The organism is Prosthecodimorpha hirschii (assembly GCF_001305515.1).
GTDB classification, from domain to species: domain Bacteria; phylum Pseudomonadota; class Alphaproteobacteria; order Rhizobiales; family Ancalomicrobiaceae; genus Prosthecodimorpha; species Prosthecodimorpha hirschii.
This window is the reverse complement of record NZ_LJYW01000001.1, coordinates 330089-386682: the sequence shown is the minus strand read 5'-3', so window position 1 is coordinate 386682 and position 56594 is coordinate 330089. Positions and strand designations below refer to the sequence as shown.

At 68.9% G+C, this 56594-nt stretch carries 49 protein-coding genes (1 of these 49 cut by a window edge); 24 read left to right on the top strand and 25 right to left on the bottom strand.

Annotated features, from left to right (window positions below; genetic code table 11):
• Positions 1 to 2: 2 nt before the first annotated feature.
• On the bottom strand, positions 3 to 461 hold the full coding sequence (locus tag ABB55_RS01565; RefSeq protein ID WP_054357231.1) for a RidA family protein: 459 nt from the start codon (positions 459 to 461) through the stop codon (positions 3 to 5).
• Between the two features lie 378 nt (positions 462 to 839).
• Here ABB55_RS01565 and ABB55_RS01560 point away from each other — a divergent pair, with 378 nt between their 5' ends.
• Positions 840 to 1679, top strand: coding sequence for a cell envelope integrity EipB family protein (locus tag ABB55_RS01560; protein ID WP_083463267.1), 840 nt, complete (start codon positions 840 to 842; stop codon positions 1677 to 1679).
• 69 nt (positions 1680 to 1748) lie between these two features.
• Here the strand turns inward: ABB55_RS01560 and ABB55_RS01555 are convergent, their stop codons facing one another.
• Together ABB55_RS01555 and rnd are read right to left on the bottom strand one after the other, a co-directional pair.
• Complete coding sequence (locus ABB55_RS01555; protein ID WP_152981888.1) at positions 1749 to 2048, bottom strand: hypothetical protein; 300 nt, start codon at positions 2046 to 2048, stop codon at positions 1749 to 1751.
• Positions 2049 to 2077: 29 nt separating this feature from the next.
• Complete coding sequence (gene rnd / locus ABB55_RS01550; RefSeq protein ID WP_054361778.1) at positions 2078 to 3259, bottom strand: ribonuclease D; 1182 nt, start codon at positions 3257 to 3259, stop codon at positions 2078 to 2080.
• A gap of 172 nt (positions 3260 to 3431) precedes the next feature.
• Between rnd and ABB55_RS01545 the strand changes: the two genes are divergently transcribed.
• A complete protein-coding gene (locus ABB55_RS01545; RefSeq protein WP_054357229.1) occupies positions 3432 to 4574 on the top strand; it encodes a sterol desaturase family protein in 1143 nt (380 codons plus the stop codon).
• Positions 4575 to 4656: 82 nt separating this feature from the next.
• Positions 4657 to 5061, top strand: a complete 405-nt coding sequence (locus ABB55_RS01540) for an SMI1/KNR4 family protein (RefSeq protein ID WP_083463265.1) — start codon at positions 4657 to 4659, stop codon at positions 5059 to 5061.
• A gap of 295 nt (positions 5062 to 5356) precedes the next feature.
• Here the strand turns inward: ABB55_RS01540 and ABB55_RS01535 are convergent, their stop codons facing one another.
• A complete protein-coding gene (locus ABB55_RS01535) occupies positions 5357 to 5602 on the bottom strand; it encodes a type II toxin-antitoxin system ParD family antitoxin (protein WP_054357227.1) in 246 nt (81 codons plus the stop codon).
• 363 nt (positions 5603 to 5965) lie between these two features.
• On the opposite strand from ABB55_RS01535, the gene aspS reads away from it, so the two are divergent.
• The 4 genes from aspS (at position 5966) to ABB55_RS01515 (ending at position 11468) form a co-directional block, all read left to right on the top strand.
• Positions 5966 to 7750, top strand: a complete 1785-nt coding sequence (gene aspS / locus ABB55_RS01530) for an aspartate--tRNA ligase (protein WP_054357226.1) — start codon at positions 5966 to 5968, stop codon at positions 7748 to 7750.
• A 168-nt stretch (positions 7751 to 7918) separates the two neighbouring features.
• Positions 7919 to 9346: a UbiA family prenyltransferase gene (locus ABB55_RS01525; protein WP_054357225.1), complete on the top strand. Its 1428-nt coding sequence runs from the start codon at positions 7919 to 7921 to the stop codon at positions 9344 to 9346.
• Positions 9347 to 9393: 47 nt separating this feature from the next.
• Positions 9394 to 10728 carry an FAD-binding oxidoreductase gene (locus ABB55_RS01520; protein ID WP_244471947.1) on the top strand — a complete coding sequence of 445 codons (1335 nt, stop codon included), beginning with the start codon at positions 9394 to 9396 and terminating at the stop codon, positions 10726 to 10728.
• A 5-nt stretch (positions 10729 to 10733) separates the two neighbouring features.
• Entirely contained in the window at positions 10734 to 11468 is a 735-nt protein-coding gene (locus ABB55_RS01515) for an SDR family oxidoreductase (RefSeq protein WP_083464032.1), read from the top strand.
• A gap of 21 nt (positions 11469 to 11489) precedes the next feature.
• Here ABB55_RS01515 and ABB55_RS01510 read toward each other — a convergent pair whose 3' ends face one another.
• The 3 genes from ABB55_RS01510 to ABB55_RS01500 all read right to left on the bottom strand — a co-directional run bounded on the left by ABB55_RS01510 (position 11490) and on the right by ABB55_RS01500 (position 16344).
• Entirely contained in the window at positions 11490 to 12722 is a 1233-nt protein-coding gene (locus tag ABB55_RS01510) for a D-Ala-D-Ala carboxypeptidase family metallohydrolase (RefSeq protein WP_054357222.1), read from the bottom strand.
• Positions 12723 to 13054: 332 nt separating this feature from the next.
• Positions 13055 to 14206 (bottom strand): YdgA family protein, encoded by a 1152-nt coding sequence (locus tag ABB55_RS01505; RefSeq protein WP_054357221.1) that lies wholly within the window; start codon positions 14204 to 14206, stop codon positions 13055 to 13057.
• A 134-nt stretch (positions 14207 to 14340) separates the two neighbouring features.
• Positions 14341 to 16344: a hypothetical protein gene (locus ABB55_RS01500; RefSeq protein WP_054357220.1), complete on the bottom strand. Its 2004-nt coding sequence runs from the start codon at positions 16342 to 16344 to the stop codon at positions 14341 to 14343.
• 371 nt (positions 16345 to 16715) lie between these two features.
• Between ABB55_RS01500 and ABB55_RS01495 the strand changes: the two genes are divergently transcribed.
• Positions 16716 to 18455, top strand: coding sequence for an N-acetylmuramoyl-L-alanine amidase (locus ABB55_RS01495; RefSeq protein ID WP_200911991.1), 1740 nt, complete (start codon positions 16716 to 16718; stop codon positions 18453 to 18455).
• Positions 18456 to 19052: 597 nt separating this feature from the next.
• On the top strand, positions 19053 to 21530 hold the full coding sequence (locus ABB55_RS01490) for a penicillin-binding protein 1A (protein WP_054357219.1): 2478 nt from the start codon (positions 19053 to 19055) through the stop codon (positions 21528 to 21530).
• A 66-nt stretch (positions 21531 to 21596) separates the two neighbouring features.
• On the opposite strand, the gene ABB55_RS01485 is transcribed toward ABB55_RS01490, so the two are convergent.
• Together ABB55_RS01485 and ABB55_RS01480 are read right to left on the bottom strand one after the other, a co-directional pair.
• Positions 21597 to 23189, bottom strand: coding sequence for a hypothetical protein (locus ABB55_RS01485; RefSeq protein ID WP_152981887.1), 1593 nt, complete (start codon positions 23187 to 23189; stop codon positions 21597 to 21599).
• 77 nt (positions 23190 to 23266) lie between these two features.
• Positions 23267 to 24160 carry a dienelactone hydrolase family protein gene (locus ABB55_RS01480; RefSeq protein ID WP_054357217.1) on the bottom strand — a complete coding sequence of 298 codons (894 nt, stop codon included), beginning with the start codon at positions 24158 to 24160 and terminating at the stop codon, positions 23267 to 23269.
• 229 nt (positions 24161 to 24389) lie between these two features.
• On the opposite strand from ABB55_RS01480, the gene prfB reads away from it, so the two are divergent.
• From prfB to ABB55_RS01445, 7 genes are all read left to right on the top strand, one after another.
• Positions 24390 to 25521, top strand: a protein-coding gene (gene prfB / locus ABB55_RS01475; protein ID WP_140940419.1) for a peptide chain release factor 2 whose coding sequence is annotated in 2 segments (ribosomal slippage) — positions 24390 to 24458 and positions 24460 to 25521 — 1131 coding nt in all. Because the reading frame shifts where the segments join, the coding sequence is not laid out codon by codon here.
• A gap of 185 nt (positions 25522 to 25706) precedes the next feature.
• Positions 25707 to 26363 (top strand): CDP-alcohol phosphatidyltransferase family protein, encoded by a 657-nt coding sequence (locus ABB55_RS01470; RefSeq protein ID WP_420848221.1) that lies wholly within the window; start codon positions 25707 to 25709, stop codon positions 26361 to 26363.
• Positions 26364 to 26423: 60 nt separating this feature from the next.
• Positions 26424 to 27497 (top strand): AI-2E family transporter, encoded by a 1074-nt coding sequence (locus ABB55_RS30775; RefSeq protein WP_054357215.1) that lies wholly within the window; start codon positions 26424 to 26426, stop codon positions 27495 to 27497.
• A 4-nt stretch (positions 27498 to 27501) separates the two neighbouring features.
• On the top strand, positions 27502 to 28251 hold the full coding sequence (locus tag ABB55_RS30770) for a P-loop NTPase family protein (protein ID WP_244471945.1): 750 nt from the start codon (positions 27502 to 27504) through the stop codon (positions 28249 to 28251).
• A 66-nt stretch (positions 28252 to 28317) separates the two neighbouring features.
• Entirely contained in the window at positions 28318 to 30555 is a 2238-nt protein-coding gene (locus tag ABB55_RS01455) for an RNA degradosome polyphosphate kinase (RefSeq protein ID WP_054357214.1), read from the top strand.
• A gap of 4 nt (positions 30556 to 30559) precedes the next feature.
• Complete coding sequence (locus ABB55_RS01450; protein ID WP_054357213.1) at positions 30560 to 32080, top strand: Ppx/GppA family phosphatase; 1521 nt, start codon at positions 30560 to 30562, stop codon at positions 32078 to 32080.
• Positions 32081 to 32102: 22 nt separating this feature from the next.
• Positions 32103 to 33176 carry a lysine-2,3-aminomutase-like protein gene (locus tag ABB55_RS01445; RefSeq protein WP_054357212.1) on the top strand — a complete coding sequence of 358 codons (1074 nt, stop codon included), beginning with the start codon at positions 32103 to 32105 and terminating at the stop codon, positions 33174 to 33176.
• Positions 33177 to 33184: 8 nt separating this feature from the next.
• Here the strand turns inward: ABB55_RS01445 and ABB55_RS01440 are convergent, their stop codons facing one another.
• Positions 33185 to 34486: a DNA polymerase IV gene (locus ABB55_RS01440; RefSeq protein ID WP_054357211.1), complete on the bottom strand. Its 1302-nt coding sequence runs from the start codon at positions 34484 to 34486 to the stop codon at positions 33185 to 33187.
• A 120-nt stretch (positions 34487 to 34606) separates the two neighbouring features.
• On the opposite strand from ABB55_RS01440, the gene ABB55_RS01435 reads away from it, so the two are divergent.
• On the top strand, positions 34607 to 35509 hold the full coding sequence (locus tag ABB55_RS01435; RefSeq protein ID WP_083463260.1) for a hypothetical protein: 903 nt from the start codon (positions 34607 to 34609) through the stop codon (positions 35507 to 35509).
• On the opposite strand, the gene ABB55_RS01430 is transcribed toward ABB55_RS01435, so the two are convergent.
• Positions 35500 to 36174: an HAD family hydrolase gene (locus ABB55_RS01430; protein WP_054357209.1), complete on the bottom strand. Its 675-nt coding sequence runs from the start codon at positions 36172 to 36174 to the stop codon at positions 35500 to 35502. The genes ABB55_RS01435 and ABB55_RS01430 overlap by 10 nt on opposite strands.
• Positions 36171 to 36440: a DUF3572 domain-containing protein gene (locus ABB55_RS01425; protein ID WP_054357208.1), complete on the bottom strand. Its 270-nt coding sequence runs from the start codon at positions 36438 to 36440 to the stop codon at positions 36171 to 36173. Before ABB55_RS01425 ends, ABB55_RS01430 begins: the two co-directional genes overlap by 4 nt.
• Positions 36441 to 36561: 121 nt before the next feature.
• Between ABB55_RS01425 and ABB55_RS01420 the strand changes: the two genes are divergently transcribed.
• Both ABB55_RS01420 and ABB55_RS01415 read left to right on the top strand, forming a co-directional pair.
• A complete protein-coding gene (locus ABB55_RS01420; protein ID WP_054357207.1) occupies positions 36562 to 36933 on the top strand; it encodes a response regulator in 372 nt (123 codons plus the stop codon).
• Between the two features lie 57 nt (positions 36934 to 36990).
• Positions 36991 to 38364, top strand: coding sequence for a PleD family two-component system response regulator (locus ABB55_RS01415; protein ID WP_054357206.1), 1374 nt, complete (start codon positions 36991 to 36993; stop codon positions 38362 to 38364).
• Positions 38365 to 38683: 319 nt separating this feature from the next.
• Here ABB55_RS01415 and ABB55_RS01410 read toward each other — a convergent pair whose 3' ends face one another.
• From ABB55_RS01410 to ABB55_RS01380, 7 genes are all read right to left on the bottom strand, one after another.
• Complete coding sequence (locus ABB55_RS01410; protein WP_054357205.1) at positions 38684 to 39163, bottom strand: hypothetical protein; 480 nt, start codon at positions 39161 to 39163, stop codon at positions 38684 to 38686.
• 182 nt (positions 39164 to 39345) lie between these two features.
• Complete coding sequence (locus ABB55_RS01405; protein ID WP_054357204.1) at positions 39346 to 39549, bottom strand: hypothetical protein; 204 nt, start codon at positions 39547 to 39549, stop codon at positions 39346 to 39348.
• Positions 39550 to 39747: 198 nt separating this feature from the next.
• Positions 39748 to 40185 carry a TFIIB-type zinc ribbon-containing protein gene (locus ABB55_RS31255; protein ID WP_083463259.1) on the bottom strand — a complete coding sequence of 146 codons (438 nt, stop codon included), beginning with the start codon at positions 40183 to 40185 and terminating at the stop codon, positions 39748 to 39750.
• A gap of 110 nt (positions 40186 to 40295) precedes the next feature.
• Positions 40296 to 41717, bottom strand: coding sequence for a GumC family protein (locus tag ABB55_RS01395; protein WP_054357203.1), 1422 nt, complete (start codon positions 41715 to 41717; stop codon positions 40296 to 40298).
• A 100-nt stretch (positions 41718 to 41817) separates the two neighbouring features.
• On the bottom strand, positions 41818 to 42936 hold the full coding sequence (locus ABB55_RS01390) for a GNAT family N-acetyltransferase (protein WP_054357202.1): 1119 nt from the start codon (positions 42934 to 42936) through the stop codon (positions 41818 to 41820).
• Positions 42933 to 44150, bottom strand: coding sequence for a glycosyltransferase (locus tag ABB55_RS01385; RefSeq protein ID WP_054357201.1), 1218 nt, complete (start codon positions 44148 to 44150; stop codon positions 42933 to 42935). The genes ABB55_RS01390 and ABB55_RS01385 overlap by 4 nt, the downstream gene beginning before the upstream one ends.
• The gene (locus tag ABB55_RS01380) at positions 44147 to 44878 is read right to left on the bottom strand and encodes a WecB/TagA/CpsF family glycosyltransferase (protein WP_200911990.1); all 732 of its coding nucleotides are present in this window, start codon (positions 44876 to 44878) and stop codon (positions 44147 to 44149) included. Before ABB55_RS01380 ends, ABB55_RS01385 begins: the two co-directional genes overlap by 4 nt.
• A gap of 221 nt (positions 44879 to 45099) precedes the next feature.
• Between ABB55_RS01380 and ABB55_RS30150 the strand changes: the two genes are divergently transcribed.
• Genes ABB55_RS30150 through ABB55_RS01365 form a run of 3 tightly spaced genes read left to right on the top strand, consistent with a single transcriptional unit; the run spans position 45100 to position 48559 of the window.
• Complete coding sequence (locus ABB55_RS30150) at positions 45100 to 46365, top strand: MATE family efflux transporter (protein WP_054357199.1); 1266 nt, start codon at positions 45100 to 45102, stop codon at positions 46363 to 46365.
• Positions 46362 to 47663 (top strand): O-antigen ligase family protein, encoded by a 1302-nt coding sequence (locus ABB55_RS29480; RefSeq protein ID WP_054357198.1) that lies wholly within the window; start codon positions 46362 to 46364, stop codon positions 47661 to 47663. The genes ABB55_RS30150 and ABB55_RS29480 overlap by 4 nt, the downstream gene beginning before the upstream one ends.
• Positions 47660 to 48559: a glycosyltransferase family 2 protein gene (locus ABB55_RS01365; RefSeq protein ID WP_054357197.1), complete on the top strand. Its 900-nt coding sequence runs from the start codon at positions 47660 to 47662 to the stop codon at positions 48557 to 48559. The genes ABB55_RS29480 and ABB55_RS01365 overlap by 4 nt, the downstream gene beginning before the upstream one ends.
• On the opposite strand, the gene ABB55_RS01360 is transcribed toward ABB55_RS01365, so the two are convergent.
• The 3 genes from ABB55_RS01360 to ABB55_RS01350 all read right to left on the bottom strand — a co-directional run bounded on the left by ABB55_RS01360 (position 48528) and on the right by ABB55_RS01350 (position 51818).
• Complete coding sequence (locus ABB55_RS01360) at positions 48528 to 49301, bottom strand: polysaccharide deacetylase family protein (protein ID WP_083463256.1); 774 nt, start codon at positions 49299 to 49301, stop codon at positions 48528 to 48530. The two genes, ABB55_RS01365 and ABB55_RS01360, sit on opposite strands and share 32 nt — an antisense overlap.
• On the bottom strand, positions 49291 to 50697 hold the full coding sequence (locus tag ABB55_RS01355; protein ID WP_054357195.1) for an exopolysaccharide biosynthesis polyprenyl glycosylphosphotransferase: 1407 nt from the start codon (positions 50695 to 50697) through the stop codon (positions 49291 to 49293). The genes ABB55_RS01360 and ABB55_RS01355 overlap by 11 nt, the downstream gene beginning before the upstream one ends.
• A 104-nt stretch (positions 50698 to 50801) precedes the next feature.
• Positions 50802 to 51818, bottom strand: a complete 1017-nt coding sequence (locus tag ABB55_RS01350) for an alginate lyase family protein (RefSeq protein ID WP_054357194.1) — start codon at positions 51816 to 51818, stop codon at positions 50802 to 50804.
• A gap of 210 nt (positions 51819 to 52028) precedes the next feature.
• On the opposite strand from ABB55_RS01350, the gene ABB55_RS01345 reads away from it, so the two are divergent.
• A complete protein-coding gene (locus tag ABB55_RS01345; protein WP_054357193.1) occupies positions 52029 to 53006 on the top strand; it encodes an aldo/keto reductase in 978 nt (325 codons plus the stop codon).
• On the top strand, positions 53003 to 54667 hold the full coding sequence (locus ABB55_RS01340) for an FAD-dependent oxidoreductase (protein ID WP_054357192.1): 1665 nt from the start codon (positions 53003 to 53005) through the stop codon (positions 54665 to 54667). Before ABB55_RS01345 ends, ABB55_RS01340 begins: the two co-directional genes overlap by 4 nt.
• 152 nt (positions 54668 to 54819) lie before the next feature.
• Here ABB55_RS01340 and rpmG read toward each other — a convergent pair whose 3' ends face one another.
• From rpmG to ABB55_RS01325, 3 genes are all read right to left on the bottom strand, one after another.
• Positions 54820 to 54987 (bottom strand): 50S ribosomal protein L33, encoded by a 168-nt coding sequence (rpmG, locus tag ABB55_RS01335; RefSeq protein WP_054357191.1) that lies wholly within the window; start codon positions 54985 to 54987, stop codon positions 54820 to 54822.
• Positions 54988 to 55117: 130 nt separating this feature from the next.
• Entirely contained in the window at positions 55118 to 56335 is a 1218-nt protein-coding gene (locus tag ABB55_RS01330; RefSeq protein WP_083463254.1) for an MFS transporter, read from the bottom strand.
• Position 56336: 1 nt separating this feature from the next.
• Positions 56337 to 56594, bottom strand: the final stretch of a protein-coding gene (locus ABB55_RS01325; RefSeq protein ID WP_054357190.1) for an NUDIX hydrolase. 510 nt of this gene lie beyond the right edge of the window; 258 of the gene's 768 nt are visible here — the last part of the coding sequence; its start codon lies beyond the right edge, outside the window; its stop codon occupies positions 56337 to 56339.

Below are 56594 nucleotides of genomic sequence, written 5' to 3'. Positions count from 1 at the left end.
GGTCAGGCGATCTCGAAGATGCCTTCGACTTCGACGGCGACGCCGAAGGGCAGGCCGGCGACGCCAACTGCGGAACGCGAATGCCGGCCGCGCTCACCGAGCACCTCGACGATCAGGTCGGACGCGCCGTTGACGACCTTCGGCTGGTCGCCGAAGCCGCTGGCGGAGTTGACGAAGCCGGTCAGCTTGACGCAGCGCACGCCGTCGAGGTCGCCGGCATGGGCCTTCACCTGGGCGAGCAGGTTGATGGCGCACAGGCGCGCAGCGGCGCGGCCGGTGTCGATATCCGTATCGGCGCCGAGCTGGCCGACATATTCCAAGCCGTTCGGGCCCATCGGGATCTGGCCGGAGACGAACAGGAGATTGCCGGTCTTCACGGCCGGGATGTAGTTGGCGGCCGGCTTGCTCGGGGTCGGCAGGGTGATGCCGAGTTCGGCGAGGCGCTGTTCGGTCTGGCTCATGGTGCTGTCGTCCGGCTTGGAGGATGGAGCCGTTCCCATGGCCGAAATCCGCCCGCTTGGCAACATCGCAGGGCGCAGTCCCGACACTCGAAACGGGCTTCCGACCGTGCATCTCCGCCGCTTGCCGGCGGACACCGGCGCGGGCCAGCCGGTCCGGTGGCGTTGCCCTCGACTTTCCGGCCGCCGGTACCCTATCGGAAGAGCGGTCGAGACGAGCACATCGAATTGAGACCTGTCCCGGCGGCGCCCGCTGGCCGCTTCGGGCAAAACCGGATAGCAAGGTCATATCCACCCGCGGCGGCTGCGCTCGAGCCCACGCAGGTCCCGGATTCGCCGGAATTGGCGCGTTGAAGGGGCCGACATCAGACGAGGAAGCCCATGATCCGCTCCACCGCGATCCTCCTGTCGGCGGTCGTCATCCTGGCACCCGGCCCAGCGGGCGCGGCAAGTGCGACGATCACCGGCCTCAAGTCCCATCGAGCCGTCTATGACCTGAAGCTCGCCAAGCGCACCGACAAGTCCGAGATCGGCGGCGTCACCGGGCGCCTGGTCTACGAGTTCGTCGGCTCGGTCTGCGACGGTTTCGCCACGCAGTTCCGGCTGGTCACGCGGCTGGAGAATACCGACGGCAAATCGCGCGTCACCGACATGCGCACCTCGTCCTTCGAGGATGCGGACGGCAAGCTGTTCGACTTCCTGTCGCAGAACTTCATCGAGCAGACCATGACGGACGAATCGAAGGGTTCGGCCAAGCGGACCGAAGCCGGCGCCGTCGCCAGCATCGTGCGGCCGGCGGAACGCAAGGTGTCGTTGCCGGCCGAGGCCCGCTTCCCGACCCAGCACATGGCCGACCTGATCGACGCCGCCAAGGCCGGCAAGAGCTTCGACCAGATCCGCCTCTATGACGGCTCGGACGGCGGCGAGCGCGTCTACGATACCGCGGCGGTGATCGGCAAGCCGATCGAGGGGCCGGCCGAGGGCGACGAGGAGAAGGTCGCCGACCGGCCGGAACTGGCCGCAGTCAAGCGCTGGCCGATGACCATCTCCTATTTCGACCCCGCCAAGCGCGAGAAGGGCGAGGACACGCCCGAATACCAGCTGTCGTTCCAGCTCTACGAGAACGGCATCAGTCGCCGCCTGCGCCTCGACTACGGCGATTTCGCCCTCGACGGCCGCATGACGGAACTGACCTTCATCGACGTGAAGCCGTGCAATTGACCCGATTCCGGCGGCTGGCCCGATGCTCCCCGCTCGGGGCGCGCATCCGGGTCGCGACGGGCGATCGCCTCACGGCGGGCAGCGCAGGGCGCCCGGGTCGATGACACCGAAAATGGTGATATTGCCGTTGTGAACCGGCACGGCCGGCGCAAAGGTGCCGGGGATGAGCCCGTCGACCACCCCGGTATAATGGAAGACATGCCCGTTCGGGACATGGCCGATGATGCGGTCGGTGTGCCGGCCTTCCCGGACCGGGATCGGGGTGCCCGGTGGGGCGCCGTTCGGGTCGACCACGCGGCAGGTCCCCTGCGCGGCGGCAGGCGATGCGACCGCCGTGAAAACCGCCATGGCGAGTGCCAATCTCCGCATCAGGCTCCGGCTCCTCTATCGAACCGCGGTCATCCGATCCGCCGCCCCTTGGTGGCGGTCTGACGTGGATCGATCTCCAGCGAGATGACGCGCCGCCCGTCGAAGGACAGCGCGATCTCGCCGCGCTTCAGTTTCAAGGCGACGTTGCCGAAAATCTCCCGCCGCCATCCCTTCAGGACGGCCACGTCGGCATTGTCGTCGGCCGCGATCGCTTCCAGGTCGTCGACGGTGGCGATCACCTTGGCGGCGACGCCATGGGTCTCGGCGACGAATTTCAGCAGCACCTTCAGGAGATCGACGGCCGCGCCCGCGCCGTCCGGCATCGGCTTGCCGCGCGGGATCGCCGGCAGCTTGTCGCGCGGCGTGGCCAGCGCGCGCTTCACGGCGGCGACGATCTCCTCGCCCTGGCGCGAGCGCTCGTAGCCTTTCGACAGGCTGCGCAGGTTGCCGAGGCGCGACGGTTCGACCGGCTGCTCGGCCACGATCTCGTAGATCGCCTCGTCCTTGAGGACGCGCGAGCGGGGCAGGTCGCGGGCCCGGGCCTCGCGCTCGCGCCACGCGGCAAGCTCTTTCAGGATGGCCAGTTCGACCGGTTTCTTCACGCGGATCTTGAGCCGCTCCCAGGCGTCCTCGGGGCGCATGTCGTAGGTGCCGATCGAGGTCAGCACCTTCATCTCCTCGGCGACCCAATCCTGCCGGTCCTGCTCGGCGAGGCTGGCGCTGAGATAGTGATAGACCTCGCGCAGATGCGTCACGTCGGAGAGCGCATAGTCGAGCTGGCGCTCGGACAGCGGGCGGCGGCTCCAGTCGGTGAAGCGGGACGACTTGTCGATCTGGTGGCCGCTGACGCGATTGACCAACTGATCGTAGGAGATCGAATCGCCGAAGCCGCAGACCATGGCGGCGACCTGCGTGTCGAACACCGGCGCCGGAATGAAGCCGCCGAGATTGAAGACGATTTCGATGTCCTGACGCCCGGCGTGGAACACTTTGACGACGCGCTCGTCGCGCATCAGATCGAGAAACGGCTTCAGATCGAGACCGGGGGCCAGCGGATCGACCACCACGGCGAGATCCGGCCCGGCCATCTGGATCAGGCAGAGCTTCGGCCAGTAGGTGGTCTCACGCAGGAATTCCGTATCCACGGCGACATAGGGGTGGCCGGCCAGGGTGCGGCAGGCATCGGCGAGGGCGGAGGTCTCGGTAATCATCGTCATGTCGGCTCTATAGCGCGTCAGTCCGCACTTGTCGTGGGGCAATGGCGCAACCCGGAACCTCACGGACAACAAGGATCGCGACGAAATCTTGCTGAAACACCGGCCACATCCTGCCGAAACGCGGACGTGCCAGGGTGCCCTCCGTCGAAGGTCGGGGGGCTCCCATATGTTGCATGCGATCCGGATGAAGCTGCGCGCCGAGTTGGAGGCGCCGCGCGAGGCGCGTGGTTTCGGCACGGGATGGATCGCCGGCACGCTGGCCCTGCTAGCCGGTGCGACCGGCCTGCTCCTGGTGCTGGTGCTGAAGCATCCGGGCTGGCTCGGCGTGCCCGAACTCTCGTTGCTGCGCGACCACGCCCTGTTCCGTCCCGTGCTCTGGGCGGTAGTGATCGCCGCCTATCTCCTGTCGATCCTGAGCCTGGTGCTGCGGCCGGAGAAGATTCTCGGCTTCGTCGGCATGACGGTGACGCTGGCGGCGACCATTCTCGGCGCCGTGCCGGGCGAGCCGGCGAGCGCGGCGACGCCGGGCGGCCTGTTCCTCGGCGTCGATTTCTTCGTCCTCAACGTGCTCTTCATGGGCTTCCTGTTCGTGCCGCTGGAACGCTTCCTGGCGCTCCGGCCCGAACAGGTTCTGTTCCGAGAGGAATGGCGCGAGGACATCTTCTACTATCTGGTCTCCTCGCTCTTCGTGCAGGTGCTGACCTTCCTGACCCTGGCGCCGTCCAAGGCGGTGATCGCGGTCACCGGCGACTGGTCGGCCTTCCGCGCGTCCGTCGGCGCGCTGCCCTGGCTGGTCCAGGTGATCGCCATCATGGTGCTGACCGATTTCGCCCAGTACTGGGTGCACCGGGCCTTCCACCGCGTGCCGTTCCTGTGGCGCTTCCACGCCGTGCATCATTCGGCCAAGTCGATGGACTGGCTCGCCTCCGCCCGCATGCATTTCCTGGAGATCATCGCGCTGCGCAGCCTGACCGCGCTGCCGATGTTCGTGCTCGGCTTCTCGGAAAGCGCCCTGCAGGCCTATCTCCTGATCGTCTACATCTATTCGGCCTTCATCCACGCCAATATCCGCGGCCGCTTCGGCGTGCTGGAAGAGATCTTCGTAGTGCCGCGCTTCCACCATTGGCATCACGGCATCGAGCGCGAGGCGATCGACGTGAACTTCGCCATCCACTTCCCGCTGCTCGACCGGCTGTTCGGCACCCACCACATGCCCGATAACCGCTGGCCCGAAGGCTACGGCATTTCCGGCCACCCCGTGCCCAAGGGCTACTGGGCCCAGTTCCTCTACCCGTTCCGCAAGGGATAGCGCGCCGGCGGCGCAAGTCCTCGCTTCAAATCGAAGCCGCCTTGTGGTCGAATCCGCTGAAGCAGCGCGAGGCGGGACGGATATGGCTGATGTCTCCAAGTGGTTCCGGAACTGGCACGGAAACCCAGGCGCGACGTCAGATGTCATGGAAATCGAGCAAGCCAGGTTGGGCCTTGCATTGCCCGGCGAGTATCTGGATTTCGTCATGCAGTCCAATGGAGGCATGGGCTTTGTCGGCGATGCCTATGTGGATTTCTGGCGCATCGACGAACTCAGACAGTTCAATGCCGAATGCGAGAGCCACATCTACGCGCCGGGAATCCTGTTGTTCGGAACGAACGGCGGCAACGATGGCTACGGATTCGACTTTCGCCAACCTGTGGTGCACTGCGTTCGCATTCCCCTGATCGGAATGGCTCTCGATATGATCGAGCCGCTGGGAGAAACCTTCGGAGCCTTTCTGTCAAATATTTCGAGTGATCAATGACGGGGAGCGCAACGAACGGGCGATCAACCGATCGATTCAGCAAGATCAGGCATCACATCACACCCTTGATTTTGGGAGGTGATCCGGTGAGCGAAAACAATATCAATTGGGTCACGCGGCAAGAGCATCTTGTACTTATACGATATTGGAATGAAATCATCGCAAGAATGCGAAGACAAGAAACGCATAGCAGTTGATGTGAACAATAGATACTAATATTCCTGATTTCGATGTTTGATGTGAACCATTTAGTCTGCTATCTTTATTGTCGGCAAGTATTTGAGCCGTGGCACGCTCAGTAGCCTTCCTTGGCCAATTCGGCGGCCTTGGCGTCGAGGGCGGCATCGATGTCGGCATCGGTCGCTTCGCCGCCTGCCACGATCGAGGCCTGCAGGGTGGCACGCAGGGCGCTGAGCCTGGCCTCGCGCTCTTCGACCAGCCGAAGCCCTTCGCGGACGACCTCGCTGGCCGAGCCGTAGCGGCCGGTCTTGACGGTTTGGTCGACGAACTGTTCCCAGCGCTCGCCAAGGGATACGTTCACGGTTGGGTCCTCCTTCTGGGCAGGCAGGATAGGCCGATAACGAAAACTGCGCAATTTATGTCATCGTCAGGAATGTTCCGAGGTCCGTGAGAGTTTCTTCCCGCTGCACGAGCCCGTGCTTGGAAGACCGCGCCGAGGGGGCCGCGGCATCTCCGTCCGACCTGCAATCGGCCCGCGCGCAACGAGCCGTTTCCGGCCACCCCGTGCCGAAGGGCTACTGGGCCCAGTTCCTCTACCCGTTCCGCAAGGGATAGCGCCCCGGCGGCGCAAGTCCTCGCTTCAAATCGCGGGCGAAGGCGGCTAGAAGTCAGCCCGACCCGTATCCTGGACCGACCGTCCGGGCCTCAATGAAGCAGGACCACCATGCATCGCTATCGTTCCCATACCTGCGGACAACTCGGACGCGCCGCCGTCGGCTCGGCCGTCAGGCTCTCGGGCTGGGTGCACCGCGTGCGCGATCACGGCGGCGTGCTGTTCATCGACCTGCGCGACCATTACGGCATCACCCAGGTGGTGATCGACCCGGACAGCCCGGCCTTCAAGGCGGCCGAGGCGGTGCGCGCCGAATGGGTCATCCGGCTCGACGGCAGCGTCAAGGCGCGCACGCCGGAGACCGTGAACGCGAACCTCGCGACCGGCGAGATCGAGGTCTATGCGCGCGAGATCGAGGTGCTCTCGGTCGCCCGCGACCTGCCGCTGCCTGTCTTCGGCGAGCCGGACTATCCGGAGGACATCCGGCTCAAGTACCGCTTCCTGGATCTGCGCCGCGAGACGCTGCACGCCAACATCGTCAAGCGCACTAGAATCGTCGCCGACATGCGCCGGCGCATGGGCGACGCCGGCTTCACCGAATACACCACCCCGATTCTGACGGCCTCCAGCCCGGAAGGCGCGCGCGACTTCCTGGTGCCGAGCCGCATCCATGCCGGCAAGTTCTTCGCCCTGCCGCAGGCGCCGCAGCAGTACAAGCAGCTTCTCATGGTCGCCGGCTTCGACCGCTATTTCCAGATCGCGCCCTGCTTCCGCGACGAGGATCCGCGCGCCGACCGTCTGCCCGGCGAATTCTACCAGCTCGACTTGGAGATGAGCTTTGTCACCCAGGAGGACGTCTGGGCGACGATGGAGCCGATCCTGCGCGGCGTGTTCGAGAGCTTCGCGGACGGCAAGCCGGTCACCCCGTCCTTCCCGCGCATCCCCTATGACGTGGCGATCCGCAAGTATGGCTCCGACAAGCCGGATCTGCGTAACCCGATCGAGATGCAGGCGGTCACCGACCATTTCCGGGATTCGGGCTTCAAGGTCTTCGCCCGCATGATCGCCGACAACCCGAAGGTCGAGATCTGGGCGATCCCGGCCAAGACCGGCGGCAGCCGCGCCTTCTGCGACCGGATGAACGGCTGGGCGCAGTCGCAGGGCCAGCCGGGGCTGGGCTACATCTTCTGGCGGTCCGAGAACGGCGCGCTCGAAGGCGCGGGTCCGCTCGCCAAGAATATCGGCCCGGAACGCACCGAGGCGATCCGCACGCAGCTTGGTCTCGGCGAGGGCGACGCCTGCTTCTTCGTCGCCGGCGAGCCGGCCAAGTTCTACAAATTCGCCGGCGAAGCCCGCAACCGCGTCGGTGCCGACCTGAACCTGACCGATACCGAGCGCTTCGAGTGCTGCTGGATCGTCGACTTCCCGTTCTTCGAATGGGACGAGGAGGAGAAGAAGGTCGAGTTCGCCCACAATCCCTTCTCGATGCCGCAGGGCGGGCTGGAGGCCCTGGAGACGCAGGACCCCCTGACCATCAAGGCGTTCCAGTACGACATGGTCTGCAACGGCTTCGAGATCGCCTCGGGCTCGATCCGCAACCAGTCGCCGGAGCTGATGGTCAAGGCCTTCGAGATGGTCGGCTTGAGCAAGGCCGATGTCGAGGAGCGCTTCGGCGGCATGTATCGCGCGTTCCAGTATGGCGCGCCGCCGCATGGCGGCATGGCGGCCGGCATCGACCGCATCGTCATGCTGCTCTGCGGCGTGCAGAACCTGCGCGAGATCACGCTGTTCCCGATGAACCAGCGCGCCGAGGACCTGCTCATGGGTGCGCCGTCCGAGGCGACGCCGAAGCAGCTGCGCGAACTGCATCTGCGCCTGAACCTGCCGTCGGCCTGACCGAGGCGCCGGACTGAACCTGCCGTCCGGCTGACGGCCGCGTCCAGCATTGATTAACCGCGTGCGGTATCCTTAACCCCGCGCGCGGTTTTTGCCTCCCGTCCAAACGGGCGATTCACCTTTCCGGGCTAGCGTCGCCTCGTCTTTTTGAGACGAGTGGGTGTTGCCTTGAGTGCTTCCGCGTCTTCCGTCCCCCTGGTCGTCGACGTCGACGGAACCCTGATCCGCACCGATCTGCTCTACGAGGCCTTCCTCGATACGGTCGGGCTCGGCACGCGCCATGTCCTGGCGGTCGCGCAGAGCCTCGCCGCCGGCAAGGCCGCGCTGAAGCGCTTCCTCGCCGAGCGCTCCGGGCTCGCCTACGAGACGCTGCCCTACGATCCGGCCGTGCTCGACCTCGTCCGCAGCGCGCGCGCCGAGGGCCGGCCGGTCTATCTCGCCACCGCCGGCGACCGGCTGCATGCCGAGAAGATCATGACCGAACTCGGCCTGTTCGACGGCTTCTACGCCTCGGACGGCCGCACCAACCTGTCCGGCGACGCCAAGGCCGATCGGCTCGCGGCCGAATTCGGCGAGCAGGGCTTCGACTATGTCGGCAACGACGCGGCCGACCTGCCGGTCTGGCGCAAGGCGCGGCGGGCCTATGGCATCCGCCTGGTCGCCACCGTCAAGGCACGCCTCGCCAAGCTGAAGCCCGACTGGGTCGAGCTGTCGGCCGAGCCGGCCAGCCTCGGCGTCTGGGCCAAGGCGATCCGGGTGCATCAATGGTCGAAGAACCTCCTGGTCTTCGTGCCGCTGATCACCGCGCACCATTTCGGCCTCGCCGATTTCGGCGCCACGCTGATCGCCTTTGCGGCCTTCTCGCTCTGCGCCTCGTCCGTTTATCTGGTCAACGACATGGTCGACCTGAAGGCCGACCGGGCGCACCCGACCAAGCGCAACCGGCCGCTCGCCGCCGGCCGCATCACCATCGCGGAAGGCGCCATCGCGGCGGCCGTGCTGCTCGCCGTCTCGGCCGGGCTGGCGCTCCTGGTCTCGCCGGTCTTCCTGATGATCCTGGCGCTCTACTATCTCTCGACGCTCGCCTATTCCTTCGTCCTCAAGCGCAAGCTGATGGCCGACGTGATCGTGCTGGCCGGGCTCTACGGCCTGCGCGTCTTCGCCGGCGCGGTGGCGATCGGCGTCTTCGTGTCGGAATGGCTGTTCGCCTTCTCGATCCTGTTCTTCACCGCGCTGGCGCTGGTCAAGCGCCATGTCGAACTGTCGGTCCTGATGGCGCGCGGCTTCGATCAGTCGGCCAATCGCGGCTACCGGGTCGCCGATCGGGCGATCGTGCTGGCCCTGGCGGCGGCGGCCGGCATGAATGCCGTCACCATCTTCGCCTTCTACGTCTCGACCCCGACGGTCGCCGGCCTCTACACCCATCCGCAGATCCTGTGGCTGATCTGCCCGATCCTGCTCTACTGGATCGGCCGGGTGCTGATGATGGCCGGGCGCGGCGATCTCGACGACGATCCGATCGTCTTCGCCATCCGCGACCGCAACAGCTGGGCCGCGGCCGCCTTCTCGGGCGCCTGCATCCTGGCTGCGCTCTGAGCGGCGGCGGGGCAGGGCAGGCAAGACGGCAAGGGCAGGGTGCGGCCGTGAACGTCGAATTGTCGGGCTGGGGACGCTATCCGGTCGCCGCCACGGACCTTGTGCAGCCGGGCTCCCCCGACGCGGTCCCGGCCATGGTGGCCGGGCGGACGGGCGCCATCGCGCGCGGCAACGGCCGGGCCTATGGCGATGCGGCGATCGGCGAGGAGACGACGGTTTCGCTGCGCGGTCTCGACCGGATGCGCGCCTTCGATCCGGCGACCGGCTGGCTCACCGTCGAGGCCGGCGTGACGCTCGCCGAGATCGTCGAAGCCTTCCTGCCGCGCGGCTTCTTCCCGGCCGTGGTGCCCGGCACCCAGTTCGTCACCGTCGGCGGCATGATCGCGGCCGACGTGCACGGCAAGAACCATCACCGCGACGGCGGCTTCGGCGACCATGTCGCCGCGCTCGAACTTCTGCTGCCGGACGGAACCCGGCTCGCCTGCTCGCGTGAGCAAAATGCCGAGCTGTTCCACGCCACCATCGGCGGCATGGGCCTGACCGGCTACATACTCGCCGCCACGATCCGCATGATCCCGGTCGAGACCGGCTGGATCCGCCAGCGGACCCTGGTCGCCGAGACGGTCGCGGACACCGTCCGCCTGCTCGATGCCGCGCAGGACGCGACCTATTCGGTCGCCTGGATCGACGGGCTGGCGCGCGGCGCCGCGCTCGGCCGATCACTGGTCTATCTCGGCGAACACGCCACCCGCGCCGAACTGGGGGGCGCGCAGGTCCCCACCCGCTTCGGCCCGGCCGCCAAGGCCGGCCCCGGCGTGCCCTTCGACCTGCCGGCGCTGACCCTCAACCGGTTCTCGGTCGCGGCCTTCAACGAAGCCTATTTCCGGCTTGGCGCGGCCAAAGCCGGCAGCGAGCGTCTGGTCGGCTGGCGACCCTATTTCTTCCCGCTCGACGGCGTCGCCGATTGGAACCGCATCTACGGCCGCAACGGCTTCGTGCAGTACCAGTTCGTCCTGCCGGCCGCGCGGTCGGCCGACCTGCTGCCGGACCTGCTCGACCGCATCGCCCGGCGCGGCAGCGCCTCGTTCCTGGCTGTGCTGAAGCGGCTCGGCCGCGGCGGCGGGCTCCTGTCTTTCCCGTTCGAGGGCCATACCCTGGCGCTCGACATGAAGATGGAGCCGGGCTTGCTCGCTTTCCTGGCCGACTGCGACCGCCTGGTCGCGGCGGCCGGCGGGCGTCTCTATCTCGCCAAGGATGCCCGCCAGACGCGCGCGACCTTCGAGGCCGGCTATCCGGGTCTCGACCGCTTCCGCGACATCCGCCGCCGTTACGGGCTCGAAGGCCGGTTGGCCTCGCGCCTCTCCAGAAGGATCGGACTGTGACCGAAATGAAGACCGTCCTCGTCGTCGGCGGCACCTCCGATGTCGGCCGCGCCGTCGCGCGCGCCTATGCGGCCGCCGGCTGGTCCGTGCAACTCGCCGGCCGAGACGCCGCGGGCCTCGAGCGCGAGGCCGCCGACATCGCGACCCGGACAGGCGTGGCCGTGAGCGTCCATGCGATCGACATTCTGGATACGGGCGCCTTCGCGGCCTTCGCGGACGGCCTGCCGGTGCTGCCCGATACGGTCGTCTCGGTGGTCGGCCTGCTCGGCGAGCAGGTGCGCGCGGAGACTGATGCGGCCCATGCGACGACGGTCATGCGCAGCAATTTCGAGGGGCCGGCCCTGCTGCTCGGCCTCTTCGCCGAACGCTTTCTCGCGCGTGGCCACGGCACGATCGTCGGCGTCAGCTCGGTGGCCGGCGAGCGGGGCAGGGCCTCGAACTATGTCTATGGCGCCGCCAAGGCCGGCTTCACGGCCTTCCTGTCGGGTCTGCGCAACCGCGTCTCCAAGCGCGGGCTGCATGTCGTCACCGTCAAGCCGGGCTTCATCCGCACCCGGATGACCGCCGGCATGAAACTGCCGGCCCGGCTGACCGCCGACCCGCAAGCGGTCGGCACGGCCATCTTCCGGGCCGCGGAGACGCAGCGGCGCGACGTGATCTATGTGAAGCCGGTCTGGGCGCTGGTCATGGCGATCATCCGGGCCCTGCCGGAGACGATCTTCAAGCGCACCAAGCTCTGAGCGCAGGGGCGCCGCGGCCGGTCAGTCCTCGCGCGGGACGCGGCCCCAGCTCGACGAGCCGTCGCGCATGGCGAAATAGCTGCCGCAGCCATATTTCCAGTCGCGCGGCGTGCCCACGTCGACATGGACCAGGGACTGGTGACAGTACTGGCCGACGCCGCCGACGCCCGGCACGGTCCGGGCGAAGCTGGTCAGCGCCTGGGCGGAGACGCCCGGGATGACGATATCGGCGGCGGCGCAGCGCCGGTGCAGCGAGCCCGGGCGACCATGGTCGCGATAGCCGGACGTGATCACGACCTTCTTGCCGTAATGGCTTTCGATCTTGCGCAGAACCTCGATCAGCTCCGGCCGCAGGCAGGCGGTGTCGACCGACTCGGTCTGCAGGACGTAGGGCACGCCGAACGGGGTTCGCGTGATGACCGGCGGGGTCGCGGACGGCACTTCCGGCTTCGGGGTCGAACTCGTCGCCGACGTGAGCAGCGCGAGGATCGAATTCGGCCGGGAGGGCGGGGGCGGTGTCGGCGCGGCGACCTCGGGCGCGTTGAGCGGTCCGCGCCGCGGCATGATGGCGCCCGGTGCCGTCGTCGCGGTCGCGGACGCCGCGACGGCGGGAGCGGACGCCGCCACATGCGGCTTCGGCAGCGGCAGGGGAACCGGGATCACGGCCGGTGTGGGATCGACGGCCGCGACCTTCGGCTTGCGGATCGGAAGCGGCAGGAACTCGGGCGCGTCGTCGTCTTCTTCGGCGACCGGCGGCGGCAGGATGGCGGGCTTCGGTTTGGGCATCTGCTGGATGCCCGGCCGCGCCGGCACGATCAGACGGTCGAACGGGGAGGACTGCTCGCTGAAATCCGCATAGGCCAGGACCGGCATGGCGACGGTCTCGCCGGTCCGGAGCGAACTGGTCGTGATGACCAGTCCCTTGCCGGCCGGCTTGGCGGCCGAGGCGGTGACCGACCGGTCGCGACCGGGCGCCACCGGCAGCCGGTCGACCTTGCCGGACGCCGCCGACTTACGGGCCGGGGCCGGCAGGGCGTCCGCGACGATCGAGGCGGTGGTCTTCGGCTCTGCCGGATCGACATCGAGCGGGTCGACGCTGAAGGGCTCCACGTCGGCCTCTGTCCCGGCCTCGGTGCCGGCCATGGTGGCGCGCACGGGCGCGTCCTCGCTGTTTCCGCCGAGAATCCAGGCCGTTCCGATCCCCGCTACCGAAGCGAGACCAAGACCGACCAGGACGAGGCGGACAGGCCGCATGCAGCAGAGTCTCCACTTGACGGGCCGGCCGCACGGAGGCGCCGGGGCATCGGTCACGGTCGATAGAGTGCCTTTTACCCGAATTCTGAGCGACGGCAAGGCCTTGACGACATTTCGATCGCTGCAGGATGCCGAACTGTAGCGGGACGAATCATCCTTGCAAGATTGTTAACGACACACTTCACGGAGAATCGTTACCAACGCGTGAGCGCATACCCAGGACCGGGAGCGATGCGCGTGGCCGCCGACGCGCGGCGGACCGGCCGGATCGCCGGCGGGCCGGCCGGGCGATGGTCCCGCCCGGTCGGCCCGTCACCGGATCCGGTGGAGGATCACTTGTTGGCAAGCACGTCCACGGAGAGCACCGACGGGATCGTCTGCGGGGCGACCATGGCGGTACCGACCACCTGGGCGACCGGCACCGGCTGCGCCGGCTTGGCGATGATCGCGATCGACTTCGGCGCCTTCAGGAAGGCCGCGACGGCGTCCGAGACCTTCTTCTCGAACGGCTTGTTGTTCATCGAGGCGATCATCAGCGGGACCATGGCGGACAGGCCGGTGACATACTGATCGCGCTTGGTGTTCTGCGCCTTGGCCTGGGCGTCGAGCATGCGGTCGACGATCGAGGCGTTGTCGAAGCGCAGGGCGATCTGTTCGATGGTGAAGCTCTGCAGCACGGTCAGCTGGGCGTTGGCATCGTCCTTGGCCGCCTGCAACTGCTTGAGGGCGTCCTGGGAGACGTTGCCGAAGGCGAACGAGAGGTTCAGCGTGCCCATGTCCTTGGCGGCGATGGTCAGGCGGTCGAGCGACAGGCGCTGGGCCTTCTCGTCCCAGACGGCGTCGGAATCGACATCGACGGCGATCTCCTTGTAGCCGAGCGCCACGATGTCCTTCATTTCCGGATTGGCGGCATCGACCGGCACCATGATCTTGGAGACCGAGGCCGAGCCCTTGTTCGGATTGGCCGGATCGACGCTCGCCGAGATCGAGGCGACCGAGAACTTGGTGTTCGGTTCCGAATAGGTGATGTCGGCCATCTTGAGGCTGCCGACCTTTTCGGCGAAGGGCGAGATCTGCGTGGAGCCGGCGGTGGCGCTGGAATAGGCGGTGATGTTCATCGAACCCACCGTCAGCGTGCTCTCGTCGTCCTTGCCGGTGATCTGCTGGATCGCGATCGAGCCGATCGTGTAGCCGCCGGACGCATTCGCGGCGACATTCGAGAAGGTCGTGGTCGGCGCGGTGAACACCTTTTCGGTGCCGTCGCCTTCGCGGACGATCTTGTAGTCCTTGACGACGAAATTGCTGTCGTCGCCGGTCACGTCGCCATGGCTCACCGACTTGGCGCCGCCCTTCTTCAGGACGCCGTCGATATCCGCGATGACCCGGTCGCGCAGGGACTGGGCATCGGCGGCCGCAGGCGCGAACAGAATGACACCGCCGAGCAGCGTGGCGGCAAGGCTCGGGCGGAAGGCAAGCTTGGTCATGGAGCGTGGTCCCGTTGGGTAGGCCGATCGGTCGCGAACGGCGGAGGAAGGAAGAAGGGAGGAAGGGATGGGCGGACGCCCGATGCCCGAACTCGGGGGCACCGGGGGCGCCGGATCGGAACTCGCCAGAGGCGCTACTGGTTCGCCTCGGCGTCGAGCATCAGGAGGTCGGGCAGACTCTGCGGCCGCGCTTGGGCGGTGCCGATGATCTGAACGATGGGCAGCGCCGCGGTCAGCTTCGACGAGATCGTCAACGATTTCGGATTGCGGACGAAGGCGGTGACGGCGTCGACCATGCGGCGATTTCGCTCCGGATCGCGGACTTCGGCAAGAACGAACTGCAGGCCGGCGAGGGCCTGATTGCGCAACACATCAGGCGATTGCTTCATTTTCACGGCAGCGAATTTCAAACCGCGATCGGCCAGCGAGTCGTCCGTGTAGCCGAAGCTCACGGACTTCAGCAGCAGGCCGACCAGATATTGTTGCGCGGCTTTGGGATCCTCGAACACCGCGCGCGGCAGATTGCCGAGGGCGAGGGTGGCGAACAGGCTGCCGGCACCGGCCATCGAGAGGCGCGCGGTGTTCAGCGTCAGGTCGGTGCTCGCCTCGTCCCAGCGGGCATCGATCTCGCCGGACAGGTCGATCCGGTCGTAGCCGAACGCGAGGAGAGCTTCGCGACCCTTTCGGTCCTCGACATAGGAGGCCGGAACGGAGAGGTTCTTCAGCGTCATGCGCACCGAGGTCGGGATCGCCTTGACGTAGCCGGCCAGGTCGAGCGCGTAGCTGCCGAGCGCGATCCGCTCCTTGCGGGCCGGGCTGACCTCGACATTGTCCAGCTTGATGAAGCCGAGCGTCGGGATCACCGACTGGGGATCGACCTGACCGCCGGTCGTGGCGGCCAGGAACGCCTCCTCGAAAGCGGCGCGCGACGGGAAGACCAGATCACCGAACGAGAACCTGCCGACACGGATGATGTTGCCCTTGCCGGCGGCATCGAGGCCTTCCAGCGAGAATTCGCCGAGACCGGCGCCCGAGAAGTCCTTGAAGGCCAACCGCCCCATGCGGAACCGGTCCAGTTCCTGCGCTTTGATGTTCCAGCCCTCGAGCGAGTAGCTCTTGATCCTGAACGCGCCGAGATAGCCCAGCCCGAACTTCATCGCCGAAGCCGGATCCTTCTCGAAGTATTTCGGGTCGACCATGATCTGGTCGAGGATGCCGCTGATCGGCGTGTCGAACTGGCGCAGTTCGAAGCTGCCGATCTCGGCCTTGGCGATCGAGAACTCGGCCGGGCCGGCCGAGACCGAAATGCCCTCGGCCGAGGCCGAGGCCTGCAGCTGGCGCCAGACGCCGTCGCCGCGCCCGTTCACATAGGCCGCGTCGTCGACGATGTGCAGATAGGCCCCGAAATCGTAGCCCGAGATCTGAGCCGACCCGATGCGGATGTCGAAATCGACCGGCGCGCCCGCCTTCGGATCCCGGAGCGTCGACGTGATCCGGCCGGCGCCCGAGGTCACGCGCTCGATCTTGCCGTCGGCGAGGCCGACCAGGGTCAGCCCGTCGTAGCTGACCGAGACCGACTGCCCCTCCTTCGGGGTCATGGCGATGTCGAAGCGCCCGATCCGCGCGGTCGAAGCCCGGGCGCCGAGCAGCGCCCTGAGGTAGATCAATTGAGCGGAGAATGGCCGGTTCGGATCGTAGCTGACGTCCGGCGATTTCGGCATCACCACATCGGCCGCGTCGAGGCCGCCGATGGCGATCGAGATGCGCCCGTCCTCGGATTGACCGGCCGAGGCGGCGATCACGATCGACTTGGCCGAGATGACGCCGTCCGGACTTTTCGCCAGACCGGCGAAGAACACGCTGGGCGTGCGCTGGACCAGGGCCGGCAGCGCGCCGATGCTGCGCGTGGTCACCTTCAGGTCGCGCACTTCGACGGTGTCGGCGCCCGGCTGATAGGTGATGGCGCCGGTCTCGACCGTCAGTCCGGTTGCGCGCAAGGTCTCGAGCCAGCTGCGGACGATGTCGTCGGCCGTCTCGGCGGCGGCAGGGCGGCTCGATCCGACCGCAAGCGCAGCCAAAAGGATGGCACCGGCGCGACGCAGGACGGCGGGCTTGGACGGAGGCGGCGAGTGAAACATGAGAACTCCCACGGTTCGTGCTGCCATCCCGGAATTGCCCGGACGGCCGGGAGTTTTCTCCCTTTGTCGCCCAGTGTGACACCGGATGCGGACGCACGACAATATGGCGTTCGGCAACCGATCGGACGGCTTTCGCCCGTACCGCGGCGGCTGTCAAGCGGCGGACCGACGGCCACCATGGTGCCGCATGCCCGAAAAGGCGCCAATCGAATTGAACCCCGAGCCGGCGCCCCGGACGGCGGCAGGGTTACCGCCTCTTAACCGGTCATGGTTCATGCTTTATTACGGTGTCTTCTTCGTTCCCGCGTGCCCGACCGGCGCCGAGGCGGGCGAGGTCGGTTCCAACGGTTGAAACCGCATCGGACATGAGCGTGGCGCGACGGATCGCCTTTCGGACCCTGCTGGCCTGTTCGGGCATCGCCATGCTGCTCGCAGGGTTGGCCGGCGCTCGCGCGGAACCGGCACGGCCGCTCAGCATCGTCCCGCCGGCGGCGTCCGGCAGCAAATCCGGCGGCAAGCCGGCCGTGGCCCACCGCGCCGTGAAGCCGCGGTCCGGCCCGGCGGTGCAGTCCCGCCGCGTCGTCGCCCCGGCGAAGGGGCCGACCCCGCGGCGGACCGATCCGTCGACGACCGGAGCCGCCACTCCCGAACCGGCCGGCGCGGCGGTAGCCGGCAGGGGGGCGGGCGCCGGTCCGGCTGTGCCGCTCGTCGCCGCGCCGACCCGCGGGTCGATCGATCCGCTGACCGCGATCGGCGGCGCCGCAACGGCGACCCTGGCGGAGCCGATGGCCTATGCGCCGTCGACGACCGGCAACGCCCGTCTCGACGCGATCACGACGGGGTCCGGCGGCGGCCCGGAACCGATGAGCTTGAGTGCGGCCGGCCGGACGTCGGCCGGTGCGCCCGCGATGGCGGCACCGGCTGTCGATGCCGCGACGGTCGGCGAGCCGCAGGGCGATGCGGGCGGCCCTCCGGCCGTCGCCAGCCATCCGTCGATCTCCGTCGATCGCGAACGGACCCGGTTCACGATCGACCTGTCACGGCCGGTGCCGATCGACAGCTTCGGTCTGACCGATCCCTACCGGATCGTCATCGACCTGCCCGAGACCCGGTTCGATCTCCCGCAGGAGGCCGGGCGCTCCGGCGGCGGCGCGATCGCCAGCTGGCGCTGGGGATTGTTCATGGCCGGGCGCTCGCGGCTGGTGTTCGATGCCAACGGGCCGCTGGCGATCGAGCGCGCGGCGATCGAGCGCGGCGAGAATGGCGGCCCGGCCCGCCTGGTCCTCGTACTGCGCGAAACGTCCCGCGAGGCCTTCATGGCCGCGCATGTCCGTCAGACGCGGCCGCCGGCCCTGAGCGAGGGCACGGGCGTGCTGGCGAAAGGCGATCGCGAGCCGACCCGGGCGCAGAAGGCCAAGCCCGTCGTGGTCATCGATGCGGGCCATGGCGGCATCGATGTCGGGACCCGCAGTCCGGCGACCGGCACGGTCGAAAAGGGCGTCGTGCTCGATATCGCCCGGCTTCTGGAGAAGAAGCTGGCGGCGACCGGGCGCTACGAGGTGCATATGACCCGGCGCGACGACACTTTCGTGCCGCTCGGCGAACGGGTTCGCATCGCACGCCAGCATCATGCGGATCTGTTCCTGTCGATCCACGCCGATGCCGAATATGATCGTCTGGTGCGCGGCGCGACCGTCTACACCCTCGACGATCGGGCCTCCGATTCGGCCGCCGCGGCCCTCGCGGCGAAGGAAAACGCCTCCGACGCGCTTGCCGGCGTGGTGCCGGACGAGGCGCCCAGCGCGGTCGCGGACATTCTGATCGATCTGATCCTGCGCGAGACCAAGCGTTTCAGCCATGTGCTGGCCCGCAATCTGGTCGAGGACCTCGGCGCAGTCGGGCGTCTGGTCAAGGTCCAGCCGCATCGTTCGGCCAATTTCCGTGTCCTGAAAGCGCATGACGTGCCTTCGGCCTTGGTCGAACTTGGCTTTCTGACCAACAAGGACGACGAGCAGCTGCTGATGTCGGCCGACTGGCGCGAAAAGACGACCTCGGCGCTGATGTCCGCCATCGACCGCTATTTCCAGAATCGGGTCGCCAACGCGCCGTGAGCCATGGCGCGTCGCCCGTGGCCAAATTCCCACGGCCGGACGGCGTATTGCCAGGTGACGGAACGGCCGCCGGCGGGACGCCGCAGCTTTGCCATAAACCTGCAAAACAAAGGCTTCGCGTCTCGAGTGCGGTGCGCGATCCCGCTTCGGGCGACCGATTGGTGTCTGGTTGCGGGGGCGTCGGCCCGGTCGGCGGCGAAGGCAGTCTCTCGGACGGCGATGGCCGCCCGCAGGGCACGGAAGGCGGCGACACGAAGCGATCGTCGGTGTCCGGTGCGGTCGCGAGGCCCGGCGGCTCGGGCGCTCGGGACAAGGCGGGGGATCCGGCGTTTCGGTGATTTCGCCGGAGCCCATCCTGCGCTAAGGGAATATCCGAGGGCATGGCCGGTCCGGGTCCGGTCCGTGCCTGCGCCGGTCGGGCGCGCGGCGCCGGGAGCACTCGGCTTCGCAGGCGTCGCGGGTCCGTTGCTCGAGTGTCGAAGGCTCGCGTTGCTTGGATTCGGGGCGGCCGGATAGGCGGAATATGGAAGTCGGTTCCGGCGTGGCGGGTGCGATCCCGACCCTGCAGGTCCGGCGAACGGGGAGAATGCCGGCGGCATGTTCATCTTCAGGTTTTTCGGCTGGTTGTTCGGGCTCGGCGCCGTGGTCACGCTCATGGTCGCGGGCGCGCTGGTCCTGGCCTATCGCTATGTTGCGTCGGATCTTCCCGACTATGCGGGCCTGCGCAACTACGAACCGCCGGTGATGACCCGGGTGCACGCCTCGGACGGCAGCCTGATCGCCGAATATGCCCATGAACGCCGGCTGTTCCTGCCCTCGCAGGCGATCCCGCAGCTGCTCAAGAGCGCGTTCATCTCGGCCGAGGACAAGAATTTCTACGAGCACCGCGGCGTCGATCCCGAAGGCATCGCGCGTGCCGTCTATACGCTGGTCTCCGACCGCCTGCGCGGCGGCAAGAAGCGCGCCCAGGGCGCCTCGACCATCACCCAGCAGGTCGCCAAGAACTTCCTGCTGACCAACGAGCAGAGCGTCGAGCGCAAGGCCAAGGAGGCGATCCTGGCCATGCGCATCGAGGAGGCGTTCAACAAGGAGCAGATCCTCGAGCTCTATCTGAACGAGATCTATCTCGGCATCGGCGCCTATGGCGTCGCGGCGGCTTCGCTCCTGTATTTCGACAAGTCGGTCCACGAGCTGACCATCGCGGAATGCGCCTATCTGGCCGCGCTCCCGAAGGCGCCGAACAATTACCACCCGTTCCGCTTCCCCGAGCGCGCCGTCGGCCGCCGGAACGACATCATCGATCTGATGGCGCAGAACGGCTACATCAAGCGCGAAGAGGCCGACAAGGCGAAGAAGGAGCCCCTGACGGTGGTTCCGCGCCAGACCGGTCCGCATCTCTTCGCGTCCGACTATTTTGCCGAGGAAGTGCGCCGCGAGCTCGCCGAGCGCTATGGCGAGAAGGGCCTCTACCAGGGCGGCCTGTCGGTGCGCACCACGCTCGATCCCAAGATGCAGGTCATCGCCCGCAAGGTGCTGCTCAAGGGGCTGATGGACTACGACCAGGATCAGGGCTGGCGCGGGCCGCTCTCGAAGATCGATCTGGCCGGCGGCGACTGGGGTCCGAAGCTCGCCGAGGTCAAGACGCTCGCCGACATGCCGGAATGGCGCGCGGCGGTGGTGCTGTCGGTCGTCGATCAGGAGGCGATCATCGGCCTGCAGCCGCCGAAGCTGTTCGGCGGCTCTGTCTCGACGCAGCGCGAGCGCGGCTTCATTGCCGCCGATCAGCTGAAATGGGCGAAGTGGGCCGACGGCCCGCGCAAGGGTCAGGCCATCAAGTCCGCCGCGCAGGTGCTGCAGCCCGGCGACGTGATCCTGGTCGAGAAGGCCGGCACCGGCAGCGGCGACCGGCAGGGCTACCGCCTGCGTCAGTTCCCGGAAGTCTCCGGTGCGCTGGTGGCGATGGACCCGCATACCGGGCGCGTCCTCGCCGTGGCCGGCGGCGCCTCGTTCTCGGACAGCGAGTTCAACCGCGCCACCCAGGCCTGGCGCCAGCCGGGATCGTCGTTCAAGCCCTTCGTCTATTCGGCGGCGCTCGACAACGGCTATACGCCCTCGAGCGTCGTGCTCGACGGGCCGATCGAGATCAGCCAGGGCGTCGGCGCCGCGCCGTGGCGGCCGGAGAACTATTCCGGCAAGTTCTACGGCCCTTCGACGCTGCGCGTCGGCATCGAGCAGTCGCGCAACACCATGACGGTGCGGCTGGCCAAGGATATGGGCATGCCGCTGGTGGTCGAATACGCCAAGCGCTTCGGCATCTACGACGAACTGTCGCCGGTGCTGTCGATGTCGCTCGGCGCCGGCGAGACCACCGTGCTCCGGATGACGGCGGCCTACGCGACCATCGCCAATGGCGGCCGCCGCGTGAAGGCGACCTTCATCGACCGCATCCAGGACCGCTACGGCAAGACCATCTACAAGCACGATCCGCGCATCTGCCAGGGCTGCGAGGCCAGCGCCTGGGCCGCCCAGGACGAACCCAAGCTGATCGACGACCGCGAGCAGGTGCTCGACCCGATGACCGCCTACCAGATCACATCGATGATGGAGGGCGTGGTCCAACGCGGCACGGCGACGGTGCTGCGCGAGGTCGGCAAGCCGGTCGCCGGCAAGACCGGCACGACCAACGACGAGAAGGACGTGTGGTTCATGGGCTTCACGCCGGACCTCGTGGTCGGCGTCTATGTCGGCTACGACAAGCCGCGTCCGCTCGGTCGCGGCCAGTCCGGCGGACATACGGCGGCCCCGATCGCGAAGGACTTCTTCGTCGAGGCGCTGAGGGAGAAGCCGGCCGTGCCGTTCCGCGTGCCGCCGGGCATCCGCCTGATCGCCATCAACCGGAAGAGCGGTCTCAAGGCCTCGCCGGGCGATCCGGAGACGATCATGGAAGCCTTCAAGCCCGGCACCGCGCCGCCGGACAACTATTCCATCATCGGCTACGAGCAGGGCGAGTTCTCGCGCGCCCGCCGCGTCACGCCCGAGCAGGAACGCGGTCTCCAGCCGGGCGGGCTGTACTGAGCCGAGAGGCGTCCAGACCCAGTCCGGCGTTCCGCCCGCCGCCGTCGCGTCGGTGGCGGGCGCGTTCTACGGAGCCGGCGCGGCGGCCGGGGCCGTGGGCGGCGTGAGGCGATAGATGCGATAGGCGCCGGCCGGTCCGGTCGGCGTCACCGTCCAGCCGGCCGCGATCAACCCGTCGACGATGCCGAAGCGGTCGTTCCAGTCGTCCAGCACGACCGCATGGCTGACCGCGCCGCGGGCCGCGATCCGTGCGATGGCCTCGCCGCGTCGCGTGCCGTTGCTCGGCAATGTCAGGGCGCGGTGATCGGCAATGCTCGACGGGGTCTTCAACCCGACCATGTCGACGAGCGGCAGCGTCGTCGCCCAGGCGATGTAGCCGGCATCGTGGATCAGCAGGCGGGCATTCGCCGGCAGCGCCTCGCGGGCATGGCGGGCGACACGGTCGAGATCGCCGGCCGTGAAGGCGGTCGCGTCACGGTAGCGTGCCAGGCCCGGAAGAGCGAGCAGGGCGGCCTGAAGGGCGAGCACCGCCGCCACCGCGTTCGGCATGCGCCCGATGGCGCCGAACCGTTCCGGCCCGGCCCAGAACAGCCCGGCCGCGCCGAACATCACCACGGGCGCGAAGACATGCAGGTAGCGCTGCTCGTTGTGCGACAGGCCGCCCGGCATTTCGTGAAAATAGAGCGCGAGCACGATCGCGGCGAAGACGGCGCCGATGCGTCCGGCGGCTGTTGCCGGCAGAAGCAGCAGTGCGGGCAGGATGGTCAGCCCGAAACCGGCCAGGAACTGTGTCGTGTCGGTGATGAAGGAGCGCGCCTTGAGGCCGATCGGCAGGTCGGTTTCCGCGAACCAGGCCTTTTTGGCGCCGATCGTACCCGGCAGCACCGTGCCGGTATCGACCCACTGCCAGACCAGGAACGGCGCGACGATCAGTCCGGCCGCCACGGCATAGGGCAGGGCCCGGCGGACGGCCGTCCGTGTCGCGCCGCCGGCCTCGTCGCGCATCCGCCAGAGATCGCAGGCGCCGAGCAAAAGTCCGAGCACGGCCAGTTCGGGGCGCAGGATCGGCAGGATGCCGATCAGAATCCAGAGCAGCCACCGCCGCATCGCACCGGTTGCCGCATCGCCGTAGAGAACCAGCGCCCACATGACCGCCGCCATCGCGAGGCCGGTCTCGAGCCCGTTCAGGAGTTGGAACGGACTGTGGGCGGCGAGGAGGCCGGCCAGCGCGAAGGCGAAGGCGCCGCCCTCGCCGGCACCGCCGCGCCGGGCGGCGGCGATCAGGCCGCAGCCATAGGCGAAGGCGCCGAGAAAGGCGAGGAGCGTCAGGCCGGCCGGCAACGGCAGGATCAGCCCCAGCGCGGCAACCAGGATCAGATGCAGCGGGCTGGTCGAGCCGACCAGGGCCGAAGCCTCGGCGAAATTGGGGTCGACGCCTCCGGCAAGCAGGACCTGCGCGTTGTGGAGCACGATATAGGCGTCGTCGAGCGGGAAGACGGTCGCCATGCCGCGCGCGACCTGCAGGCCGGCGAGCGCGATCAGCAGGACCGCGAGTCCGGCCTCCGCCCGTGGCGCGGACAGGCGGGCCGACGGCAAGGCGGCGCCGACGGCGGGGTGCGGCGGCGGCGGGGCGGCAAAGGTCGTTGGGCTTGCGGACATGGTCTCTGCCGGATCGGTGCGGATCGCCGCCGACCATAGGCGGGCAAGCGTTGCCATCCGGCTTATGGAGACGGTTTTCAAAACATGAGCGAGGCGATGAAGCCGCGCACGATCGGCGCCCAGAGCTTCTGACCGCGCAGCATCAGAAGGTTGCCGTCGACGCCCGGAACCGCCGGCGTCATGACGAAGGAACTGCGGGCACCGCCCTCGGCGAAGGCCTTGTGCCAGATCTTCGGGACCTCCGGCCCCCAGGCGAGATCGTTTTCGGCATAAAGCCAAAGCCCCGGGATGCGGATCGACCGGCCGTACTCGGCAAAAAGCGCGGTCACAATGTCGGGACGGCAGGAGCGGCCGGGCGATTGCCGGGGCAGGGCGCCGGCGCCGCCGGAAAAGTCGACATAGGCCACAACCCCCTCGGGCTGCCGCGCCGCCGCGGCCAGGATACCCAGGGCACCGACCGAGGTCCCGACCAGCAGGATGCGGTCCCGGCGGGCCCAGGGCTGCTGTTGCGCCCAGGCGATCGCCGCCTCGACCGGCCGTCCGGCCGCCTCCGCGATGCGGCGGTAGTCCGGCGTGCGCTCGCAGTTGCGCGCGTGCAGCGCCTCCACGTCGGTGCCACCGGTCGGCCCGTAGCCCGGACGGAACGGGGCCACCACGGCGAAGCCGCGCCGGACCCAGAAGGCCGCCTGATCGCGCGGGATGGAGCGCGCGAGCGCCGTGCGTCCGTGATGGTCGACCGGGCGGCCATGCGCGAAGACCACCACCGGGAACGGGCCGGGTCCCGCGGGACGGTGCAGTTCGGTGGTCATCTCGATCCGGTCGAGGGGGATGCGCACCGTGTCGGACACTCGGTCCTGGGCCTCAGCCAGGCCGGCAAGCGCCAGGACCAGCGCGCAGGCCGCGACGATCGCCCGTACGGCGCGGAAGCGATGCCGTCCTGCCGGGCGCGGTCCGGACATGCTGTCGGCCATGGCGGCGCGGCTCCCCCTTCTGGCGATGACGGACCGGCCGGGCATCGCGGTCGGAAGCATCGCGGCATGGGTGCGGTTACGTCAAGCGGACGCGACCGGACGACCCGATCATTCGCGGTCGGATTCGGCCCGTCCCGCGCAATTGCAATGCGGCAACGCCGTCGGTATGGTCGCGGCCCGCCGCCCGGAACCAACCGGCACCGGTGGCGCGACGCCCAGGACGAGATCGATGAGACCCGAAATCCAGACCATCGTAGACGAGATCAAGCAGGCTCTCAGCCTGCTGAGGAGGCATCTTTGACTGGGATGTCGCGCTGAAGCGGCTCGACGAGCTGAATGCCCGGGCCGAGGATCCGAATCTCTGGAATGACTCCGCCGTTGCCCAGAAACTGATGCGCGAGCGCGACCAGATCGCGAAATCGGTCGATGTCGTGCGCGGCATCGGGCGCGAGCTCGACGATCATCTGACGCTCCTGGAACTCGGCGAGGCCGAGAACGACGAGGCCACGATCGTCGAAGCCGAGGAACAGCTGAAGCATCTCGGCCACGACGTGCAGCGTCGGCAGATCGAGGCGCTGCTCTCGGGCGAGGCCGACAGTTTCGACACCTATGTCGAGTTTCATGCCGGCGCCGGCGGCACCGAATCCCAGGATTGGGCCGAGATGCTGATGCGCATGTACATGCGCTGGGCCGAGCAGCACGACTACAAGGTCGAGATCATCGAATATACCGCCGGAGAAGGCGCCGGCATCAAGGGCTCGACCCTGCTGGTGAAGGGGCCGAACGCCTATGGCTGGCTGAAGACGGAATCGGGCGTGCACCGGCTCGTTCGCATCTCGCCCTTCGACGCCAATGCGCGCCGTCAGACGAGCTTCGCATCGGTTTGGGTCTATCCGGTGATCGACGATTCCATCGAGATCACGATTCCGGAATCGGACGTCCGCGTCGACACCTACCGGTCGTCCGGCGCCGGCGGCCAGCACGTCAACACGACCGACTCGGCCGTTCGCCTGACCCATATCCCGACCGGCATCGCCGTGGCCTGCCAAGCGGAACGGTCGCAGCACAAGAACCGGGCCAAGGCCTGGGACATGCTGCGCGCGCGCCTCTACGAGGTCGAACTGAAGAAGCGCGAGGAGAAGGCCAGCGCCGAGGCGGCCGCCAAGACCGATATCGGCTGGGGCCACCAGATCCGCTCCTATGTGCTGCAGCCCTACCAGATGGTGAAGGATCTGCGCACGGGCGTGCAGTCGACCGATCCCGCCAAGGTCCTGAACGGCGATCTCGACCCGTTCATGGAAGCCTCCCTGGCGGCGCGCGTCTCCGGCGGCGCGGTCGATGCGGTGGCCGATATCGAGTGAACCGTCGCGGGCGGTCCGGACGGGTGGCGCGATGCCGCCCTTCGGGCCGCCGCACGTCGCCCGGTCGACGGCCCGCGCCGGTCTCTGTCCGGATCGGCGGTGCCGATCGGCAGGTGTGACGGCCGGATGGGCAATGCCGGATTGGCGGTCTCAGGGCGTCTCTGTCATAAGTCCGTGATCTTGGAATGCCGCCCCGCCGGGACCATCTCAGGCGGGTGCGGCTGCGTCGGTCGCCGTTCAGGTCCGCCATGGTCTATTCCAACGTCACGTTGCCCAATCTGATCACGGTCGCGCGCTTGATCGCCGTGCCGATGGTGGTGGTTGCGATCTCCGAGCAGCGGCTTGATCTGGCGTTCTGGTTGTTCGTTGTGGCCGGCGCCTCGGACGGCGTCGATGGCTGGATCGCGCGGCGCTGGAATCTGCGCACGCGTCTCGGCGCCTATCTGGATGCCATTGCCGACAAGTCGCTGCTGGTCGCCATCTATGTAACGCTCGGCATCGAAGGCGTGCTGCCGCGCTGGCTGGTGATCCTGGTCGTGTCGCGCGATCTGCTCATCGTGGGCGCCTTCCTGCTGTCCTGGGTGATGGGCCGGCCGGTCGAGGTGCGCCCGCTGATGATCTCCAAGATCAACACAACGGCGCAGATCTTGCTCGCCGCTGCGATTCTGGGGGATCATGCCTTTGCGGCGGATCTCCTGCCCCTGGTTGCGGTCGGGCTTTGGATCGTCGCCGGGCTGACGGTCGGCTCCGGCGCGGCCTATCTGGTCGGCTGGCTCAAGGCCATGTCGGCGGACAATGAGACCGGGTCGGGGACGGGGACGTCCTGGCCGGATCCGCGGTGAACCGGTGACGGATCGAGGTGCGCCGCGTCCTGCGCGGGACGGCGCCGGGGGCGGGGAGGGATGCCGTTGAACCTGACGCGACAGATCCAGTTCTGGTTTGCGGCCCTGTTCGTCCTGATCCTGTTTCTGTGGCTCTTCTCCGGCGTCCTTTTGCCTTTCGTCTCCGGCATGGCGCTCGCCTATCTGCTCGATCCGGTTGCCGACAGGCTGCAGAAGGCCGGCCTCTCGCGGGGCATGGCAACGGCGGTGATCGTCTTCGGACTGATCCTCGGTCTGGTCGTCATCCTGATACTGGTCGTGCCGCTGCTGGCCAACCAGATCAGCGGCTTCGTCCAACTGCTGCCGTCCTATGCGACGCGGCTGCAATCCTTCTTCTCCCAGGCGATGGAAGGGCGGCTCGGTCGCCTCATGGGCACCAACGCCAAGGATCTGGAGGCGTTGCTCGGGTCTTCGCTCAGCCAGGGCGCCGGCTGGATCGCCGGCATCCTGCATTCGGTCTGGAACGGCGGACAGGCGCTGGTCTCGGTCGTGACGCTGATGGTCATCGCCCCGGTCGTCACCTTCTACATGCTGCTCGACTGGGACCGCATGATCTCGAAGGTCGATTCCTGGCTGCCGCCGCGCCATCGGCCGACCGTGCGCCGGCTCGCCCACGAGATGGACGGCGCCGTGGCCGGCTTCGTGCGCGGGCAGATCTCCGTCTGCATCGCCATGGGCGCCTTCTATGCGACCGGGCTGACACTGCTCGGACTCAATTTCGGCCTGTTCATCGGGCTTCTCTCCGGAATCCTGGGCTTCATCCCCTATGTCGGCTTCGGCATCGGGCTGATCGCCTCGATCGTCATCGCCTTCGGCCAGTTCTGGCCAGAGTGGCAGTGGATTCTGGCCATGCTTGCCGTGTTCGGCGCCGGCCAGGTGCTGGAGGGTTCCGTGTTGCAGCCCAATTGGGTCGGCAAGAATGTCGGACTGCACCCGGTCTGGCTGCTGTTCGCCCTGTTCGCGTTCGGATCGATGCTCGGCTTCGTCGGCATGCTGGTCGCCGTGCCGGCGGCGGCGTCGATCGGCGTTCTCGCGCGCTTCGCCCTCCATCAGTATCTCGCCAGCCCGCTCTATGCGGCTGCCGGCGACGATTGAGCCGATGGCGACCGGACCTGCCCCACCGTCGAATCCCCGCCAGCTGCCGCTCGCTCTGGCCGCCGCACCGCGCTTCGGCATGGAGGATTTCATCGTCGGGACCGCCAACGCGGCGGCGCACGACCTGGTCCTGGCCTGGCCGGACTGGCCGGGTCCGGTCGTGCTGCTGATCGGTCCTGAGGGGGCGGGCAAGAGCCATCTCGCCGCGATCTGGGCGGCGGCCGCGGCCGCGACGATCCTGCCCGCGGGCGATCTCGCGACGATCGATCCCGTCGCACTCGCGGCGCGGGGGGGCGTGGCGGTCGAGGATGCCGGACCCGGGCTCGACGAGCCGGCGCTGTTCCATCTGCTCAATGCCGCGCGCGAGGCCGGCAGCCCGGTTCTGATCACGGCGCGCGCCGAGCCGGTCGCCTGGGGGCTTGGCCTGCCCGATCTCGTCTCGCGCCTGCGCGCGGCGACGCCGGTCCGTCTGGAGGAGCCGGACGACGCCCTGCTCGAAGCGGTGATCGGCAAGCTCTTCGCGGACCGGCAGACCATGGTCGACCCGCAGGTCGTCCGCTTCCTGGCCCGGCGCATCGAGCGTTCCTATGGTGCGGCCGTGCGCACCGTCGAGCGCATCGACCGCGAGGCGCTCGCCGCGAAGGCGGCGATCACGCGGCCGCTCGCGGCACGCCTGATCGCGGATGCGTGGTCGCGCGAACCGCATCTGCCGGGTCTCGAAGAAACCGAGCCGGATGAACACAATCCGTCATAAAGTACGGATAGTTTCGCGCGCGTCGGACCGGGGTGCCGGAACCGGCGCCGCAGGAGGGGACGCAGCATGGACGAGACGGTCGAGACCAAGCCTTCGCGCAGGCGCAGCAGCGAGACCGCGCCCGCCGCCGAGGCCATTGCGGCGCCTCCGGTGGCGCCGGCGCCGTCCATCCCGCTCGACAGTCCCGATCGCTTCGTCAACCGCGAACTGTCCTGGCTCTCCTTCAATCGACGCGTCCTCGAAGAGAGTGCCAACACCAACCATCCTCTGTTGGAGCGCCTGCGCTTTCTGTCGATCTCGGCCAACAACCTGGACGAGTTCTTCATGGTGCGCGTTTCCGGGCTGATCGAACAGCATCGGGCCGGCATTCTGACCCGGTCGGACGACGGTCTGACGCCGGCCGAGCAATTGACCCGGATCGGGGAGGCGGCCGAGGCGCTGACCGACGAGCAGCAGCGGCTGTGGGGCGAGTTGAAGGCTGAGCTCGCGGCGGTCGGGATCGTCATCGCCGACGGGTCGGCGCTCGACAAGGCGACCCGCGCCTGGCTCGACCAGTATTTCCTGACCCATGTCTTCCCGGTCCTCACGCCGCTCGCCTGCGATCCGGCGCATCCCTTTCCGTTCATTCCCAATCTCGGCTTCTCGCTGGTGCTCGATCTGGCCAAGATCGGCAGCAGCGCGACCATGACGGCGCTGATCCGCATCCCGTCCAAGATCGACCGCTTCATCGAACTGCCGGCGAGCGATACGGAACCGGGCATCCGCCGCTTCATCAGCCTCGAGAACATGATCGGCCTGCACATTGCCGGCCTGTTCCCCGGCTACCAGCTGCGCGGCAAGGGCGCCTTCCGGGTGATCCGCGACTCCGACATCGAGATCGAGGAGGAGGCCGAGGATCTGGTCCGGGTGTTCGAGACCATGCTGAAGCGGCGGCGCCGCGGTTCGGTCATCCGTTTGGAGATCGAGGCGGATACGCCGGAGCGTCTGCAGTCCTTCGTCGCCCGGGCCCTCGGCGTCGCTTCCGACGGCATCTTCCAGGTCGAAGGCCTGCTCGCGATGACCGAGCTGTCGCAGCTCGTCGGCGTGGAGCGGCCGGAGCTCAAATTTACCCCCTACGAGCCGCGATTTCCGGAGCGGATCAAGGAGTTCGGCGGCGACTGCTTCGCGGCGGTCAAGGCGAAGGACCTGATCGTCCACCACCCGTACGAATCGTTCGATGTCGTCGTGCAGTTCCTGAGTCAGGCGGCGCGCGATCCGGACGTGGTTGCCATCAAGCAGACCCTGTACCGGACCTCCAAGGACAGTCCGATCGTCAAGGTTCTGTCGGAGGCGGCCGAATCGGGCAAGTCGGTCACGGCGGTCGTCGAACTCAAGGCGCGCTTCGACGAGGAGGCCAATATCCGCTGGGCGCGGGATCTGGAGCGCGCGGGCGCTCAGGTCGTGTTCGGCTTCGTCGAGCTGAAGACGCATTCCAAGCTGTCGCTGGTCGTTCGCCGCGAACGGGGCACGCTGGCGACCTATTGCCACATCGGGACCGGCAACTACCACCCGATCACGGCGCGCATCTACACCGACCTCAGCTATTTCACCGCCGATCCGACGATCGGCCGGGATGTCTCGAAGATCTTCAATTACATCACCGGCTACGCTCAGCCGCACGAGCTGGAGAAGATGGCGATTTCGCCGCTGACCATCCGGCCGCGCATCCTGCAGCATATCGAGGCGGAGATCGCCCACGCCAAGGCCGGCCGCCCGGCGCAGATCTGGGCGAAGATGAACTCGCTGGTCGATCCGCGCATCATCGACGCGCTCTACGAGGCGAGCCGGGCGGGCGTCCAGATCGACATCGTCGTGCGCGGCATCTGCTGCCTCAGGCCGGGCGTCCCCGGCCTGTCCGACAATATCCGGGTGAAGTCGATCGTCGGCCGCTTCCTCGAACACAGCCGTATCCTGTGCTTCGGCAACGGCCATGGGCTTCCCTCGCCGCAGGCGATCGTCTACATCGGCTCGGCCGACCTGATGCCGCGCAACCTCGACCGCCGGGTCGAGGCGCTCGCTCCGCTGACGAACCCGACCGTCCACGAGCAGGTGCTGGACCAGATCATGGTCGCCAACCTCCGGGACAATCAGCAGAGCTGGCGTCTCCTTCCGGATGGCGGGCACGAGCGCATCGTACCGGCGGCGGGCGAGGAACCGTTCAACGCCCATAAATACTTCATGACCAACCCGTCGTTGTCCGGCCGTGGAAAATCACTCAAGTCCAACTCTCCCAAATCGATCGCCGGGCGAAATCATCGCTCCTGAGGCGATGCGCCCCGATACCGAGGTCGCGCCCGGCCGGCTGAGCGGACGCGGCCCGATCGCGGTCATCGACATCGGCTCGAACTCGGTCCGTCTGGTCATCTACGAGCGGCTCTGCCGGTCTCCGACGTTGCTGTTCAACGAAAAGGTCCTGGCCGGGCTCGGCAAGGGCGTGGGCAAGACCAACCGCCTCTCGGACGGCTCGGTCGCCGCCGCCCTGGCCGCCGTGCGCCGGTTCCGGCACCTGGCCGACCAGTCCGGCGCGATCGAGCTGCATGTGCTTGCCACCGCCGCGGCGCGCGAGGCTGCCAACGGGGCCGCCTTCGTTTCGGAACTGGAGCGGATCTGCCGGGTGCCCGTGCGCGTCCTGAGCGGCCCCGAGGAAGCCTATTTCGCGGCCCTCGGCATCGTTTCCGGGATGCACCAGCCGAGCGGCATCGCCGGCGATCTCGGCGGCGGCAGCCTGGAACTGGTCGAGGTCAACGGCACGGAGCTCGGCCAGGGGCGGACCTATCCGCTCGGCGGCATCCGGCTGTCGGAGGCGGCGGAAGGTTCGGCACGCAAGGCCGAAAAGATCGCCGAGGACATCCTCAAGTCCTCCGACGTTCTCGCCCGCGGCGCCGGGCGGCCCTTCTATGCCGTCGGCGGCACCTGGCGCTCGCTGGCGCGGCTGCACATGTTCCAGACCGGCTATCCGCTGCACGTGATGCACGAATATTCGCTGCCGGCGGCGGAAGCGCTCGACTTCTGCCGGATGGTGGCGCGCGGCGACATCGAGGCGCTCGACCGGATCGAGGTCATCTCCAAGCAACGGCGCGACCTGCTGCCCTATGGCGCCACGGTGCTCGCGCAGATCATCAAGATCGGCAAGCCCAGCGCGGTCATCCTCTCGGCGCTCGGATTGCGCGAGGGCCTGCTGTTCGAACGGCTGGCGCCGGACGAGCAGCGGCTCGATCCGTTGATGGCGGCAGCCGAGGAACTGGCCATCCTGCGGTCGCGGTCGCCGCGCCATGCGCTCGAACTCGGCCCCTGGACGGGTGCCGTGTTCCGCGCGCTCGGCATCGACGAGACCGCCGAGGAGGAACGGCTGCGCAACGCGGCCTGCCTCCTGTCCGACATCGGCTGGCGGGCTCATCCGGACTATCGCGGCGAGCAGAGCCTCAACGTGATCGCCCATGCGGCCTTCATCGGCGTCGATCATCCCGGCCGGGCCTTCCTGGCACTGGCAAGCTACTATCGGCACATGGGCTTGATCGACGATGCGTTGAGCCCGCGCATCCGGGAACTGGCCTCCGTGCGGCTGAAGGAGCGCGCCCGCTGCCTCGGCGCGGCGTTCCGGGTCGCCTATATCCTCTCGGCCGCGATGCCGGGCGTCATCCCGCTGGTCGGTGTTGCGGCCCGCGGCAGCACTCTGGTGATGACCCTGCCGCGCGATCTCGCCGATCTCGACGGCGAGGTCCTGCAGCGTCGCTTGCGCCAACTGGCCAAGCTCGGCGGCCTGGACGCTGCCGTCGAGGTCGTGGCCTGAACCGCGCCGGAGGTCCGACCCCATGACCAGCGAAGGCCCGCAGCGGCCGCCTGCGGTCGTCCGCGTCGCCGATCTGGTCGCGCGCGGGCTGATTGCGCCGGAAGCGGCACCGGCCATCGAGCGGGTGACGCAGGATTTCTCCCTGCGGATCACCGCCGATATGGCCGCAGCCATCGATCCGGCCGACCCGGCCGATCCGATCGCCCGCCAGTTCGTGCCCGGGACGGCGGAACTCGATATCGCGCCGGAGGAGGTTGCCGATCCGATCGGCGACGGTGTGCATGAGATCGCGCCGGGACTGATCCGTCGCTACCCGGACCGGGCGCTTCTGAAGCCGACCCATCTCTGCCAGGTCTATTGCCGCTTCTGCTTCCGGCGCGAGACGGTCGGCGGCGATCCGGGCCTCGGCGACGCCGAACTTGCGGCCGCGCTCGACCGCATCCGGGCGGAGCCGGGCCTCTTCGAGGTGATCCTGTCGGGCGGCGATCCGCTGGTTCTGTCGGACCGGCGCATCGGCCGGATCCTCGAGGCGCTCGACGCCATCGAGCATGTCGGCGTGATCCGCTTCCATACCCGCGTGCCGGTCGTCGACCCGGCCCGGATCACGCCGGCCTTTCTGGACCTGCTCGATCTGCGGGCCGCCGTCTGGTTCGTGCTGCACGTCAACCATGCCTCCGAACTGACGGAAAATGCGAGGAAATCGATCCGCGCCTTGACCAGGGCAGGGGTCCCGCTGCTCGCCCAGACCGTCCTGCTCAAGGGCATCAACGACGACGCGGCCGTGCTGGAGGATCTGTTCCGGTCCCTGGTCGCCCTTCGGGTGAAACCCTACTACCTGCACCATCTCGACCGTGCCCGCGGCACCGGGCATTTCCGGACATCCCTCGCCGAGGGCCGGTCGCTGATGCGCACCCTGCGCGGCCGTCTGACCGGGATCGCGCAGCCGACCTACATGCTCGACATCCCGGGCGGATACGGCAAGGTGCCGGTCGGTCCCGACTATGTCGCATCGGCCGGTCCCGGCCTCTATCGGGTGACCGATCCGCAGGGGGCGACGCACGACTATCGCGACGGCTCGGACGGCGGCCCGGACTGAGGCGATGCCTATCGGTCGCGTCCGCGCCGGTCGGTGCCGAAGATGAGGCCGAGTTCGACCGCTTCGCCGCCGAACCGGGCACGAACCGCGTCCATCGCGCGCTCCGCCTTGGCGCGCCGGCCTGCCCCCTCGTCGACCAGGTCGACCGGATCGCAGGCTTCGGCGGGAACCAGATCGGCGACGCCGATGCCGATCAGCCGGAAGGCGCGGCCGTCGCATTCGCGCTCGACAAGCTCCCGGCCGGCGCGAAAGATGCGGTCGGCCAGTTGGCTCGGATCGGAGAGCCTGCGGTTGCGGGTGACGGTCTTGAAGTCCTGCGTCTTCAGCTTGACGGTGACCGTGCGCCCGCCGATCCCCGCCTTCTTCAGCCGGGCGGAGACCTTTTCGGACAGCCGCCGCAGGATCGGCTCCAGGCGGGCGAAGGCGGCGATGTCTTCGTCGAAGGTGACCTCCGCGGAGACGCTCTTCGCCTCCCGGTCCGGGGTGACGCGGCGGTCGTCCTCACCGCGCGACAGGCGCGCGAGGCGCTGGCCCATGATGCCGTAGCGCTTCATCAGGGCGGTCTCGTCCATGGACTGCAACTGGCCGATCTGGCGGATGCCGTCGCGTTCGAGGGTGCCCGCCAGCGCCTTGCCGACGCCCCAGATCAGGGTGACCGGCTGACCAGCCAGGAAGGTGCGCGCCTCGGCGGCGCCGATCACCGAGAAGCCGCGCGGCTTCTCGAAGTCGGAGGCGATCTTGGCCAGGAACTTGTTCGGCGCCAGTCCGACCGAAATGGTGATGCCGATCTCGTCTTCGACCCGCTTTGCGAAACGGGCGAGGGTCAGGGCCGGCGTGGCATGGTGCAGGCGATCCGTGCCGGAGAGATCGAGGAAGGCCTCGTCGATCGAGACCGGTTCGACCAGCGGCGTCAGTTCGAGCATCAGTTGCCGGACCTGGCGGCCGACCTTGACGTATTTCTCCATGTTCGGCTTGATCACGACGGCTTGCGGGCAGGCCGCCAATGCCTTGAACATCGGCATGGCCGACCGCACGCCGTGGATGCGGGCGAGATAGCAGGCCGTCGAGACGACGCCGCGCTTGCCGCCGCCCACAATCAACGGTACGTCCCGCAAGGATGGATCGTCGCGCTTTTCGATCGAGGCGTAGAAGGCGTCGCAATCGACATGGGCAATCGAAAGCCGATCCAGTTCAGGATGGGCGACCAGGCGAGGGCTGCCGCAGGACGCGCAGCGCCACGCTCCCGGCCGCGAAGGGACCAGGCAGTCACGACAGAAGCCCTCAACCCCTGAGTTCTGGGTAGGGAGCACGCTTCTCGTTCCTGTTTCGTTTCTGCGCCGATGCAATATACTCTTTCCGCGTTCGCCGGCCAGTGGCATCCGGCGTGCGTCCGAGGCGCCGGCGGCGCCGGTCATTTCGAGGAGGGTCCGGTGACGCATTTCACAGTCGCCGTCGTGATCGATCACGATCCGGACAGCCCCGAGGGGCGTGCGGACCTCGCCGCGACCCTGCAGCCCTTCCACGACTTCAAGCGCACGGGGATCAACGACGCCTATGTGCGGGATGTCGATGCGATGGACCGGGTCGTCGCGCGCCTCGGCGCATGGCCGGGCGGCGATCTCAAAGGGCTCGCCATGTCTTTCGGATGGGGCTACCTAAACGATTCGGATGCGATCGACATTCATGGCCCGCACCGCTTCGGCCATCTCCTGGTGCTGAACGGTCTGGCAGCGCGTGCGATCGACCGCACCAATCCGAACGGGCGCTGGCTCGGCTGGTCGCTCGGCGGCGGCAGGCCCTTCCTGTGTCGCGATCGTGCGCTGCCCCACGACTATGCCCGGCTCGGCGATATCGACTGGCGGACCATGCGGAGGCTGGCGCGCGATCGCAGGCGGGCCCGGCTCGCCGAGATCAGCCGGGCCGCCGGAATCCCGCCGACCGATGCCGATGCGGTGCATCGCCAGGTCGGGCAGCTGGTCGAAGCCTGGCGACAGATGCCCGAGCCGCGACCTTACGGCCGGGCGTTTTCCGCCTGGCTGCGCCTGCAGGCCGGTGGCGCGGCCGCCCGCTGGCACGCGGCCGCGCCGGTCCTGCCGGCCACCGGGCCGGGCGAGCGGCTGGAGGACTGGGTCGCCTGGGCGCCGGGCTTCGGGGCCACGGCCGTGGTGGTCGACGGCCGCTGGCACGAGAACGGGCCGGCCGGATCAGGCGATCCTGCGGACGGCGCAAGCATCTCCTGGGCGGCCTGGGACCGTCAGGTGATGGACCTGATCGATACACAGCGCCGCCGCCACCCGCAGGCTTGGCTCGCCATGGTCGACTGTCATTGCTGAGCGTGCGCCGCGATCACGCCGGCAATGTAGGCTTCGACTTCGGCCCAGCGATTGGCGCGGAGATTCATGCCCGGGATCTCGCGTGCCATGGCGAAGAAGCGCGGATCGGCCACGAACTGGATGACATGGGCGTCCGGCAGGGTCTCGCGCACCGAAACGAGATTCGAGGGCGAATCGTCCAGAAAGAAGACCGGACCCTCGGCGCGTGCCGCGAGGCGGGCCATGGCCGGTCCCTTCGGTCCGTCATTGGTCAGCACCGGATAGGGCAGGCCGCGTGCGGCCAGCGAAATGCGGCGGGTTTCCCGGTGCTTGTGCGGGGCGTTGGTCAGCAGGACGACATCGGCACGCTCGGCCAATCGGCCGAGAACCTCGACGGCGTCCTCGACCACCTCCTGGTGGGCGATCTCGTCGTCGAAGAAGCCGAACAGGAGACGGCGGACATCGTCCTGGCCGGCGGCCTCGTCGGTGGCGCCGTGACGGATGTTTCCGGTCAAGCCGTAGCTGACCGCATCCAGACGGAAGCCGGAACGCTCCAGGTAGCGCTCGAAATGGCGCACGAAATAGACGGCCACTTCGTCGACATCGGAGACGACGAGAGGGCGGCCGCCATAGGGCAGGGCGTCGATGGCGGCGAGGATGTCGAGGCTGTGCGGATCGAGGGTCATTCCGGATGGGGTCCCGACAGTCGATGATGGGCTGCGGCAACCATCAGGGGACGGAGCCGTCGGTTCTCGGTGAATTCGAGCAGGAGCGATTCGTCGTTCATGAGGAAATCGAGTATGCCTGCCAGGAAGCCCGGATCGGTGGCGGCAACGCGCAGCGTTTCCGGCCCGATCCCGCTCTCGGCCAGGAAGCGGCCGAGATGCTCGGGTCGTTCGGCCAGAAAACCGAGTGCCGCGATCGCGATCCCCTCGGCCTCGTCATGGTTCATGTGATCTCGCCGCTGCTCACGTCGCACGGAGCGAACCTCCGGTTTGCCAATGCGAAACGAATTATCACTAAAATCGAGTGGTGGGCAGAGATTGCGTTTGTGCAGAGTAGAGAGAGACAGAATGGCGAAGACCGTGCTGATCGTCGAGGACAACGAGTTGAACATGAAACTGTTCAACGATCTCCTCGAAGCCCACGGCTACCGGACGCTGCAGACCCGCAACGGCCTGGATGCCATGGATATTGCCCGGTCGCACCGACCGGATCTGATCCTGATGGACATCCAGCTGCCCGAGGTGTCCGGTCTGGAGGTGACCAAGTGGCTCAAGGAGGATGACGACCTGCGCGCCATCCCGGTGATCGCCGTGACCGCCTTCGCCATGAAGGGCGACGAAGAACGCATCCGGCAGGGCGGATGCGAGGCCTATATCTCCAAGCCGATCACGGTCGCCAAGTTTTTGGAAACCGTTCGCTCGTATCTTGGGGATGCCTGATCAAAAGTTGAGGCGACTTGGTTTCTCGACGCAAGATCAGTTCTTCCGGAGCCAACGATGACTGCCCGCGTTCTCGTCGTCGACGACATACTGGCCAATGTCAAGCTGCTGGAGGCGCGGCTGACGGCTGAGTATTTCGATGTCGTCTCGGCGATGAACGGCCTCGAGGCGCTCACCGTCTGCGCCGAAGTCATGCCCGACATCGTGCTTCTCGACGTCATGATGCCTGGCATGGACGGGTTCGAGGTCTGCCGACGGATCAAGGCCAATCCGGCGACCGCCCATATTCCGGTGGTGATGGTCACGGCGCTCGATCAGATCTCCGATCGGGTGAAGGGCCTGGAGGCCGGCGCCGACGATTTCCTGACCAAGCCGGTCTCGGACGTGGCCCTGGTCACCCGGGTCAGAAGTCTCTCCCGGCTGAAGATGCTGACCGACGAACTGCGCATGCGCGCGGCGGCCAGCCGGGACCGAAGCATCGAGGGCGATTTCGACATCGATCAGGTCGTCGGGTCCGCCAAGGGGCGCATCCTGGTGGTCGAAGACCGGCGTTCCACGGCGGAGCGTCTGCAGGCGATGCTGGGCTCGGCCCATGCGGTGACGCTGCAGGCCAATCCGCAGGAGGCGCTGCTGACGGCTGCGGACGGCGCCTTCGAGCTGGTCGTGGTCAGCCTTGCGCTGGCCAATTTCGATGCGCTCCGGCTCTGCTCGCAATTGCGCTCGCTCGATCGGACCCGAATGCTGCCGATCCTGCTGATCGTCGATCCGGAAGACCAGCCGCGCCTGCTGCGCGGGCTCGAGATCGGGGTCAACGACTATCTGACCCGCCCGATCGATCGCCAGGAATTGCTGGCGCGGGTCCGCACCCAGATCCGGCGCAAGCGCTACAACGACCATCTTCGCGACAACGTCCAGCAGACCATCGAGATGGCGGTGACCGACGGCCTGACCGGGCTGCACAATCGGCGCTACATGTCGACCCATCTGGCGACGCTGACCGAGCAGGCGAAGGAGCGCGGCAAGCCGCTGTCCGTGCTGATCCTCGACATCGATTTCTTCAAGGCGATCAACGACACGCACGGCCACGATGCCGGCGACGAGGTGCTGCGCGAATTCGCCGACCGGATGCGGTCCAACGTGCGCGGCATCGATCTGTGCTGCCGCTACGGCGGTGAGGAATTCGTGATCGTGATGCCGGATACCGACCTCAACCTGGCGCGGGTCGTGGCCGAGCGGCTGCGCCAGCGCGTCGCCGGGGACCCGTTCGTCATCGCCGGCGGGGTCAAGCAGATCGACGTGACCATTTCGATCGGCCTGGGCACGCTCGACGGATTGCAGGATACCGACGAGCAGATCATGAAGCGCGCCGATCTGGCGCTCTACCGGGCCAAGCGCAACGGCCGGAACTGCGTCGTCTCCGACGCCGCGTGACGGCCCGGCCGAGGTAAGCTTAACGCTTTACTAACCAAAGGGATTCGTCCCGCACGCCGCGTCGTTTGCGTTGCGCGGCGCCCGGCCGCCTGTCAGAACGTCTTCAGGGAATGGGCGAAGGCAGGCCGCAAGGTACGGTCTTCTCCCGGCAAGCCTGCGGATCCGGGCCGCCGCAAACATCCCGGTTCGCAGGTGGTCGGCCGTCGTCGGGTCGAGTGGCCTCCTCGTAAGGGCCCGCGACGGCCGGCCGTCCCTCGCCGCACCCCGGCGGGACGGCCCCGGAAGAGCCTGCCGCCCGGTTTCGGCGTGCAGTGCCGTATCAGCTCTTCGGAGCGGGCGCCGCCGGCAACTTGCCGGGCTTCGCCTTTGCCGCGGCCGAAGCCGCCGGCGCCGCCTGGCAGGCGTAGCGCACCTCATACTGCAGCCGGACCAACTCCATCGTCTCCACCGGCGTGCAGGCGCGGCCCTTGCTGTGCAGATAGTCGATGGCGGCGTCGCGGTAGACGCTGGTCGGCGGATTCACGTCGATCTTGACCAGCCCGCGTACGAAGCCGTAGGCGGCCGCATCGCCCAAGCTTGCGGTGATCATCATGCGATTTTCGAGCGGCTTGTCGAAGATGCGGAACTTGCGCGCCATGTCGACCGGCCCATTGTCGGACGGCACGTAGCGCGGCCCGTCGGCCGGCGGCACCACATGCTCCTCGACCACGACCCCATCGTAATTCTGGATCACGTAGTTCACGTTCGACGAACATGCGGCGAGCGGCACGGCGGCGGCGACGACCAGCGCAATTCTCATGACAACCCCCGGCTGAAATCCGGGGGAATCTAGAAGACGCAACCGCACGCTTCAATGACATTCTGCTGATATTTTAGAGGGTGGCCGCGGCCGCCCCCACGCTCGGCCGCCCGCACGGCGGCACGGTATCCTGACCCCATCTTTGAGGTTTGCCCCGTCGGTTCAGAACGGGTGCCTGCCGTTCAGCTGGCCGCGGAACCGCCGCCGCCGGCGGCCGGCGGCGTCTGGCCGGGCAGAGGCGCGGGCGGCGGCGCGTCGGTCGCGCCCTGACGGGCCTTCCAGCGCTCCATGCGACGCTCTTCCTTGCGCCGGGCGCGTTCCTTCTCGGAGCGCTTGTTGGCGCCGCCGGTGACCTTGCGCCAGAGCGATTTGAGATATCGGATCATGCTAACTCTCCGGGAGCGTCAATGTCAGAGCACCATTCTGACCATCCGGTCCCGGCTGGCAAGCTGGACCGTTCCCGGCACAGGGACGGGGCGATCTCGCGTGACAGGTCTCGCGATCCATTTCAAGGCCGACGGCGGGAAACCAGGCCCCGAGGGCTGCCGACCGGTCGCGTCGACAGGCCGGTCGGCAGCGCCCGCTCAATCGAAATCGAACAGTTCGCCGAGCATGGACTTGCGCCGTGGCGGGTAGGGCTGCTGATTGGGGTAGGATTGCTGGTTCGGGTAGGATTGGCCGTGCTGGGCCCCGGGATGGCCGTAGCCGCCGTGGCGGGGGTCGCGGCGATGATCGTCGTCGTCGTCATCGTCGCGCCGGCCCCAGCCCATCGATTCGCCGCGCGGCGGCGGCGGGGGCGGCGCGCCGAACAGCCCACCCGGCGCGGCGGACCGCGGATCGCCCGGATAGGCCGACGCCTGCGGCGGGGGCGGTGGCGGCGCGGCCGGCGGCGACGCCCGTTCGATGATCTTGTCGAGTTCGCCGCGGTCGAGCCAGACGCCGCGGCATTTCGGGCAATAGTCGATCTCGATGCCCTGACGCTCGGTCATCACCAGGGCCTCGCCGTCGAGCGGACATTTCATTGCAGGACGTCTCCATGTCGGGTCCGGGCAACGGCCCGGCTGTCAGCTTCCGGTCATGAAGATGGGGATCCGTGCCGTCATTTGCCAGAGGGGGCCGGGCGGTCGGCGGATCACGCGAAGCGGTCGCGGAACCAGGCGATGAGGCAGCCGAGGAGGAGCCCGAGCGCCAAGGCGGCGGCCAGAACGATGGGGGCCGGCGGATAGGAGACGCGGAACGGGGCCACGGCGGCTGCCAGGACCCGGACATTGGTGCTGGGCAGGGCTTCCTGTTCGCCGCTCTGCTTGGCGCGCGACAGGACCGCCTCGAGCAGCCCACGGGAGGCTTCGGCATCGCGCTGCAGGGCGCGCAGACGGATCTGGGCCTCGTTGTTGGTCAGCGCCCGTTGCTTGAGATCGTTGAGGCTCGAGTTCAGGGCCGCCTCGTTCTTGCGGGCGAGATCGAGGGCGCTGCGGGCGCGCTCGACGGCCAGACGCACCTCGCTGTCGAGTTGCGCCTTCACCGAGGCCTTCTGGGCCTCCAGGCTGCGGACCTGCGGATGCCGCGGCCCCAGCCGCTCGCCGAGATTGGCCAGGCTGCGCTCGTATTCGGCAAGACTGGTGCGCAGGCCGGCGATGACCGGACTGTCGAGCGCCTCCGCCGAGGCGGCCGAGCCGCCGCCCGCCCGCGCCAGCCGCGCGCTCTGAGCGAACCGCGCCTCCGCCGCCTCGCGCTGCAGACGCGCCGCGCCGAGACGGCCGTTCAGGTCCTGAAGCTGCTGCTCGTCGATCAGCACGCCCTGGGTGCCGACGAGGCTGTTCGATCGCCGGTAGGCCTCGACGCGGTCCTCGGCGGCGGCGACATCCTGGCGCAGCGCCTTGAGGCGGCCGGTCAGCGATTCCGTCGTCTCGCGCGTGGCGCTGGTCGACGCATTCGCCTGTTCGGTCAGATAGGCGGCCGCGATGGCGTTGGCGATCGAAGCCGCCTTCTCGGCATCGCGCGAGAAGATGCCGATCTCGATCACATAGGTATTGCCGACCCGCGCGATCCGGCTGAGCCGCCGCAGCCGGTCGAGCGCGATCTCGGTCGGCTCGGCCGAGCGCGCCTCCGGGCCGAACAGGGCGCGCAGGCGGGTCGTCAGGCCCGGCCCGCCGCCGACCAGGAACTCCGGATCGGCCGCGAGCTTATTGGCCTCGATCACCCGGCGCAGAACGGCGTCGGAGCCGACGATCTCGACCTGGCTGTCGACGAGCAGGGAATCGGCACCCGACGAGGACGAGCCGAGCCCGGACGGCACGACTTCGCTTTCCAGGATGCGCTTCGGCCGGGGATCAATCAGGAGACGCGTCGTGGACAAGTAGAGCGGCGTCGACAGCAGGACGAACAGGAAGGCGGCGCCGAGTGCGACGGCGACCGTCCCGGCGATCCACAGCTTGCGCCGCCACAGCGAGGCGAATACGGCTGCGACATCCCGGCCGAACGCGTCCAGCCCGGCCCCTGCCGATCGGTCAGGGCCGGCCGGGGTCCTTTGGAAGTCGAAATCGGCGGAAACCATCAACCCGATCCAAATTGCATCAAATTGGCACGATTTTGGCGAAGTGCGCCGCTATGCGATGTCCCGTTTGCTGGAATTGCAATGCTTGTGCCTGGACCGGTCAGGCGCGGCCGGTCCAACGCCGAAGCCGCTCCCGCAGCGTGGGGAACCGGCGGAGCAAGACCTTGGCATGCCAGACGGCGGCCAGCCGGAGGCCGCGCGGACTGAGTGGCCGGAGCACCTCGAACAGGGTCCGGTCATCGACCCCGAACGCGCTCTTGTAGGGTTCGTCGCCGATGGTCAGGTCGAAATAGGTCAGCCCGTCTTCGGCAAAGGCCTGCATCGCGCGGTAGATCTGCAGCCGGCCGAGGCCGAAACGGGCATAGCGCTGCATGTCGAACGAGGGGATCAGCAGCAGGAAGGCACCGTCATGGACGAGGCCGAGGCCGGACGCGATGAAGGTGCCGTCGAGCGTCAGTCCCATCATGCGGGCCGCGGGCCGCGCCGTGGTGCCGGCGACCAGGTCGCGATAGAAGGCCGCCCACATCGGGTCGGCCAGCACGTCGTCGCGGCCGAGCGCGGCGAAGCGCGCCGTGCGTTGGGCGTAAAGGTCTTCGAAGAGAGCCACAGCCGCAGCGCCGCCGTCGTGGAAGGCGAAACCGAGCGTGCCAAGGCGGCCGAGATTGGACTCGCTCCGGCGCAACTCGCCGAGCTGCTTCTTGCTGATCGCACCGGACGCGTGTTGGTGCCAGGGATGCGCGATGGCGACGCCATGGGCGTGGACCGGGAAGGCGGCTTGCGGGCGCAGCGAGAGCAGCGGATTGGGTCGTCCGCCGACGGTCGCCGGCAGCTTGCGTAGATGGACGATGTCGGCCGCCGGCAGCGCAGTTTCGATCTGCCGCCAGAGGGCGCGGAAGGTCGCCGCGTCGGGTGTGAAGCCGCGTGCGAGCACGGGCGCGCAATAGTCGGCGACGCGCAGATCCGCGAAGGTGATGATCCGCCCGCCGTCCTGATGGCGGCTGAGCGGCAGGATCATCGCCGGCCGGCCACCGTCGACCGTGCGAACCAGGACGATCACCGGTTCGGCACGACCGTGTGCCGCGAAGGCCGCATAGAGTGGTGCGACGAAGTCGTAGCGCTGGAAGGCCGTGACCGCCCCTTCGGCCTCCATGTGCCGCCACTCCGCCTCGATCGACGCGGCGGACTTGTGCACCGAGATCGCGAAGGCCGTGGCCGTCATGCCCCGCGCCTCCGGCCGGTCGCCGGCGCGGTCGCGGCGTCGATCTCGGCGCGGTAGCGCGCGACGACGCCCTCCGGCGACAGGCGCTCGAACAGGGTCGGTGCCGCCGCGCGGATCGCCGCCCGGTAGCGGGCATTGTCGCGGACGAGGCGGACGAGCGCATCGGCGATCCCCGCCACGTCGCCCGGCCGGACGCCGATGCCGACCTCCAGCCCGTCCAGGTAGCCGTCGATGCCGGTGCCGGCCGCGTAAAGGATCGGCACGCCGGAGAACAGCGCTTCCGGATAGACCATGCCGAAGGTTTCGTCGCGCGACGGCATCGCGAGCACCAGGGCCCGCGGGAGATCCGCAAGAAAGTTTTCGTGGCCGACGGGACCGCGCAGGTGGGCACGGCCTTCCAGGCCGTGAGCGGCGATGAGGCCATGGACACGGTCCCGGTCCGGGCTGTCGGCGGGCGCATCGCCGACGATGTCGAGCGAGAAGCCGTCGAGCGCGGGGCCGGCTGCCGCGAAGGCGGCGATCAGGTCCGGCAGCCCCTTCCTGTCGAGCGCGTCGAGCCGGAGCGCGACGACGATGCGCGGATCGGGCAACGCCGGCGCGATTTCGGGACGCGCGTTCAGGACGATATTGGGCAGCAGCCGCGTCCGGGCCGGATCGGCGCCGGTATGACGCTCGAAGCCGGCCCGGTACCAGGCCGAGACATAGAAGATGCGGGCGGCGTCGCGCGCCATCCGCCGGAACAGCGGCCGGTAGGTCGGCTTCAGCCGAAAGACCTTCTGTTCGACCTCGCCGCGCACGGACTGGAACAGCGCGGCGCCGGTGGCACGCGCCACCATCCAGGCGGCGATGCCCTCGAAAGTGAAGCGGTGGCTGTGCACGATCTCGGGCGCGATACGCTCGGCGGCCAGGAACCGGCGGATGCGCCGGGCGAGACGCCATTGCCAGGCGAGCATGCCGACGCCCAGCGGCAGAGCGAAATAGCCGTGCGCGATCAGCCGCCGGCCGCCGACCATGCCGAGATCGCGCCAATAGGTTTGCCACGGCAGGCCGACCCGCTGCAGCGAGACGACCACCTGCGGATGGTCGGTCATCCGGTCGACCAGCCGTTCCACCGCGTTGGTGGTCGGCGTCCGGATTGGGTTCGGATAGTCGGAGGAGATGTGCAGGATGAGCGGCTTGCGGGCGGGTATCGTTGCGGGCGCAGCGGAGGTCATGGCCGGACCCGCCGCACGGCTTCGCGGGCGACCAGCATCGCAAGCGGGCCGATGCCGAGAATGTAGCGTCGCCACAGACGGCGCGGCTCGCTGATCAACCGGTGCAGCCATTCGAAGCCGAGATTTTGCATCGGCTTCGGCGCCCGCGTCTTCATGCCGCTGACGAATTCCATCGCCGCCCCGATGCACAGACCCGTCCCGGTGACGCCGGGCGCGGATGCGAGGCGTTGCGCCAGCATCTCCGATTGCGGCGAGCCGACCGCGACGAACAGGAAGCGGGCCGGATGATCGGCGACGAAGCGGATGCAGGCGGCCATCGCGGCGTCATCGTCGGCGAAGCCCATCGGCGGGCAGTGGCCGACGAAATCGAGCGCAGGCGCGCTGCGGGCGAGCGCGCCAAGCACCTCGGGGCGCGGCGCGATCACGGCGATGCGGTCGCCCGGGCGCAGCACTTCGGCGAAGATTCGCTCGACCACGTCGGTGCCGTTGAGATGCGGCAGCCTCAGCCCGAACAGGAAGCCGAGGCGGCGGACGATATGGCTGTCGCACCAGCTCTGCCAGGCGTCCGCATAGAGCGGCCCGAGTTCGGGACGCCGCATCAGGCGGACCAGATGATCGACATTGGGCGTCACCACATAGCGGAACGGCTCGCCGCCACGCCTCTGCGCGAGCGCGGCCAGTACGGTCTCGACCGGGGCCAGATCGTAGGGAGCGCCCAGAAATGTCACGCGGGACCGATCCCCGCCCGTCAACGTCATGGCCCGTCGTATCCGTCGCCTTTCGGCATCACGTCCCGAATTGGTGTCCACACTTGGCACAGCCTGCATCCATCGGCAGACATGCCGCAGCGATCGTGGCATTTTTCGTGCCGTCGGGGCAGGCACGCCGCGTGCTTGCGCGAGGCCTCGATGGACAGGTCCGATGCCTGGATCCGGGAGAGGATGGTACGATGCGGCGGGCGATGGTCTATTCCATCCTCGATCAGGCGGTGCTGAGCGCGTTCAATCTGGGACTCTCGCTGCTGCTCGTCGCGACGGTGGCGCCGGCGGACTTCGGCCGGTTCAGCTATGGGCTGGCGGTCCTGCTGATCCTGGGGTCGGTGCACAATGCGCTCGTCGCCACGCCGATCGGCGTCTCGTTGCCGGGGCAAGGCCGGGCGACGCAGGCCGACATCCTCTCCGTCCTGCTCGGTGCCGATCATCGTCTGCGCCTCGCCCTGATGCCGGTGGCGGCGATCCTGCTCGCCTTCGCCGGCGCCGATGCGGCCTTCGTCGGACCCGCCCTCGCGCTCTGCTTCTTCTCGCTCTGGCGCGAGACGCAGCGCGGCCTCGCTTTCGCGCTGTCCGAGGCCGGCCGGGCGTTGATGATCGATCTGGTCGCAGTCTCGGTTTCGGCGCTGGCGGCCGGCCTGCTCTGGCGGATCGTGCCGCCGGTTTCAGCGCTTCTCTCCGGCATGGCGACGGGCAGTGCCGCCGCCGTCGCCGTCGCACATCGCACCGGGCCCTTCGGGCATGGTGGATTCGGCACGGGCGGTCGGGGCGGCGGCTGGCGCCGCTATGGCCGGTTCTGGCACGAGGCGCGCTGGAGCCTGCTCGGCGCGGTCACCACCGAGGCGCAGTTCCGCGGCTATGTTTTTGCCGTCCAAGCCCTGCGCGGCGCCGACACGCTCGGTGCGGTCCAGGCCGGCCGGACCCTGATGGGGCCGCTGCCGCTGCTCGCATCGGCCTGGTCGCGGGTCGCCCGTCCGGAAATGACGCGGGCCCTGGTCGAGCGCCGCGGCGCCGACGCCCTGCGCACCGTGATCCTCGGCACCGGCGGGGTGCTCGTCCTGTCGCTCGGCTATCTGGCCACGCTGGCGCTGGCCTGGCCATGGATCGAGCCGCGATTGTTCGGCGGCCGCTATCCCGGCATCGGCGTCCTGACCGCCGCCTGGGGGCTGACGACCCTGATCGGTACCGGCCATATCTGCCTCGGCACCTATCTGCAGGCCGCGCGCTGCTTCCGGCCGCTCGCCTTCGTATCGGTCGGCGGGGCGGCGGCCTCGGCGATCGCGCTCGCCGGACTGGCCACGGCGGTTCCGACCGTCTATGCCGTCGGGGCGGTCGCGGTCGGCGAGACCATCGCGCTCGTCTGGTCGCTCGTCCTGGTGGTCGGAATCGGCCGCCGGCGCGAGGCCGCCGGCGACGAGACCGTCGGGGAGGGGGCGCGGCCATGACCCTGGCACACGAGGCCGGTCTGACCGGCACGCGGCGCGCCGACGACACGGCCATCTGGACGCGGCGGCTGGCGCGGTGGATTCCCGCCCTGATGCTCGCCTACGGCCTCCTGATCTGGCCGGTCCTCTATGGCCGCAGCCCCGATACCGGGCCGGCCTTCCAGGTCCTGCAGAGCGAATCGAGCGCCCTCAGCCAGATCTATTTCCCGCTCCTGCTGCTCGCCGCCGGCTTCGCCTGGATCGCGACCAGCTACGGCCGGCGGCGGCCGCTCGACGATGCCGCCACGGCGCTGATCGCCCTCTTCGTGACGCTGTGCCTGGTCTCCGCGCTCTGGTCGGTGGCGCCCGGGATCGCGCTGCGCCGGGCGGTGCTGCAGGTCGCCATCGTGGCCGCACTGATCCTCTCGGTGCGCGCGGCGGCGGATCCCGACGGGGTGGTCGCACGCATCTTCTGGACGCTGGCGGCGATCATGCTGGTCAATCTCGCCATGGTGGCGGTCAAGCCGGCCGGCCCGCTCGGTCACGAAGGCGTCTATCCGCAAAAGAACGGCCTCGGCGCGGCCGCCGCGCTGGCGATCCTGTTCGCCCTGCACCAACTGTTCGCCGGCGCGCGCTGGACCCGCGTCGCGGCCCTCTTGGTGATCGCCGTCGCCGTCCTGCTCCTGGTGCTCAGCCGGTCGAAGACCTCGCTCGGCCTTGCGGCCCTGGTTCCGGCAATCGCCCTCGCGGCGGCGATCGTCGCGCGCGCCACCCGCCTGTCGCCGGCCGTGCTCGTCGGCCTCGGCGCCGGGCTCGCCTATCTGGTCTATGCGGTCGGCGTCGCCGCCTATCTGTGGGACTTTCCGGCCGTGGCGACGGCCCTGTTCGGCGACCCGACACTGACCACCCGGACCGAGATCTGGGATTTCGCGCTGCCGATGACGGAACGGCGGCCCTGGCTCGGCTTCGGCTTCGAGTCCTTCTGGCAGGCGGGTCCGGACTCGCCGAGCCTGCGCGAGGCGCGCGGCTTCGTCGCCAAGATGCCGCATGCCCATAACGGCTACATCGACATCCTGCTGCAGCTCGGCCGCGTCGGTCTCGCGCTCCTGATGGTGATCCTATTCGCCGCCCTGCATGCCTGCGGCGGCGCCTTGCGCGCGCGGTTCGGCCTCGGCTGGCTGTGCCTCGCGCTGATGCTGTTCACGGGGCTCTACAATTTTCTCGAAAGCGCCTGGTTCCGCGGCTTCGACTTCTTCTCGATGTCCTTCGTGCTGGCGACGGCCCTCACCGGCGAAATCCGACGGAGCGCGGCTCCATGACGGCCCTGACCATCGGCATCGCCAGCATCGGCCGCCCCTCGCTCCTGGCGACGCTCGCCTCGGTGGCGGCGATCGGACGGCCGCAGGATGTCGACGTGACGGTGCTGGTTGCCGACGATTCGCCCGACGGCGCGGTCGACCGCCTGATGGCCGGTGGCGGGCCGTGGCCGTTCCGGCTGGCCGTGCTGCCGGTCGCCGCCGGCAATATCTCGGTCGCCCGCAATGCCTGTCTGGCGGCCGCGACGACGCCGTTGATGGCCTTCGTCGACGACGACGAGCGCGTCAGCGCAGAATGGCTCGTCCGCCTCTTCGCTGCCATGGCCGAGTTCGGGGCCGACGTGGTGATCGGCCCGGTCTTCCCCGTCTATCCGCCCGGCACACCGGACTGGCTGAGGCGCGCGAACCCGCTCCATGTCGACTGGGGCCGGCGCGGACGCCGCGTCGATACCGGCCGGACCGGCAACGTGCTGTTCCGGCGCGACGATCCGCGCTGGTCGGCGCTCCGCTTCGACCCCGCCTATGGGCGGACCGGCGGCGAGGACACGGATTATTTCCACCGCCTGCATCGCGCCGGTGCCGCGATCGTGGTGACCGACGACGCGCGCATCGACGAGGAGGTCCCGGCGGCGCGGCTCCAGCCGCGCTATCTGCGCCGCCGGGCGTTGCGATCCGGCCAGTCCTATGCCGGCTTCCGGCTCGGCGGACGGCGCGGGCTCGATCCGGCGGGACTGGTCTTCCATGCCGGCAATGCCGCCAAGGCGCTGGCCGGGCTGGCTGCCGCGCTTCTGCTGCGGCCGGTCGACCGGGCCCGCTCGCTGCGCTTCGCGCTCAAGTTCTGGCTCAATCTCGGCAAGCTGCGCCAGCTCACCGGCCGCGACCTGCCGTCCCTCTATTGATCGGCGGCGGCGCCCAGGGCGGCAGACCGTGCTTCCAGGCGCGCAGCGGATTGCGGATCGCCGAGGCGGTGCGGGCGCGCCAGCCGGCGAGGCGATCGAGCACCGCCGCGGCCGGCCGGTCCGCCCGCACGGTGTTGCGCGGCACCAACCAGGCCCCGGCGCCGGCGAGCCCCCCCGAAGAGCTGTAGACGCGACGATAGCCGGCGCCGGCGAGCGCGCCGAGCACGCGCGCATCGAAGGCGCCGAACGGGATCGAGGCCTCCGTCACCGCGGTGCCGAGCGCATCCTCGATGGCGCGGCGCGCATCGTGGAGTTCGCGACGAAGCGCCGCGTCGGTGGCCCGGCGCCAGTCGACATGGTCCGCGCCGTGGCTGCCGATGGTCATGCCGGCCCGGTGCAGGGCGGCGAGGTCCGAAGCGGCCAGATATCCCGGGCGGCCGATCCGCCCCGCCAGGACGAAGAAGCGCGCCGTCAGACCGGCTTCGAGCAGTCGCGGCAGTGCGACCGAAAGATCGGAGAGATTGCCGTCGTCGAAGGTGATCTCCACGTCGGGATCGGCCGCCGCCCGTTCGATGGCGGCCGCGAAGGCAGGCTCGTCGACCCAGTAGGGCCGCTCGGCGGCGTCGACATGGGGTCCCGGCATGCCGAGGCCGTGGAAGGTCAGGATCTTGCGGGTCGGCAGCCAGAAGCGGCCGGGCGGGCCGGCGTCGGGCATGGGGCGGCGCGCGGGATCAGACGGCATTCCGATAGGCCGCTCCGTAGAACAGGGTCATCAGCACGATGCGGATGTCGAGGCTGAGCGACCAGTTCTCGACATAGACGAGATCGTACTCGATGCGCATGCGCATCTTCTCGTCGGTGTCGGTTTCGCCGCGCAGGCCGTGCACCTGCGCCCAGCCGGTCATGCCAGGCTTGACGATGTGGCGCCGGGTATAATGTGCGATGCGGCTCTGGAAGGCGTCGTCGAGCGCGACCGGGTGCGGGCGCGGACCGACGATCGACATGTCGCCCATCAGCACGTTGAGGAGCTGCGGCAGTTCGTCGACATTGGTCCGGCGCAGGATGCGGCCGAGCCGCGTGATGCGCGGATCGTCCCTGGTCGCTTGGGTGAAGTCCGAGCCGGCCTCGGCGACCCGCATGGTGCGGAACTTGAAGACAGTGAACGGCGTCTGGTTGAAGCCGTAGCGGGTCTGGCGGAACAGCGCCGGACCGCGCCCGTCGAGCCGGACCAGGATGCCGACGATGACCAGCAGCGGCGCCAGGGCGATCAGGCCGGCCGTCGCGGCGACGATGTCGAAGGCGCGCTTCTGCATCCGCTCCCAGGCGTCGAGCGGTGCCCGCGCCAGCACGACCCCGCCGACGCCCTCATGCGACAGCGCGAAGACGCGCGAACTGAGCCCGGTCGGCGCCAGCCGGATCGTCGCCGGCGTGACCATCAGCCCGTCGGCGACCCGGTCGATCAGCTCGGCATCCTGGAACGGCAGCGAGAGCAGGATCTCGTCGGGCTGCAGATCGCGCGCGATCGCCACCACGTCGCCGACCGGGTCGGCGCGGTCGTCGAGCGCGACGACCTCGAAGGCGCTGGCCGTGATGGTCGGATCATGCGCGATCGCCGTGGCCGCATCGCTGGCGCCGGTCCTGGTCACCAGCAGGACCCGCCGCGGACGCACGCGCCCGCTCGCGGCGAGCGCCGCAACCAGCCGCGTTGCGATGAAATGGGTGACCAGCAGCAGGCCGAAGCCGGCGACATAGACGGCCGAGGCGACGCCGCGCGACATGTCCAGGCTGGATTTGAGGAGGAACATCAGCGCGATCACCGCGCCGAAGGCGATCGTCCAGGCGACCCAGAGGTCCAGCGGCCAGCGCACGTCGTCGAGCAGGGCCGACCGCCGGTAGTCGCCGCGCAGCCCCGAGACGATGACCAGCATCAGTGCGAAGGTGATGCCTTCGCCGAGATGGCCGGCAAGCGGCGGCGTGCTGTCGAGAACGAACCGGTAGTAGGTCGCCCCGAGGACCACGGAGGTGACGACGACGACCAGCATGTCCGCCAGGGCGATCGCGACCGAAAGCCAGATCCAGGCGAGACTGAACTTCCGTCGACTGGCCGGTTCCCGGTCCGTGATTCCGATCGATGTCACCGTCGACTCCGTGAGCCTGTTCGGCTGGGCGTTTCCTCCCATATCAACCGTCTTGCATGCAACCGGTAGGCCAGCGAATCTGTCTCTTTTGGAGACAGTCCGTCTCACCGGATCCCCGATCGGATCGCCGCCAGGGTCGCGCCGATGTCGCCGCCAAGAAAATGGCTGCGGGTGGCATGGGCCGGAAGGGGCCGGGTCGGCAGGGGCCGGGTCGGGATCAGGCTGGCGTAGGCCGGCAGCCAGGCGAGGGTCCAGGCCTCCGGCTGGCTCTGCACATGGCCGGTGCGGCGTTGGAGCTCGGCCGGATCGGCGATGCCGGCCAGGACGAAGCGTCCGAGCCGGTCGAGCGCCGAGCGGTCGAACGGCATGCGGCGGGCGTCGGCGATGACTGCCAGAAGCACCAGCGGCGCCGCCGCGAAGGCGTGATAGTCGAGCGCCTTGGCGCCGCGGTCGAGTTCCGCCTTCAGGCTGCCGTCCGCGGCCACCGCCGCGAGGCCCGCAGTCAGGATCGTCTGTCCGCGCGCCAGATGGGTCTGCGAACCGGTGGCGAGCCCCGACGCCGCGAGGGCGAGCCCGGACCAGTAGAGCAGGTTGTTGGCCGGGATCCGGTCGCGGTCGATCGCCTCGACGACGCCGTCCGCCATCGCCCGGAGCCAGTCTTCGACCGCCCGGTCATGGCCGGCGAGGGGGCGGAGCTTGAGATAGGCGAGGGCGAGGCCGGTCAGATACCAGGCCCGCTCATAGTCGCCCTGCCGCGTCGCGAGGGCCCCGACGAGCACGCCGCCGCGCGCCCAGGCGCGCAACTGGTCCAGCGCGCAGGCGCCGGCCGCCGCGTCGCCGCCGAGTGCATAGTCGTCCGCGCCGGCCTGGACCGCGCGGACCACAGCCTCATAGACCGCGACGGCCCGGTCGCGTGCCGCGCGGCGCGCCGGATCGACCCGGCGTCCGGCCGGGTCGGCATAGAAGCCGTCGACATCCAAAGCCTCGGCCGGTGGCGGCACGATCCGGCAGCCGACCTCGGCCGCAGCCGGCCGATGCATCGCCGCCGCGACGATCAGGATCAGGGCAACGACCGGGATCCGGGAGAGGCGGCCGGACCGAGGCGGGGGCAGGCATTCCATCGCACGACGGTCCTTTGCGGGTGAGGGGCCTTGGCGGGGCACCGGCCGTAGCCGATCAGGGCGGCATCATCATTGCATGCGAGGAGGCGCCGTCCCGGATGCGCCTGCGCCCATCGTCAGGGCCTGCGCGCCCTGGACAGGCGCCGCCCTGCACGGCAGATCCCTGCCGGGTCGCTTGCCGATCCCGCTGCGCCACCCACCGAGGCCCGCATGTCCCTCCGTTTCGTCACGCTTCCCGGTACCGGGCTGACGGCCTCGGCTCTCGGCTTCGGCTGCGCCTCGCTCGGCTCCCGGATCGGCCGGGCGGACGGCCTGCGGGCGCTGGCGGAGGCGCATGACGGCGGGGTGACCTGGTTCGACGTGGCACCACCCTACGGGGCCGGCGAGGCGGAAGCCATCCTCGGCGAGTTCCTCGCGGGCCGGCGCGCCTCCGTTCGTGTGTGCACCAAGGTCGGGCTCGCCGGCCCGGAGCGCTCGGGACTGATGCGGCTCGTCTATCGGCTCGGTCGGCCGCTGGCGGCGCGCTTCGCCGGTCTGCGCCGCCGCTTCCGCGCCGCCGCGGCGACGCGCTATCGCCCGATCGCGCTCGACGCCGCCGGCATCGCCGCTTCGCTCGATCGTTCGCTGGCACGGCTGCGGACCGATCACGTCGATGTCTTCGCGCTGCATGCGCCGAGCCCGGCCGACACGGTGCGCGACGACGTGGTCCGCGCCCTGGAGGATATCCTCACCTCCGGCAAGGCGCGTCAGGTCTGCGTCGCTGGCGATCTCTACGCCTGCCGGGCGGCTGCGGCGGCCGGTCTGCCCTACCGCGTCCTGCAACTCGCCGACGATCCCGAGACGGAGCCACTGGCCACACTTCGCGTCGCCGCCGGGCGGCCGGTCGCGACCGTCACCCATTCGGTGTTCGGTTTCGACGGCGCCCTCAGCCGGCTCGTCGCCCGCCTCGAAGCCGATCCGGCCGCCGTCCGGCGCCTGCAGGCCGCCGGCTATGACGGTCCGGCCGGGCAGGCCGCCGCCCGTCTGCTGATCGACCGCGCCTTCGCGTCCAATCCCGACGGTGTGGTCTTGGCCTCGATGTTCGCCGCGCCGCACCGACGGCTCAATCTCGCCCGCGCGGCGCTGCCGCCGAATCCCGAGGCCGTCCGGCTCGTCCGCGACCTGCTCGGGCCGGCGGGCGCCTCATGATCACCGAGCGGCTCGACGGGCTCGATGGGAGCCGCCACGACCTCTGCATCGTGGGCGCCGGTCCGGTCGGGCTGACGCTGGCGCTGGAATGGGCGCGGCGCGGGCGGCGCGTCCTGGTGCTGGAATCCGGCGGGCGAAAGCCGGACGCCGAGACGACCGCCCTGTCGGCGGCCGAGATCGTCGATCCGGCCCGCCACGACGCCATGACCATCGCGGTCGCCCGCCGCCTCGGCGGCACCTCGAATCTCTGGGCCGGCCGTTGCCTGCCGTTCGACCCGATCGATTTCGAGCCGCGGCCGATGGTCGGCGATGCCCGCTGGCCGTTCGGCCTCGACGAACTGGCGCCGCACTATGCCGCCGCCTGCGCCTATGCCGGCTGCGGCGCGCCGGTGTTCCGCGACGCCCTGCCGGACGCCGGCCGGGGGCCGGCGGACGACGCCTTCGATGCCGGGCGGCTGGAGCGCTTCAGCAATCAGCCCAGGTTCCACAAGGCCCATGCGGCCGCGCTGGAGAACGATCCGCGCATCGACTTGCGGCTGAATGCGACCGTGGTCGACGCCGTGTTCGCGGAGACCGGCCGGATCGCCGGCCTCTTGGTCGCCGGCCCCGACGGGACCCGGGTTCGGGTGGCCGCCGACCGGGTCGTCCTTGCCTGCGGCGGCCTCGAAACGGCGCGCCTGCTGCTCGCCTTCCGACGCGATCGCCCGGACCGGTTCGGTGGGGCCGACGGGCCGCTCGGGCGCGGCTATATGGGCCATCTGATCGGCGAGGTGGCCGACATCACCTTTACGGATGCGGCGACCGAGGCGGCCTTCGACTTCTACCGCGACGGCCGCGGCTCCTATGCCCGCCGCCGGATGATCCCGTCCGACGCGCTCCAGCGCGCCGAGGCGCTGCCGAACGTTTCCTTCTGGCCGGTGGTGCCGCCGAGCGCCGATCCGCGCCACGGCAGCGCCATCCTGTCCGCGGTGCTCCTCGCCCTGTCGGTCGGGCCGCTCGGCCGCATGGTCGTCGCCGAGGCGATCCGCAAGCGGCACGTGCCCGATCGCTTCGACCGCTGGCCGCATGTCCTCAACGTGCTGCGCGGCCTGCCGGCGGCCGCGACCTTCCTGCCGGCCTTCCTGCTGCGCCGGCGCTTCGCGCGCGAGCGCCTGCCCGGCTTCTTCGTGCGCAATGCCGCGCGCACCTACGGGCTTTCCTACCACGCCGAGCACTGGCCGGACCGCTCCAGCCGGGTCTGGCTGACGGGCGAGACAGACCGGCTCGGCCTGCCGCGGCTCGGCATCGACCTGCGTTTCGCGCGCGACAATGCCGAAGGGGTGCTGCGCGCGCATGATGCGCTCGGGGCCTGGCTGGAGCGCACAGGTCTCGGCCGCATGGCCTGGCGCGGCCCGCGCGAAGCCGCCGCCGACTCGATCCTGGCCAAGGCCGCCCACGGCACCCACCAGATCGGCGTCGCGCGGATGGGGCTCAGCCGCGCAACGGCGGTCGTCGATGCCGACCTGGCCTGCTTCGACTGCCCGAACCTGCATGTCGTCGGGACGGCGGTGCTGCCGACATCCGGTCAGGCCAATCCGACCCTGACCGCCATCGCGCTCGCCGTCCGTCTGGCCGGCCATCTGGCCGGTGCGGGGCACAGTGGCCGGCCGGTGGCCCCGTAGGCACCGACCGCCCGGTCGCGGGCGGCGGGACGGATCGCCCGCCGCGGGGCGAGGCCTGGCGAGACGGCGGCCGGCGGACGATACGACGCAAAAAAGCCGCCCGAAATCGAGCGGCTCTTCGCACGGCGGTCAGTCGGCCGGATCGGCCAAGATCACTTGATCTTGGTTTCCTTGAACTCGACGTGCTTGCGGACGATCGGGTCGTACTTGGTGAACGACAGCTTCTCGGTCTTGGTGCGCGAGTTCTTCTTGGTCACGTAGAAGAAGCCGGTGTCGGCCGAGGAGAGCAGCTTGATCTTGATGGTGTTGGCCTTGGCCATGGAGGCACCTTCCGGGTGGCGGGTCCGGCATTCGGCGTGCCGGTCCGATGAAGTCGGATGCAGAAGGCCCGCGTGATGAGCGCGGGCCCGCTGACGTTGGGCGGATAACTGACCGATGCGCGCCGGATTGTCAAGCGCGCGGGCGGCCGCGCGATCCCGCGCCGGCGATCGCGACCACGGCCAGATAGGCGAGGAAGAACACCGCCGTCACCAGGATGGCGCCATGCGGCGCAAAGGCGTCGAGACCGAGCCCCATGGCCGGCGGACCGGCCATCATGCCGACCGCATACATCATCACGAAGGTGGCGTTGGCGGCGGCCAGATTGGCGCCCGAATAGCGCGCGCCCAGATGGGTCAGCCCGACGGTGTAGAGCCCCGCGATGATTCCGGCCCAGACGAACACGACCGCGAGCAGTGCCGGAAAGCGATCGGCGACCAGCGGGATCACGAAGGCGCCGGCCAGCCCGGCCAGCGCGCAGGCGACGAGCACGGTGACGCGATCGATTCGATCGGCGACGAGGCCGATCGGAATCTGCAGGGCGACGTTGCCGAGCGCCGCGGCGGTCACGATCAGGGCCGCCTGGCCTTCTTCCAGCCCGAGGCGCAGGCCGTAGACCGGCAGGATCGCCATGGCGCCCGATTCGACCGCCCCGAACACGAGGGCCGCCATGCTGGCGATCGGCACGCCGACCACGAAGCCGAAGACCGAACGGCGCCTGCCGGTCTGGTGCAGGTCCGGCCGCTGTCCGCGCGCGAACAGGACCGGGATCGTCGCCAGCGCGATGATGGCGGCGCCCAGCCCGAAGGGCAGGAAGCCGTGGCTGCCGACGAAGCGCAGGATGAGGGGCCCGACCGCGAAGCCGAGCGACAGCACGGTGGCATAGATGCCCATCACCAGGCCGCGCCGGGCGCCGGGGGCGAGCGAGGCGATCCAGAATTCCGACAGCACGAAGGCCGTGCCGAGCGCACCGTGGAAGACCAGTCGGAGCGGGAACCACAGGCGGAAGTCGGTCGCGAAATAGAAGCCGATCAGGGCCACGGCGGTGGTCAGAAGGGCGCCGATCAGGAGCCGCATCGCGCCGATCCGGGCCGCCAGCGGCGTCACGAAGGGGGTGATCGCCAGCGCCGCGAATCCGGCCACGGCCGTGTTGAGCCCGATCCAGCTGCCCGTGATGCCGCGGCTCTCCAGCACCAACGCCAGCAGCGGCAGGCCGAGACTGAGCCCTGCGCCGACACCGCCTGCCGAGGCGATCATGGCGACGAGCGCCGCCGTCCGCGCGCCGTCGCCACGGACGGAGGCGGGCAGGGCGGTGGGGTCGCCGCCCTGCCGTTCGGTGGGCTCGGTCATGTCAGATCAGGCTGCGCTGGAAGGTCTTGCCGACCCAGCGGTAGTAGGGGATCGGCGCCGTCGGATCGAGCGTCGGATCGGAGGCGAGCCGGTCCTCGATCTCGTCCAGGATGGCGACCGTGATCGGTGGGATCTGCGTCCTCTTGGCTTCCTCGATGGTCAGCCAGGCGACGTCCTCCAACTCGCCCGACGGGCCGACGCCGGCTTCCAGGCGATCGACGATGTCGCCCGCGAAGCAGGCGAAGAAGCGGGTGTCGAA

What these genes read in the sequence shown, in the direction of transcription:
- ABB55_RS01565 (WP_054357231.1), bottom strand. Translation starts at nt 461, where the DNA reads ATGAGCCAGACCGAACAGCGCCTCGCCGAACTCGGCATCACCCTGCCG.
- ABB55_RS01560 (WP_083463267.1), top strand. Translation starts at nt 840, where the DNA reads ATGATCCGCTCCACCGCGATCCTCCTGTCGGCGGTCGTCATCCTGGCA.
- ABB55_RS01555 (WP_152981888.1), bottom strand. Translation starts at nt 2,048, where the DNA reads ATGCGGAGATTGGCACTCGCCATGGCGGTTTTCACGGCGGTCGCATCG.
- rnd (WP_054361778.1), bottom strand. Translation starts at nt 3,259, where the DNA reads ATGATTACCGAGACCTCCGCCCTCGCCGATGCCTGCCGCACCCTGGCC.
- ABB55_RS01545 (WP_054357229.1), top strand. Translation starts at nt 3,432, where the DNA reads ATGTTGCATGCGATCCGGATGAAGCTGCGCGCCGAGTTGGAGGCGCCG.
- ABB55_RS01540 (WP_083463265.1), top strand. Translation starts at nt 4,657, where the DNA reads ATGGCTGATGTCTCCAAGTGGTTCCGGAACTGGCACGGAAACCCAGGC.
- aspS (WP_054357226.1), top strand. Translation starts at nt 5,966, where the DNA reads ATGCATCGCTATCGTTCCCATACCTGCGGACAACTCGGACGCGCCGCC.
- ABB55_RS01515 (WP_083464032.1), top strand. Translation starts at nt 10,734, where the DNA reads ATGAAGACCGTCCTCGTCGTCGGCGGCACCTCCGATGTCGGCCGCGCC.
- ABB55_RS01510 (WP_054357222.1), bottom strand. Translation starts at nt 12,722, where the DNA reads ATGCGGCCTGTCCGCCTCGTCCTGGTCGGTCTTGGTCTCGCTTCGGTA.
- ABB55_RS01505 (WP_054357221.1), bottom strand. Translation starts at nt 14,206, where the DNA reads ATGACCAAGCTTGCCTTCCGCCCGAGCCTTGCCGCCACGCTGCTCGGC.
- ABB55_RS01500 (WP_054357220.1), bottom strand. Translation starts at nt 16,344, where the DNA reads ATGTTTCACTCGCCGCCTCCGTCCAAGCCCGCCGTCCTGCGTCGCGCC.
- ABB55_RS01490 (WP_054357219.1), top strand. Translation starts at nt 19,053, where the DNA reads ATGTTCATCTTCAGGTTTTTCGGCTGGTTGTTCGGGCTCGGCGCCGTG.
- ABB55_RS01485 (WP_152981887.1), bottom strand. Translation starts at nt 23,189, where the DNA reads ATGTCCGCAAGCCCAACGACCTTTGCCGCCCCGCCGCCGCCGCACCCC.
- ABB55_RS01480 (WP_054357217.1), bottom strand. Translation starts at nt 24,160, where the DNA reads ATGGCCGACAGCATGTCCGGACCGCGCCCGGCAGGACGGCATCGCTTC.
- ABB55_RS01470 (WP_420848221.1), top strand. Translation starts at nt 25,707, where the DNA reads ATGCCGCCCCGCCGGGACCATCTCAGGCGGGTGCGGCTGCGTCGGTCG.
- ABB55_RS30775 (WP_054357215.1), top strand. Translation starts at nt 26,424, where the DNA reads ATGCCGTTGAACCTGACGCGACAGATCCAGTTCTGGTTTGCGGCCCTG.
- ABB55_RS30770 (WP_244471945.1), top strand. Translation starts at nt 27,502, where the DNA reads ATGGCGACCGGACCTGCCCCACCGTCGAATCCCCGCCAGCTGCCGCTC.
- ABB55_RS01455 (WP_054357214.1), top strand. Translation starts at nt 28,318, where the DNA reads ATGGACGAGACGGTCGAGACCAAGCCTTCGCGCAGGCGCAGCAGCGAG.
- ABB55_RS01450 (WP_054357213.1), top strand. Translation starts at nt 30,560, where the DNA reads ATGCGCCCCGATACCGAGGTCGCGCCCGGCCGGCTGAGCGGACGCGGC.
- ABB55_RS01445 (WP_054357212.1), top strand. Translation starts at nt 32,103, where the DNA reads ATGACCAGCGAAGGCCCGCAGCGGCCGCCTGCGGTCGTCCGCGTCGCC.
- ABB55_RS01430 (WP_054357209.1), bottom strand. Translation starts at nt 36,174, where the DNA reads ATGACCCTCGATCCGCACAGCCTCGACATCCTCGCCGCCATCGACGCC.
- ABB55_RS01425 (WP_054357208.1), bottom strand. Translation starts at nt 36,440, where the DNA reads ATGAACCATGACGAGGCCGAGGGGATCGCGATCGCGGCACTCGGTTTT.
- ABB55_RS01420 (WP_054357207.1), top strand. Translation starts at nt 36,562, where the DNA reads ATGGCGAAGACCGTGCTGATCGTCGAGGACAACGAGTTGAACATGAAA.
- ABB55_RS01415 (WP_054357206.1), top strand. Translation starts at nt 36,991, where the DNA reads ATGACTGCCCGCGTTCTCGTCGTCGACGACATACTGGCCAATGTCAAG.
- ABB55_RS01410 (WP_054357205.1), bottom strand. Translation starts at nt 39,163, where the DNA reads ATGAGAATTGCGCTGGTCGTCGCCGCCGCCGTGCCGCTCGCCGCATGT.
- ABB55_RS01405 (WP_054357204.1), bottom strand. Translation starts at nt 39,549, where the DNA reads ATGATCCGATATCTCAAATCGCTCTGGCGCAAGGTCACCGGCGGCGCC.
- ABB55_RS31255 (WP_083463259.1), bottom strand. Translation starts at nt 40,185, where the DNA reads ATGAAATGTCCGCTCGACGGCGAGGCCCTGGTGATGACCGAGCGTCAG.
- ABB55_RS01395 (WP_054357203.1), bottom strand. Translation starts at nt 41,717, where the DNA reads ATGGTTTCCGCCGATTTCGACTTCCAAAGGACCCCGGCCGGCCCTGAC.
- ABB55_RS01390 (WP_054357202.1), bottom strand. Translation starts at nt 42,936, where the DNA reads ATGACGGCCACGGCCTTCGCGATCTCGGTGCACAAGTCCGCCGCGTCG.
- ABB55_RS01385 (WP_054357201.1), bottom strand. Translation starts at nt 44,150, where the DNA reads ATGACCTCCGCTGCGCCCGCAACGATACCCGCCCGCAAGCCGCTCATC.
- ABB55_RS30150 (WP_054357199.1), top strand. Translation starts at nt 45,100, where the DNA reads ATGCGGCGGGCGATGGTCTATTCCATCCTCGATCAGGCGGTGCTGAGC.
- ABB55_RS29480 (WP_054357198.1), top strand. Translation starts at nt 46,362, where the DNA reads ATGACCCTGGCACACGAGGCCGGTCTGACCGGCACGCGGCGCGCCGAC.
- ABB55_RS01365 (WP_054357197.1), top strand. Translation starts at nt 47,660, where the DNA reads ATGACGGCCCTGACCATCGGCATCGCCAGCATCGGCCGCCCCTCGCTC.
- ABB55_RS01360 (WP_083463256.1), bottom strand. Translation starts at nt 49,301, where the DNA reads ATGCCGTCTGATCCCGCGCGCCGCCCCATGCCCGACGCCGGCCCGCCC.
- ABB55_RS01350 (WP_054357194.1), bottom strand. Translation starts at nt 51,818, where the DNA reads ATGGAATGCCTGCCCCCGCCTCGGTCCGGCCGCCTCTCCCGGATCCCG.
- ABB55_RS01345 (WP_054357193.1), top strand. Translation starts at nt 52,029, where the DNA reads ATGTCCCTCCGTTTCGTCACGCTTCCCGGTACCGGGCTGACGGCCTCG.
- ABB55_RS01340 (WP_054357192.1), top strand. Translation starts at nt 53,003, where the DNA reads ATGATCACCGAGCGGCTCGACGGGCTCGATGGGAGCCGCCACGACCTC.
- rpmG (WP_054357191.1), bottom strand. Translation starts at nt 54,987, where the DNA reads ATGGCCAAGGCCAACACCATCAAGATCAAGCTGCTCTCCTCGGCCGAC.
- ABB55_RS01330 (WP_083463254.1), bottom strand. Translation starts at nt 56,335, where the DNA reads ATGACCGAGCCCACCGAACGGCAGGGCGGCGACCCCACCGCCCTGCCC.